Raw genomic sequence first — 57,671 nt, 5'->3', positions numbered from 1 at the left:
TCGAGCAGGCCGGCGCAACGCTGTCGCAGAGCGAAGCCAAGCTCGCTGCGCTAACCGCCGAACGCGCCGAGGCCGCCGCCGCGCGCAATCAGATCGAACGCACGCTGCGCGAAAACGCCGAACGCCGCGATCGCTTTGCCCGCCATCTGGCCGATGTCGACCGCGAATTGTCCGAGATTATGTCGAAGGTTGCGGGCCTGCCCGATCCCGCCGAGAAGCGCGCTTTGGTCGAGGACGCGCTCGCCCGGTTGGAGGAAGCCGAGGCCGGCGCCATTGCTGCCGAACAGGCGGTCGCCGAGGCGCGCGCCACCGAGAGTGCCGCCCGTCCGCCGCTGCAGGATGCCAGGGCCGAACTCGCCGGCATCGAGACCGAAGCCCGCACGCTGGCCAAGATCCTCAATGCCGCCAGCGGCGATCTTTTCCCGTCGGTACTGGAGCAACTCAGCGTCGAACGCGGCTATGAGACGGCCCTCGGTGCTGCGCTTGGCGAGGATCTCGACGTGCCGCTCGACCGCAGCGCGCCGGTGCATTGGGGCGAAAGCCAGGTTGAACCAGGCGATGCGGCTTTGCCGGAAGGCCTCAAGAGCCTCGCCAGCGTGGTGCGCGCGCCTTCGCAGCTTGCCCGCCGGTTGGCGCAGATCGGCATCGTCGATGCGGCGGACGGCAAACGCCTGCAGACGCTGCTTGCCCCCGGCCAGCGGCTGGTCAGCCGTGACGGCGCGCTGTGGCGTTGGGATGGCTTGACCGCCAGCGCCGATGCACCGACCGCGGCCGCGCAGAGGCTGGCGCAGAAGAACCGGCTGGCCGAGCTCGATGCCGAGGCGGTGCAGGCGACGCAGATGATGCGTGAGGCAGAGGCTGCCCTTGCCCAGGCCGAACAGGCGCTGCGTGAGGCGAGCGAGGCCGAACGCAACGCCCGCCAGGCCGGGCGCGATGCCCAGCACGGCCTGGACGCCGCCCGCAGCGCGCTGGCCGAGGCCGAAAAGGCCGGTGGCGAGCTGGCAAGCCGCCGCGCCGCCCTGGACGAGGCGCGCGCGCGAATCGTCGACAGCCATGAAGAAACGGCCGCCGCCTTCGCCGAGGCCGAAATGCTGCTGCAGGACGCCCCCGATCTCGGCGACCTGCAATTGCAGCTTGAACAATCCGCCGCCAATGTCAGCCGCGATCGCGCAACCTTGGCCGACGCGCGCGCCGTCCATGAAGGCCTGCGCCGCGAAGCCGAGGCGCGCACGCGCCGGCTCGACGCCATCGGCGCCGAGCGCAGCAACTGGTTGCAGCGGGCCGAAAACGCCTCGACGCAGATTGCCTCGCTGGGCGAGCGCAGGGCCGAGGCCGAGGCCGAGCGCGAAACGCTGGCCGACGCCCCCGACGAGATCGACGCCAGGCGGCGCGCGCTGCTGTCGCAGCTGACCGAGGCCGAGACCTTGCGCAAGGCGGCCGCCGACCGTTTGCAGGAGGCCGAGAACAAGCAGGCCGAGCTGGACAAGGCCGCCACCGCGGCCATCCAGTCGCTGGCCGATTCCCGCGAAACCCGCGTCCGCGCCGAAGAGCGATTGACCGCCGCCGATGAGCGCCGGCTCGAGGTCGAGGCGCGCATCCAGGAAACGCTGAACACGCCGCCGCATCTGGTCATTCGCCATACTGGCCTGGAAGCCGACAGCCCGATGCCGGAAATGGCCGAGATCGAGCGCCAGCTCGACCGGCTGAAGGTTGAGCGCGAGCGGCTCGGCGCCGTCAATCTGCGCGCCGAGGAAGAGCAGAAGGAATTGTCGGACCGGCTGGAGACCATCGTCTCCGAGCGCGAGGACATCATCGAGGCGATCCGCAAGCTCAGGCAAGCGATCCAGAGCCTGAACCGCGAAGGCCGCGAACGGCTGCTTGCCGCTTTCGAGGTGGTCAACGGCCATTTCCAGCGGCTGTTCTCGCATCTGTTCGGTGGCGGCACGGCCGAACTGCAGCTGATCGAATCCGACGACCCGCTCGAAGCCGGGCTCGAAATCCTGGCACGTCCGCCCGGCAAGAAGCCGCAGACCATGACGCTGCTGTCCGGCGGCGAGCAGGCACTGACGGCGATGTCGCTGATATTTGCCGTGTTCCTGACCAATCCGGCGCCGATCTGCGTGCTCGACGAAGTCGACGCGCCGCTCGACGATCACAATGTCGAGCGCTTCTGCAACCTTATGGACGAAATGGCCGCGACCACCGAGACGCGCTTCGTCATCATCACCCACAACCCGATCACGATGGCGCGCATGAACCGCCTGTTCGGCGTGACCATGGCCGAGCAGGGCGTCAGCCAACTGGTCTCGGTCGATCTGCAGGCCGCCGAGGCGATGCGCGAGGCGAGCTGACGCAGCATGCTTTGTTGATTTCGTCGGCGATGGCCTCGATCCGACTGTTGCAACAGGACCGTCGCCCTTGCGACCTGCTTGCGACGCGCATTCTGTAAGGTTTGAAGAGAAGGAATTTAAGCGCCACCTGAGAGCGAACGCCAAAGCCCACATGCAAAGCGCCGGCCAACGCGAAAGCGATGCCTATAAGGCGCAAATGGCAATAGGCTCCGACAGCAATTCAGCTGCCACGTTTATCGGAAGCCCAGGAAGCTCAGTATCGCAATCACGATAACGACTGCTCCGATGAGCCAGATTATGTTGTTCACCGTATCTCTCCCGAATTAGTTGCTGGGAGTGAACTCGTAAGAGCCTACTAATGTTCCCGCATTTTCTGCGTCGAAACAAATGGCGGCCATCGCTTCGTCGATTGCCAGACCAAGGTCCGAACAGGGTATGACTGAAGTCCTGACGTCGGAGCCATAGGCCTGAAGGCGGGCAACCTATGCCCTCCCGATACATTGGAACCGGGCTGCCGAGCATGAGTCCCTTCATCGGTGGTCAATCGGGTGCCCGCCATTCCTGAGAGGTTAGCGGGCACCCGATTGTCGTGACACCGCCAACGGCGTGCGTTTCAACAGCGAGGCTAACAGTGACCTTTGTCCAGAGATCAGTGCGTGACGGCGCAACCCGACCCGCAAACGACAACGACAGTCCTGCGGAAGTTTCTTCCGTTCTTGACCTCATACCATCGGCTGACGACGACAAGGTCGCTGAGCTTGTCAGGCGAACAGAGCGCCTGGCAATCGCAGTGGTTATCGGAATCGCGGTTCTGCTGATCTTGGCGCCGGTGGTTTACCTTGCACTTTCTTACGGGATCTGAGACGGCCCGACTTAGGCGATCTAAGATGGCCTGATTGGTCTCGTAAATCTCACAAATTGTGCCGATGGTCTTCCTCGCAAGACAAGTGTTTCCCGTCACAGATCAGGAGATCGAACGCGACGACATAGAAGGGTCCTGTGCAGCGCTGCTTTGTCGAGTGGCGTAACCCTGGTGGTCGGCTTGAAAGAGCGCCTTTGCCAGAAGTTGCCAACAGGAGCTGCTGTCGCAACTTCTTCTTTCGATACGCCGTGTTGCACGGGAGCAGCCGTCACTGATCGCGCCCGTGGACCGACGACGCTACTCGGAACCAAAGGGATGGGACGCGGTTATCCCCGCGAAGGGATAATTAGCAGGTGGAGATATTACAATGAAAACAATGATCGTGAGCGCCTTGGCGCTGTTCATTGCCATGCCGACGATAGCTCCGGCAGCCGAAGCTGACGTGGTCATCACGACCCACCATCGACATCATCACAGGAGCGTAAAGGTCATCAATGACCAGGGTCAACGCCTTCATCACCGCAGACACGGCACGGTTGCCTTCTACGACCACGGCCGCAGACATCATCGCCGGGATACGGTCATCGTGACCGGCTCGATCGAGCGCAGCCATCATCGCTATTATCGACATCATCGGCATCATCCCGTCGTCATCCAGGACGACAACGATTACTGATCCTCTCCGCACGGCCCCGGCTCTGTCAACGGAGTCGGGGTCGCGTGGGAGTCAGATAGCTCCTGACGGCAGCCATCGACAAGGTCGGTAAATCATTGATTCCAAAGGCATGTGATTTGGCTGGGGCGCCAGGATTCGAACCTGGGAATGTCGGTACCAAAAACCGATGCCTTACCACTTGGCGACGCCCCAGCAAACGAGCTTTGCCCGCTGCGCGCGGCCTTATAGGACGAGCGGCACGAAAGCTCAATGCCGAGTTGGCCACTGTGCAAAACTGATCCACCGCTTGGCGCGGGGACGCGCTATTCGCCCCAGACCGCCAACTCGTTGCCAGCGGGATCGGTGAAATGGAACCGCCTGCCGCCCGGGAACGAGAATATCGGCTTGACGATCGTGCCGCCGGCGCTTTCGACAACGTCGAGGGTTGCTTCCAGATCCTGCGAATAGAGCACCGGCAATGGTTTCGCCGGAGCCTCGCCTGCATCGGCCTGGAAGCCGCCATCGAGCCCTTCGCCGAAGGCTGAATAGGTCGGCCCGTAATCGGTGAACGACCACGAGAAGGCGGCGCTGTAGAAAGCCTTGACGCTGTCCAGCGTTGCGCCGGTCGCGGGCAGTTCGAGATAGTCGAGTTTTCCGTTGAGTTTCATCACGCTGCTCCCAACTTGTTCCCTATATGTTCTATATCCTGGGCAGCGATCCGGCAAGTCTTTTCGACGCAGCTTTTGCTTAATCGATTGTAGTCGCCGGGCTTCGCTGCCACACCTTGCCTTTCGCACTGCAGCATAATAACGCTCGGGTCGGAACGCGGGGGAACCGGGTCTTGGCCCCGGTGTTCTATCTTCCGAGGACTTGGAGGGCGAGCATGACCAAATGGGTCTACACCTTCGGCGATGGCGCCGCGGAGGGACGTGCGGGCGACCGCAACCTTCTCGGCGGCAAGGGCGCCAATCTGGCCGAGATGTGCAGTCTTGGCCTGCCGGTGCCGCCGGGCTTCACCCTCACCACCGAAGTCTGCAACGCCTATTATGCCAACGGCAACAGCTATCCGGCCGCGTTGAAGGCCGACGTCGTCAAGGCGCTGGACCATATCGGGCAACTGACCGGGCGCCGTTTCGGCGATCCGTCGAAGCTGCTTCTGGTCTCGGTCCGCTCCGGGGCCAGGGCCTCGATGCCGGGCATGATGGACACCGTGCTCAATCTCGGCCTCAATGACGAGACGGTCGAGGCGCTGGCAGCCGATTCCGGCGATGCCCGCTTTGCCTATGACAGCTACCGCCGCTTCATCCAGATGTATTCCGATGTCGTCATGGGTCTCGACCACGAAGTGTTCGAGGAAATCCTGGAGGACCAGAAGGCGAGCCTCGGCCACGAGCTCGACACCGAACTGACAGCGCAGGAATGGCAGAGCGTCATCGCCCTCTACAAGGCCAAGGTCGAGGAGGAGCTCGACAGGCCGTTTCCACAGGACCCGCACGAGCAGCTGTGGGGGGCGATCGGCGCGGTGTTTTCCAGCTGGATGAACAACCGCGCCATCACCTACCGGCGCCTGCACGACATCCCGGAAAGCTGGGGCACGGCGGTCAATGTCCAGGCCATGGTGTTCGGTAACATGGGCGAGACGTCAGCCACTGGCGTCGCCTTCACCCGCAATCCCTCGACCGGCGAAAAGATGCTCTATGGCGAGTTCCTGGTGAACGCGCAGGGCGAGGATGTCGTAGCCGGCATCCGCACGCCGCAGAACATCACCGAGGCGGCGCGCATTGCCGCCGGCTCGGACAAGCCGTCGCTGCAGAAACTGATGCCGGACGCGTTTCGCTCCTTCGTCGACATCTCCGACCGCCTGGAACAGCACTACCGCGATATGCAGGACCTCGAATTCACCATCGAGCGCGGCAAATTGTGGATGCTGCAGACGCGTTCCGGCAAACGCACCGCCAAGGCGGCGCTGAAGATCGCCGTCGAGATGGCGCGCGACAAGCTGATCACGACGGAGGAGGCGGTCGCCCGCATCGATCCGGCCTCGCTCGATCAGCTGTTGCATCCGACCATCGACCCCAAGGCCGCGCGCGATGTCATCGGCGTCGGCCTGCCGGCTTCTCCGGGCGCGGCGACCGGCGAGATTGTTTTCTCCTCGAGCGATGCCGAGGATCTGAAGACGCAAGGTCGCAAGGCAATCCTGGTGCGCATCGAAACCAGCCCCGAAGACATTCATGGGATGCATGCTTCGGAAGGCATCCTGACCACGCGCGGCGGCATGACCAGCCACGCCGCCGTGGTCGCGCGCGGCATGGGCAAGCCTTGCGTTTCGGGCGCCGGCTCGCTGCGTGTCGACTACAAGGCCGGCACGCTGATGTCGATGGGCCAGACCTTCCGCAAGGGCGACATCATCACCATCGATGGCAGCAACGGCCAGGTGCTGAAGGGCGCCGTGTCGATGCTGCAGCCGGAACTGTCGGGCGATTTCGCCGCCATCATGGAATGGGCCGATGCGGTGCGCCGCATGAAGGTGCGCACCAATGCCGAGACGCCGCTCGATGCGCGCATGGCGCGCTCCTTCGGCGCCGAAGGCATCGGTCTCTGCCGCACCGAGCACATGTTCTTCGACGGCGAGCGTATCGTCGCCATGCGCGAGATGATCCTGGCCGATACCGAGAAGGACCGCCGCACCGCGCTTGCCAAGCTGTTGCCGATGCAGCGCTCGGATTTCCTCGAACTGTTCGAGATCATGGCCGGCCTGCCGGTGACGATCCGGCTGCTCGATCCGCCGCTGCACGAATTCCTGCCCAAGACGGAAGCGGAGGTGGCGGAGGTCGCCGCCGCCATGAACGTCTCGCTCGACAAGCTCAGGCAGCGCACCGAAGCCCTGCACGAGTTCAACCCGATGCTCGGCCATCGCGGCTGCCGCCTCGCCGTCTCCTATCCCGAGATTGCCGAGATGCAGGCGCGCGCCATTTTCGAGGCAGCCGTCGAGGCCGGCAAGAAAGCCGGCGCGCTGGTCGTTCCCGAGATCATGGTGCCGCTGGTCGGCCTGGTGAAGGAGCTCGACTACGTCAAGGCGCGCATCGATGCGGTCGCCAAGGCTGTCATGGACGAGACCGGCGTCAAGATCGACTATCTCACCGGCACGATGATCGAGCTTCCGCGCGCGGCGATCCGCGCCCACGTCATCGCTGCTACGGCCGAGTTCTTCTCCTTCGGCACCAACGACCTCACCCAGACCACTTTCGGCATCTCGCGCGACGATGCGGCGTCCTTCCTCGAGACCTATCGGCAGAAAGGCATCATCGAGCAGGACCCGTTCGTCTCGCTCGACATCGAGGGCGTCGGCGAACTGGTGCGCATGGCTGCGCAAAAGGGCAGGGCGACACGGCCCGACATCAAGCTCGGCATATGCGGTGAACATGGCGGCGATCCGGCCTCGATCCGCTTCTGCGAAGAGGTCGGCCTCGACTATGTCTCGTGCTCTCCCTACCGCGTGCCGATCGCAAGATTGGCCGCAGCCCAAGCCGCGGTGCAGATTGCCAAAACAGCAGTGCCGCGCCCCAAAAAGAGCGCCGCGGCATCCTGATTTCGACACAGTCCTTTCGGTATCGATGAAACGGCCACCCGTGGGTGGCCGTTTGGCGCTAAGCTTACGATTTTGTAAGCAAATTCACGCTGATGTGCGCGCCCCAACACGCAATCCCGACATCGTTTCTTCCCAATTTCACGGCCCCCCAACCCGCCCGGTGCCGAGAAAAAGATGTTACAGATTTCGCCCAGACCCTTCCGCTCGATCCTGATTATCCAGACCAAGTTCATCGGCGATATTGTTCTGTCCTCCACGCTCGCCAAGAACCTGCAGCTCGAATATCCCGGTGTCAGGATCGTCTTTCTCTGCGAGGCGCGCCTCGCCAGTTTCGTCACCGCGCACGGCATCGCCGCCGAGGTCGTCAGCTTCCGCCGCGCCGCCATGCGCGGCACCCCGCTGGAGCGTGGGCGCGAGCTCTATTCTATGATCAGCAAGCTGCGCCAATTCCGTTTCGACCTGACCATCGACCTCACCGATTCAAAGACATCGCGGCTCATCGTCAGGTTCCTCAACGCCAGCACCCGCATCGGCTACAATCCTCCGGAAAGGCCGCTGCGCTGGCATGAGCGCCAGCCCGCCAATGTCTTTGCCGAGCCGTTCGGTTTTGGCGAACGTCACTATCTCTACCGCTACCTTTCGCCGCTCGAGCCGCTCGGCGTCGGCCTGCGCGTGCGGGTGCCGTCGATTCGGCCATTGCCGATGGAGACGGCGAGGGCCCAGGCATTGCTGGACAAACACCATTTGCGGCCAAACGGCTTTATCGCGGTGCATGCCGGCGCAAGTTTTCACGGCCGGCGCTGGCAGCATGAACGCTTTGCCGCCGTGATCGACACGATTTCGCGCGAAACCGGACTGGATTTCGTACTCGTCGGCGGCCCTGACGAGCGCAAGCCGGCCGAACAGATCCTCGCCAGTGCCGCGTCGATCGTCAACCTCGTCGGCGCGCTGTCGCTGGAAACGCTGCTGGCGGTGTTGCAGCAGGCGCGGCTGTTTGTCGGCAATGAGAGCGGCCCCATGCACATGGCAGCAGCGGCCGGAACGCCGGTTGTCGGCCTTTTCGGCCTGACCAGCCCGGCCGTCTGGGGACCGGTCGGCGTGCCCAGCCTCGCCTTGCAGCCATCCATGCCGTGCAATTGCGTGGCGGGCAGCCTGTGCAATCCGCTCGATCCCAGCAAGGCCTGCTGCGTCTGGCGCCTCGAGGTCGAACCGGTCGTCGCGGCCGTGCGCGAAGTCCTGTCACGCACGCAGGTGGAACTGGAACACGCCGTCTGACGGTGCGCGGCGGTCACATTGTCGGGATATCAGCTTTCTCACGGCCACTATCCCAATTTCCGCCTTGTTGCGGGTCCTGGGATGCGGCTATGACAGCGCCGATTCTCAGACAAGACAGGCATCCCTTGCAAAAGCTGTTTTGCGCCTTGGCGCTATCTATCCTGGCCGTGTCCTCGGCCCAGGCCGCGCCGCTTGTCGAGCCGACGCTGCATCTGAAGGCTGAGGATGGTGGCAGTGGTAATGTAGGCCGCGTCGCGCTTACGCTCGACGCCTGCGGCGGCCAGACCGATACGAGGATCCTGTCGGCGCTGGTGGAGAACCGGATTCCGGCGACGATCTTCGTCACCGGCATCTGGCTGAAGCGCAACGCCGCCGTCGTCGAGATCATGCGCGCGCATCCGGACCTGTTCGAACTGGAAAACCATGGCGGCCATCACATCCCGGCCGTCGACACGCCGCGCAAGATCTATGGCATCCGCAGCGCCGGCAGCCCGGAAGCGGTGCGGGCCGAAGTCGAATCGGGCGCCGCCGCTCTCGCTGGCACCGGCGAGCCGGCGCCGAAATGGTTTCGCGGCGCGACCGCCGAATACAGCCCGTCGGCCATCGCCATGATCCGCAGGCTCGGCTTCAAGATCGCCGGCTTTTCGATCAACGGCGATGGCGGCTCGTTGCTTGGTGCAAAAGAAACCGCCCGGCGCATCGCCGCCGCCAAGGATGGCGATGTCATCATCGCCCACATCAACCAGCCGACCCACGCCGCCGGCGAGGGCGTCGTGCAAGGTCTGCTCGCGCTGAAGGCCAAGGGGCTGATGTTCGTGCGGCTGGATGACGCCGACGGTGTCGGCAACGACGGGACGACTGATTAGGATTGGGCGGCGGCAGGCAGTTTCATCGCCTTTGGACTAACGTCGCCGACGTTTGAGATAGCCGAGGCCTCTAAACTCGTCATCCCAGGATGAAACAGGAGCGAAGCTCCGTCGCGAAGAGCCTGGGATGACGAAGCGAGCAACGGCGGCTTGAGTCGCTTGCTCAGGCCGGTGCTGCTTCGATAGTGACCCTGTTGGGATAAAACGCGCCGTGGTCGCGAATCTCAGCCATTTCGTCGAAGGGCTGCTCATAGCCCCACATCGCGTCCTTGCCGGTCTCACCGGCCGGCAGCACGCTCCAGTAGCTGGCGTCGCCCTTGTAGGGGCAGTGGGTCGACAGGGTGGTTTTGCCGAGCTGGGTGAAGTCGATGTCTTCGAAGGGGATGTAGAATGCCTGGGGGTAGGGCGGTTCGGACAGAAGCTTCGCCCGCGTCGATGAGGCGATCACCGTATCGCCGGCACGCACGACCACGGTACCGCGATAGGGTTCGACGGTGATGACCTTGCCGGGATTGCTCTGAAAGCCGGGAGCGGGGTTGGCGATCTGGTCCATGCGGGGTTCTCCTTGTTCGATTGGGAGCACAGTCCGATTGAGAGAGTGCGGGGTTGCTTCCCATGTCCCTAAAATGTGTCTGGAGAACCCGTTGCGCAAGCCTTCGCCAGTAGGCCAGAGCTGGCCTTCCGATCACTAAAAACGATCCCGCGTGGAATGCTCAGGCTGCGATCTTGAACACGTCCATCAGGCCGGCATAGGCCGCGGCAATACCGGCTACCGGGTTGGTGCTTCTTGACGTCGTCTCGACCTTCAGTGGGCCGCCGCCGGTCGGCAAGGTGAGCAGCAGGAACTGGCGATTGCCGCCGTCGCCGATCGATGCGGCGGCGACATGCTGGCCTTCGCCTTCGTTCTGGACGCACATTTTGAACAGCAGCGTGCCGCCGACCGCCTCAAGGGCGCCGCCGACCACCTCGACAAATTCGTCTTCGGAAACCTTTTTGGCCTCCGGCACGAGATCGGCCAGACTTGCGGCAAGCGTGTCTTCAAGCTCTTTGTCGTCGAGTTGAATATCGTCCAACTGCACGTCTTCGGCCCCGCTGTCAGCCAGCTGCCTGTCGTCGATCTGCCTGTCGTCGATCTGCCTGTCGTCGATCTGCTTGTCGTCGAGCTGCGTGTCCATGCGAACCTCTTTCAGTCGCCAATCCGCACCCCTACCCCGTTAACGAACCTTAACGTCGACGATGGCCGGATTGTGGCGGTTTTCCCCGCCTTTCGATCACTGCTTGCTTCAGCCGTTAACGGTTGGAGACGTCATGGCTGGACAATCCGTCCGTTCGTCCCACAATGGAACAAAAGACGGGAAAAACGAGGAAGCAATGGGAGGAACCAGATGCTCGGACTGATGCAGGAATGGCCGCTGCTCTGCCACAAGCTGATCGACAATGCCGAGCGGCAGCACGGGACGCGCGAGATCGTCTCGCGCTCGATCGAAGGTCCTGTCGTTCGCACCACCTATGCTGAAGTTCATCGCCGCGCGCTCAAGGTCGCTCAACGGTTGGAGCGCGATGGCTTTGTGCTCGGCGACCGCATCGCGACCCTGGCCTGGAACACGGCGCGCCACATAGAGGCCTGGTACGGCATCATGGGCATCGGCGCCATCTACCATACGCTTAACCCGCGTTTATTCCCCGAGCAGATCGTCTGGATCATGAACAATGCGCAGGATAGAGGGATCTTCGTCGACCTGACCTTCATGCCGCTGCTGGAAAAGATCGCCGGCGCGGTCAAATCGCTGAAAAAGGTGATCGTCCTGACCGACAAGGCGCATCTGCCTGAAACGACGCTGCCGAATGTGGTTGCCTATGAGGACTGGTTGAACGAGGCCGATGGCGACTTCGCCTGGAAGGTTTTCGGCGAAAACACCGCAGCCGGCATGTGCTACACCTCCGGGACGACGGGCGATCCCAAAGGCGTGCTCTACAGCCACCGCTCGAATGTGCTGCATGCCATGATCGCCGCCATGCCCGACGCCATGGGCCTCTCCGCGCGAGACACGATCCTCCCCGTTGTGCCGATGTTCCATGCCAATGCCTGGGGCCTTGGCCAGAGCGCCCCGATGATCGGCGCCAAGCTGGTCATGCCCGGTTGCAAGATGGACGGCGCCTCGATCTACGAACTGCTCGACACCGAGAAGGTGACCTTCAGCGCCGCCGTGCCGACCGTCTGGATGATGCTGCTGCAGCATCTGGAAGAGACCGGCAAGAAGCTTCCCTATCTCAGCAAAGTCGTCATCGGCGGCTCGTCCTGCCCGCGCGCCATCATCAGGAAATTCCAGGACAATTACGGTGTCGAAGTCATCCATGCCTGGGGCATGACCGAAATGTCACCGCTCGGCACGCTGTGCACCATGAAGCCGCAGTATCAAGCGCTCGAGGGCGAGGACCGGCTCGATATCCAGGGCAAGCAGGGCTACCCGCCCTTCGGGGTCGAGATGAAGGTGACGGATGACGACGACAAGGAACTGCCTTGGGACGGCAAGACCTTCGGCCGGCTGAAGGTGCGCGGTCCAGCCGTCGCCAGCGCCTATTATGGCGGCGTCGGAGCCGAGCAGTTCGACAAGGACGGCTGGTTCGACACTGGCGATGTCGCCCATATCGATTCCGGCGGCTACATGCAGATCACCGATCGCGCCAAGGACGTCATCAAGTCGGGCGGCGAGTGGATATCGACCATCGACCTGGAGAACCTCGCCGTCGGCCATCCCGATGTCGCCGAGGCCGCGGCGATCGGCGTCCATCATTCGAAATGGGGCGAGCGGCCCTTGCTGGTCGTGGTCGCCAAGCCCGGCAAGGAGCCGAGCAAGGCCGATATACTGGCGTTCATGGACGGCAAGGTGCCGAAATGGTGGATACCCGACGACGTCGCTTTCATCAGCGAAATCCCGCACACCGCCACCGGCAAGATCCAGAAGATCACCTTGCGCAAGCAGTTCAGCGACTACCGCCTGCCGACGGATTGACCGGGACCGTGCGTTTCCTTGACCTTCAAGCTACCGGCCGCAAAAACGTTAGGGCAGGGGATGTTCAATTTGAGCATCCTTTGCTCTAAGCGTCTGTGCGGGTTGGGGCGGTGCTGAAGACAATGGAAATTGACGAGCGGCAGACATCGAAGGCGGCCGGCTGGTCGCGGCGCACGGGCGCTTTTGCCCTGGTCCTGCTGCTCACCGTGCTGGCCGGCCATCATTTCGAACTGGTCGAAACGCCGGCCTTCCTGTGGGTGCTGGCGATCGTCGCCTTGCTTGCCGCGTTCGCTTTGCTGTTTGCCGGCCTCGCTTTGTCCCGGCTGTGGCATTTCGGTGACCGTGGCGGCCGCGACCTCTCGGTCGGCGCCCTGCTGGCGCTGCTGGTGCTGACGCCCTACGGCTTTGCCACCTATTTGGCGGCGACCACGCCGCCCCTGAGGGACATTTCGACGGACCTCGACAATCCGCCGGTGCTCGAGACCAGCGACCGCACCAAGGACATGAACGTGCTCGCGCCGCCAACGCCTGGCGAAGTGCGCCTGCAGGCCGACGCCTATCCGCTGGTCACCGGGCACAGCTACAATCTGCCGTTCGAAACCGTCGTCGACGCCGTTGAAACCGTGCTCGACCGCCGCGATTGGCAACTTACTGCGCCATATCCGGTGACGGACGGTCAAGACGAGGTGACGATATCGGCCGTTGCCCGGAGCTTCGTCGTAGGCCTGCCCGCCGACGTCGCCATCCGGGTCAGCAATGATGGCGACACCATCGTCGTCGACATGCGCTCAGCCTCCCGCTACGGCCGCTACGACCTCGGCGACAATGCGGCGCGCATCGTCGGGTTCCTCGCCGAACTCGACCAGGAGGTTGCAGGGCAGGTGGGTGCCGCGCCGGCTGAGTAGTTCTACCCCACCGGCACAAAAACGCCGTCGATGGCCGGGTCACCCTGGGTAGCAACCAGGCCGCGCGCCACCAGGTCCTCGAGATGGGCAAGCACCGACAGGCCGGCGGCGCCATGCAGGCGCGGGTCGGTGTCCCGGTAGATAGCCTTGACCATGTCCGGGATCGTCCGGTCGCTGTCGCGGATCCGTTCGAGGATCGCCCGTTCGCGCATCTTGCGATGGGTCTTGAGGCCGCGCATGAAGCTGCGCGGCGCGGTCACCGGGCCGCCATGGCCGGGCAGCAGCAGGCGATCGCCGCGCGCGATCAGCCTGTCGAGCGAGGCCATGTAGTCGGCCATCGCTCCGTCCGGCGGCGCCACGATCGATGTCGCCCACGCCATCACATGGTCGGCTGAAAACAGGATGCCGGTGCCTTCGAGCGCAAATGCCGCGTGATTGGCGGTGTGGCCCGGCGTCAGCACCGTCCGGATCGTCCAGTCATCGCCCTCGACCAGCGCATTGTCGGGCAACGCGATCTCCGGGACGAAAACCGTGTCGGCGCTGGCGTCGAGCGGGTTGATCTCGCCGATCCGCAGCGGCCTTGCCGGGCGGTGCGGGCCTTCGGCCAGTACAATAGCGCCGGTGTGCGCTTTCAGCCGGGCGGCCAGCGGAGAATGGTCGCGATGCGTGTGGCTGACGAAGATATGGCTGACCGGCCGGTTTGCGATCACCTTGAGCAGCGTCTGGAAATGCGCCTCGTCATCGGGGCCGGGATCGATCACCGCCAGCGTATCGCGCCCGACGATGTAGCTGTTGGTGCCGTGAAAGGTGAACGGGCTGGGGTTTTTGGCGGTGACGCGCAAGACGTCCGGCGCAACGGTGACGCCCTCGCCATATGCCGGATCGAAGCTGGTGTCGAATTTGAGCGCCATGGCGGTGTCGTTGAATCTCTGTTCAGGAAGACGGCAAAACTGATTGCCGCATAACACGGAAGCCAATATAGAAAAACGCAAGGCCGCGATCTGCGGCAATCCGGATTGGGGAAGACCATGGCACTTGCAACGACGATGCGCCCGCTTGTTTCTCTCGCTTTGCCCCAGGAGGGCGCGCAGCGCCTGGCAACCCAGCTTTTGCTGGCGATCGCCGGAACGCTGCTTTTGACCCTGTCGGCCAAGACGAAAGTCGTGCTCGGGCCGGTCGACATCTCGCTGCAGACGCTGGCCGTCCTGCTGATCGCCACTGCATTTGGCCTGCGGCTTGGCGTCGCTACCCTGCTTCTCTACATGGCCGAAGGCGCCATGGGCTTCCCGGTCTTCCAAAGCACGCCTGAAAAGGGCATCGGCATCGCCTACATGATCGGCGGCACCGGCGGTTATCTCGCCGGCTTCGTCGTCATGGCGGCCATTGTCGGCTGGGCCGCCGACCGCGGCTGGGACCGCCACCCGATCAAGTTGTTCAACGCCATGCTGGTCGCCGAAATCGTCATGATGGCCATGGGCTTTGCCTGGCTGGCCACCCTCATCGGCGCGGAAAAGGCGTGGCAGTTCGGCGTTTTGCCGTTCGTCCTCGGCGACCTGATCAAGGTTGCGCTCGCCGCCAGCCTGGTGCCGGCGGTATGGTCGCTGCTGCCCAAGCAGCCCTGAAACCGGACAAATGAATGAGCCGGCGGGTCCAAGGCCCGCCGGCTTTTTGTTGTCACGCGTCCGCCAGCCGATGGTGCAAGCCGGTTGCCAAATCGCCACGCCCATTTGCACCGTCAGCTTGTGCCTGGTCGGTCAAATTGCCGCGAGGCGGCAGATGCAGAGCAATTCTGGCGCCGATCCACGGCCGAGATTGAATTGACAAGCCATTGCGCGAAACCTAAGCACGGGCAACTTGATTTCGAGGCGGGGGCCGGTAATTCAAGGAGAGCTTGTTGAAGGGAATAATCCTTGCAGGAGGCAGCGGGACGCGTCTGTATCCCCTTACATTAGCGATCTCTAAGCAGATTCTGCCGATATACGACAAGCCGATGATTTTTTATCCGCTGAGCGTCTTGATGCTCGCCGGTATCCGCCAGATTTTGATCATTTCGACACCTCGCGACTTGCCGGTGTTTCGGGAGTTGCTGGGCGACGGTTCGGAATTCGGGGTCGAATTCTCCTATGCCGAGCAGGCGCAGCCCAACGGGCTTGCCGAGGCCTTCATCATCGGCCGCGACTTCATCGGCAAGGATAATGTGTCGATGATTCTCGGCGACAACATCTATTTCGGCGAGGGCCTGTCGCAGCTCTGCCGCACTGCTGCGCAGCGCCAAAGCGGCGCGTCGGTGTTCGCCTACCATGTCGAGGACCCGCAGCGCTACGGCGTGGTGTCGTTCGACAAGCTCAGCGGCACGGCTTTGACGATCGAGGAGAAGCCGCGGGAGCCGAAGTCCAACTGGGCGGTCACCGGCCTCTATTTCTACGACAATGAGGTCGTCGACATCGCGTCGACGATCAAGCCCTCGGCGCGCGGCGAACTCGAGATCACGGCGGTCAACAACGTCTATCTCGAGCGCGGGAAATTGCATGTGCATCAGCTCGGCCGCGGCTATGCCTGGCTCGACACCGGCACGCATGACAGCCTGCATGAAGCCTCTTCCTTCGTGCGCACGATCGAGCACCGCCAGGGGATCAAGGTCGCCTGTCCTGAAGAAATCGCTTTCGAGCAGGGCTGGCTGACCGCCGACAAGGTGCTTGAGCGCGCCACGCGCCTGGGCAAGAACGAATACGCCGCCTATCTGCGCCGGCGTGTCACCGAGCTGACGGAGACATAGGGTGCTGGAAGTCAGGCAGCTCGGTTTGGACGGCGTGCTGGAGATCGTGCCGAAGCGGCACGGCGATGCGCGCGGTTATTTCATCGAAACCTGGAATGCCGAGGCCTTTGCCGAGGCCGGCATCGATCTGCGTTTCGTCCAGGACAATCATTCCTATTCGGCTGCCGCAGGTGTCGTGCGGGGGCTTCACTATCAACTGCCTCCACACGCGCAGGACAAGCTGCTGCGCGTAATCAGAGGCCGCATTCTCGACGTGGCGGTCGACATCCGCCGCAGCTCGAAAACCTTCGGAAAATGGGTCGCGCTCGAAATATCGGCCGAGAGAGGCAACCAGATCCTCGTGCCGAAGGGTTTCGCGCACGGTTTCGTCACGCTCGTGCCGGACACCGAGGTTCTGTATAAGGTCACCGACACCTATTCGCCGGCGCATGATCGATCGATCCGTTTCGACGATCCTGATATCGGCATCGATTGGCCGTCGCCGGCCGGCGCCTTCGAGCTCTCGGCCAAGGACCTCAAGGCGTCGGCGCTTGCTGAGGCCGAGGTGTTCGCATGACGCGCGACGATGTGAGGAGAGCGCCATGAATTTTCTGGTGACAGGCGGTGCCGGCTTCATCGGCTCGGCCGTGTGCCGGCATTTGTGCGCCAATCCGGCCTACCATGTGACCAATCTCGACAAGCTCACCTATGCCGGCAATCTGGCCTCGCTGCGCACCATCGAGAATGCACACAACTACAAATTTGCGCAGGCCGACATCTGTGACGAGCGGGCGGTTCTCGACATCCTCCACCGCGACGAGATCGACGTCGTCATGAACCTCGCCGCCGAAAGCCATGTCGACCGCTCGATCGACGGACCCGGCGCCTTCATCGAGACCAACATCGTCGGTACCTACCGGGTGCTGAATTCGGCGCTCGAATATTGGCGCGGCCTTGACGAGGACAGGAAGGCGCGCTTCCGCTTCCACCATGTCTCGACCGACGAGGTGTTCGGCGATCTGCCCTTCGATGGCGGCATGTTCGTGGAGGAGACGCCTTACGCGCCATCCTCGCCCTATTCCGCCTCCAAGGCCGCATCCGACCATCTGGTGCGGGCCTGGTACGAGACGTACGGCCTGCCGGTCGTGCTCTCCAACTGTTCGAACAATTACGGGCCTTATCACTTCCCCGAAAAGCTGATCCCGCTGGTCATCCTCAACGCGCTCGACGAAAAGCCGCTGCCGGTCTACGGCGCTGGCGCCAATGTGCGCGACTGGCTGTTCGTCGAGGATCACGCCCGTGCTCTGGAACTGGTCGCCACAAAGGGCCAGCCCGGCGAAAGTTACAATGTCGGCGGCAATTCCGAGCGTACCAACCTTGGCGTCGTCGAGACGATTTGCGGCCTGCTCGACATCAGGCGTCCGCGCAGCGGCGGCAGGAGCTACCGCGATTTGATCAGCTTCGTCACCGATCGGCCCGGCCACGACCGCCGCTATGCAATCGATGCCTCCAAGATCGGCCGGGATCTCGGTTGGGCGCCGGCGGAGAGTTTCGACAGCGGCCTTGCAAGGACCGTCGACTGGTTCCTCGACAACAAATGGTGGTGGGGACCGATCCGCGAGCAGCGCTACGCCGGCGAGCGGCTGGGGCAAGTCCGGTCGCGCGGCCAGGTTGAAGGCAGGAAGGGCGCGGCGTGAGGCTGGTTGTCACCGGACGCGACGGTCAGGTCGCTGCCAGCCTGCTGGAGGCCGGGCAGAGGCGCGATGGCATCGAGGTCGTCACCCTTGGCCGCCCAGTGCTCGATCTGGCGCGGCCCGATACGGTGTTCGACGCACTCGCGGCAGCGCGGCCGGATATCGTGGTGTCGGCTGCCGCCTACACCGCCGTCGACCAGGCCGAGGACGAGCCCGATCTTGCCTTCGCTGTGAACGCCGTCGGCGCCGGCAAGGTCGCCGAGGCGGCCGCGAAGCTCGGCGTGCCCGTAATCCATCTGTCGACCGACTACGTCTTCGATGGCACCAAGGACGGCGCCTATGTCGAGACCGACGCCACCGCACCGCTCGGCGTCTACGGCGCCTCCAAGCTTGCCGGCGAGCTGGCCGTGGCCGCCGTCAATCCGCGCCATCTGATCCTGCGCACCGCCTGGGTCTACAGCCCGTTCGGCAAGAATTTCGTGAAAACCATGCTGCGGCTGGCCGGCGACCGCGACGAGATCGCCGTGGTCGCCGACCAATGGGGAAATCCGACATCCGCACTTGATATTGCCGACGCGATCCTGCATGCGGCGGCGGTGTTGCGCGGCGACGAGGCGTTTGACGGTTACGGCATCTATCATCTGGCCGGCACCGGGGGGATCAACTGGAGCGGCTTTGCCCGTCATATTTTGGAGACCAGCCGCGCTCATGGTGGTCCTTATGCGCGGGTAGGTAACGTCGAGACCAAGGACTACCCAACCAAGGCGTGTCGCCCTCGCAATTCGCGGCTGTCGACGGCCAAATTCTCTGCCGTGTTCGGATGGACGTCCCCGGAGTGGCCGGAAGCGACGGAAGTGGTGGCACACCGTCTCTTGAGCGGAGAGACGAAACTGGCATTGATAACATGAAAAAGTATCCATCACCTGACGCACTGCAGGACGCGAGGTCGACAAAGGGAAGAGATAAGTCACTTCGCAACATATACGAGGAGCATACCGGAAAAATATCGGACAAATGGTCGATTTATTTGGACGCATATGAAGATATATTTTCGGATTTCCGAAACAAGCCTGTTCGACTTCTGGAAATTGGCGTTCAGAACGGCGGTTCGCTGGAAATCTGGCGGCAGTATTTTCCGCAAGCGGAGCTTATTGTAGGCTGCGATATCAATGCGGCCAGTGGTAAGCTGACCTTCGATGATGAGAAGATCGCAGTTATCGTCGGCGATGCCAACACCGCCGACGTCGAACGCGACATTGTCGCCCAGACCGCAAAATTCGACATCATTATTGATGACGGCTCGCACCGATCCTCGGATATCATACGCTCTTTCGCCCGCTACTTCCCTCATCTTGCGGTGGGAGGCCTGTACGTAGCTGAAGATTTGCACTGCAGTTACTGGGGTAAGTATGAGGGCGGCCTATATGATCCTCTTTCCTCCATGTCATTTTTCAAACGTCTGCTTGACGTGGTCAACTATGAGCATTGGGGACTACACCACCTTCGTGTCGATGTACTGGCCGCGTTTTCTCAGAAGTACGACGCCGTGTTCGAGGAAACTTCCCTGGCTTCGATCCACTCCATCGGGTTCTTGAACTCGCTTTGCATCGTCGCCAAACGTCCGTCACAGGAAAATGTTCTGGGTCCCCGTCGTGTGGAAGGCCGGGTTGCACTTGTCGAGGGCAGCATGCTGGCCCTGAACGGTACGGTAAACATACCGATCGATGAGACCGGGAATCCATGGTCGTTGCGTCGTGCGACAATGGAAGAGGAGATTGAAACCAACCGGGAACTGGTCGAACACCAAATGGCTCGCATAGAGGCGCTCTCCAATGAGATCGCGCAGCGCGATGTCGAGATCGCGAATGAGATCGCGCAGCACGATGCCGAAATCGCGAGGCTGGCGGGCGAGAGCAAGGCTCATGAGGCTCTGGCCGGACAGTTGCTTGCCGAGCGGGAGCAAGCGCGCTCCGAGGAAAAGCGGCTGCGTAGCGTTCTCGATGCCGTTTATGCAAGCACCTCATGGCGCGTAGCCATGCCGATGAGAGCAGCAAAGCGCCTTTTGGTTGGCTTTGGAAAGGTCGGGCGAAAATTAACTCCCGGTGCACATCGGACCTCCAACTCTCCTGTTTCGCGGAATAGGACGAGCGACAATTCGAAAACCGGATGAGACCATGAGCGCCGATCCAAACAATAAACTTCGGGTATTTTCAGCAGCGAAGCCTTTAGTGTCCGTGATTATTCCTGTGAAGAACGGACTGCCGCAATTCAAGCGCGTCATCGAGATGGTTTCCAAGCAGGAATTCGAACAGGGATTTGAGGTAATTGTTATCGACTCCGGCTCAAAGGACGGCTCTAAGCAATTGGTGCCGACCAACGACCCTAGATTCAAATTAATCGAGATAGAGCCTTGCTCGTTTGGGCACGGAAGGACAAGGAACCTTGGCGTTCGTGAAGCAAGGGGAGAATTCTGCGCTTTCCTAACACATGATGCTTGTCCCGCCAATTCTTTTTGGTTGAAGGAACTGGTGAGACCGCTCTTGGAGGATGATCAGGTTGCTGGTGTATTCGGTCGCCATGCAGCCTACGAGGACGCAACGCCGTTCACGGCTTGGGAGATCGACACTCATTTTTTGGGATTAAGAAATTGGCCGAAAGTCTGGATCAGCGACGCGAGATTGTATTCGAAAACGCAGGGCGTTCGACAGGTATTTCATTTCTATTCTGACAATTCATCCTGTTTACGCAAGTCTGTGTGGCAAGATTATCCTTATCCAGACGTTGATTTTGCAGAAGATCAACTATGGGCAAAGGTGGTAATTGAAGCCGGTTTTCGTAAGGCCTTTTCATGGGATTCGTTGGTGAACCATTCTCATGAATACTCTCTATGGCAAAGGGTGCAGCGAAGTTATGATGAAGCAAAGGCATTCAGAGAGCTGTTCGGATACAAGTTGTGCCCGACAGTGCGGTATTTGTTCGGGCAAGCTTTGAGAACCAGCGCGCGCGATGTTGCGCTCGCGTTTAAGAATGGTTGGGTAATTTCTCATCCCGTAGCTACTTTCAAGAAACCTCTAGATAATTTAGCGCGACAGGTCGGGTATTACATCGGGACCAATAGTTCTAAGTTTGCGAGAAAATACGGTAATGCGTTGTCCAGAGACAAGCAATTGCACGCTAGATAGGGGTCGTTTTGGATATGCTGTCATCAAATCTTTCAAAATTTGCAAGGACTGTACGGCGAGAGGGATGGCGGGTCGCGACACGCAAGGCTGTTTCTCGAGTGATTGCAACGATGCCGCCAGTCATTCAGGGCAAACAAGACGCTATTGGGCACTATGAATTTCTTCTGGGGGAGGAGCAGGGTTTCGGATTGAGGATCACCCATGAGAATACTCCGATCGGCTCGATGACGTGGGTAATCCCAGACTTCAATGCGTCTTCAGGTGGCCACATAAATATTGTTCGCATGATGCGACTTCTGAAAGATCGAGGGTTCCCCAACCAGCATGTCGTGGTTATGGAACCGCATCGATGGAATTCTGTGGAAGAAGCGCAAATGGCGTTCAACCAGGCTTTCGGAGATCACGGGATTACAATTTCGCTCGGCGTTCGCTCAATCGAGCCGTGCAATTATCTGGTTGCCACGGGCTGGCAGACCGCCTATTGGGTTTCCAAATTTCGCGACACAGAGCATAAATTATACTTTGTTCAAGATTTTGAACCAGAATTTTATGCGCATGGTAGCGAATATTCGTTTGCAGAGAATACCTATAAGCTTGGTATGACAGGTATTACTGCCGGGACATGGTTGGCAGAAAAACTTAGCCGAGAATATGGAATGACGACGTTTCCGTATTCGTTCGCTTGTGACCTCAGTCTTTATAATCCGCAAAGAAGACGTTCGGGCTCCGTAAGGCATATACTTTTCTATGCTAGGCCAGTCACCCCGAGACGTGGATTCGAAATGGGTCTTCTCGCTCTGAAGAAAGTCTGTGAGAGGCTTCCGGATGTTGCGGTGATCTTTGCAGGTTGGGATGTCGGAGCGTACGAGATTCCTTTTCATCATCTCAATGCAGGCACGGTTTCCATTGGAGAATTGCCGGACCTTTACTCACAATGCGACGTCGCCCTAATTCTCTCGGCAACCAATCTTTCGTTGCTCCCGCTTGAAGTCGCAGCTTGCGGCTGTCCTGTAGTGCTTAACAGAGGGCCTCAGTCTGAGTGGCTCATGTCCGATGAGGAGGCTGTATACTGCGATATGAGTGTGGATGGGATATCACAAGCCTTGATCAGGCTATTGGAAGACCCGGTCGGAGCAGCTAGGATTGCAGAAGCGGGCTTGAGACGCGCGAGGGCAGGCAGTTGGGATTCCGAGGCAGACAAGTTGGCGGCATTCCTCGAGTCCCTATCTAGGGAGGCCGTCCATGCGCGCCCCTCGTAACAAATCTGAGTGGAACTGTGCATCTTGGCTCGGTCTCGGTGGAGAGGAATTTGAGTGGGAACGATCTTGAAGATGCTTCCTATCACCGCTAGGAAGCCCCGCCTTCCCAGCGGAGACCACATTACATGATTGTCAAGCCCGGCTTCGACACTAATACCAAGACAATCGTGATCATTGGAGTGCAGCGCGGCGGGACATCGATGGTCGCTGGGATAGCGCGGGAGCTTGGGGTCAACCTTGGGCGGAACCTCGGCAACAACCATGAAGATCCAGAATTCATCACGGAAGACCTACAGGCGATCAAGAAGGTAGTCGCTCATCGTGACGCGAAGTACAATGTATGGGGCTGGAAGATGCCCCACTCTTCCGAGTATATCGTGCGGTTGCTGCCTCACCTTCGCAACCCATTCGTGATCGTTGTGTTCCGCAATCTGGCCGCGATAGCCGAGAGTCAGATGAAGCAATCGGATGTAAATTTTCGCGATGCATTCAGCTTCTCGGCAACACGCTTGGCGCAGGTAGCTTCTGCAACTCAAGAGATCGATTGTCCTCTCATGATCGTCAACTATGAGCGGGCGGTGCTGAAGCCCTCGAATTTATTAGATGAGTTGTGCGCCTTCCTCCATCTGCGGCCATCGGAGGACGAGCGCGAACGAGCTCTCGCGATGACCGACCCGCAGCGCGGCTACGTCAGAACCAAGAAGGAAGACTGGACGGCCCGGGTATCAAAGGCGGAGAGTTTCGATTTCGGATCAAAAGACGCGATTGAGGCCTTCCAGTGTAATGTAGGACTATCTCTGGTCGACAATTGGATCCAGAAGGATGGTGATCAACCGCACATCCTGTTCGAAGGCCTAGCAGGTTACAAGCGGGTATATCTATCGTTTGTAAGGCGCAGCGCTCCGGCCTTTATCGATCTATGTGTCAACACAGGCGACGGCTACACTGACGGCCTCACCGACAGGATTCAGCTATTCCACGGCGAGAACGTGATCACCATTGACGCGGAAAGTATCAATGGGATTGCGATCTATCCACAGTTTGACGGAGCCGCGTCAAACACGGGCCTTTTCAGGATAACCGTTGATAAGGCATCACCAAATCGCCATCGAGGCACCTCGCTTGGAAGCATATCCTTGGTTTCGTAGCACTCGCCTAATGGACGTTTCACGCTCTTTTTGAAAATACCGTCGTTGTGCCCCACGCGATTTCGAACTGCTTTTCAAGCGAGAGACGCGTAAGAGGGGGATCTTCATCTCTTTCAAACCGTTCAGCCAGCGAGAAAATCTCTCGCACCGGCATGTTCAGAAATTCCTCTCGCACTCCAGCATCAAGTCCCGAATGATAGACTCGAAGTATCTGATTTAATGTGTTTATTGGATGGTTCGAGCGGTGGATCGTTTGGCTCTCAACGTCGAGCTGCTCAAATAGCTTCGTTGCACCAGATCGAGTTGCATTAAAATAATGGGACGGATAACCGTGCTCCGCCTGTAAGAATGGGATCATCAGAAGAAGTTTGCCACCGGGCTTCAGCACCCGTACCAGTTCCCTTGCGCATTGGAAGGGGTCATCTACATGCTCGAGAACAGCCAGTGATAGTATCCCCGCGAACGAGTTATCCTTGAAGGGTAGAGATTGTCCTATCGCAAGGACGTCTGTGCTGGGATAGTCATAGATCTCTACGTTTATCACGTTTGGAACCGGGCGCTTTCTCAGGCCAGCCCCAGCATCTAGTGCAATGGCTCCACTAGGCAATCGCTTGAGGAATTCATGAATCATTCCGCCGTAGAAATGCGAAGAGACAGCATCAATTTTAGATTCGAGTTGTGGCGAAATGGGCCAGCCTTCCGGCAGCGCCGACGGTGCTACGCAGCCCTCGCATTGTTGCAAGTCACGGTTCAAGATTTGCTTCAAAATATCAAGCTTGGCAGCTTGATTGGCTCTGCAACTGTTAGCCAAAGCAATCGCCTCATCAGTTACGGCAACTGCCACGTCGGCTGCCCTCTCGCCCTCAGCCCTGAATATCAGGTCCAACGTTCCCGCTTTGTGTATCTCGTTTCGTACGAAATCCACGTAAAAAGTGAAGCCAACGCCCTGAGAAGGGTCAAGATCAGCCCTCCGGTACGTTGATAATCGAAATTTCCCTGTTCGACCGTCCAAGGTTTCATAGCCAATGGAAATTTCAGTACCAAACGGCTTCGCGATCCAACCGTTAACGGCGTCGATTGGATGTCGTAGAAGCCTATCTCTGGGCTGGTCAATTTCTACTCTGGTTAGGCCCATGAAAAAATTCCTATCGCTTCTTCAAGGAATGGAATGGCAGGCTAGAGACCGGTCTTCTTCTCAAGGGCTTTCTCGAAATACTGTGCGCGCAGCGACATTGTTATCGCCCCGTACCGCTCATGCTTGCTACTGTCTTGGCGATGCCCTCGTCAAAATCGGTTCGTGGTACCCACCCCAGAACGGAGCGCGCGCGCGAGACATCCAGACTGGCAATGTCAACGTCAGTGTTTCTGGCAGCAACGTATTCGCGCTCGAAACGGTGGCCCGTTGCTGATTCGACCGCGGCAATTATCTCGGTAACGGACCGAACCTGGCCACTGCCAATGTTCAGGATTAGGCGGGGGGTGCTCGGCAGCACAAGCGCGCTTTCTATCGCGTTGATGACATCCTCAACGTAGATATAGTCGCGACGCGCTTGGCCGTCGCCGAAAATTCGGACGGGTAGGCCTTTCTGCCAGTGGTCTAGGATGGCTGGGATCAGCCCTTGACCCTTGCGGAAGGCTTGCCCTGGACCAAAAGGATTGGCGACCCGCAGGATCACGTATTCCAGCCCTTCGAGATGTCCATGCATCTGAATGTATTTTTCCACGATGAGCTTGGTCAGTCCGTGTGAATTTATGGGGTTGGTAGCGCAGGTCTCCGGCGTAGGTATTGGCGCACCAGGGCCATAAACCGTGCCCCCAGATGAGAGAAACAAATAGCGTCTCACGCCAGCCCGCACACAGGTTTGCAGGAACTCTACATGGGGAATAACATTTTCCTGAATATCGGCGATGACGTGGTCGTTCTTGAGGCCGGGACTCGAGGTCGATATTAATTGCACAACAGAGTCGACGTCTTGCAGCGAAGAGGCCATTGCGATCGGATCACGCATGTCGGCTTCAACAAAGTCAACCGACTTGTCAAAGGAGCGAAGGAATTCTGGGTCAAATCTTCTGGATACGGCACGAATTGCCACACCCTGTACCGCCAACCGCCGAACAAAATGACGGCCAATGAACCCGTTCGCACCGTAAACCCCAATCATGCCGCTCCAACACCTTTGCCGCAAAACCCTTTATTACTTTATCAAACTAATCCAGCCCGTCCCTGCCCCAACTCCAGCAACTTTCTGTCATGACACGACAATTTTTTCAGTTCCGGTGTGTTTGACCGGCCCTGCCGTTAGCGATTCCACGCGGCCGCTTTTGAGCGTCAGCTTTTTTGTGCACACTCTTTCGATGAGGCTCTCATTGTGGCTTGCCAGAACGATGATGCCAGCCTTTTCCGCCAATTCGTCCATGCGCCTTTGGGCCTTGTCTTGAAAAGAGGCATCACCGGCACCGATCCATTCGTCCATTAGCAGAATTTCGGGATCGAGCGCGGTTGCTGCCGAAAAGGCAAGCCGCGCGGCCATGCCCTGGCTGTAAGCCTTGAATGGCATGTCGATGAAGTCGCCGAGCTCGCTGAAAGCGATGATACTTTCCATCTTTTCCTCGATCTCGGCTTCTGTCCATCCGTTGATCAAGCCACGCAGAACGATGTTCCTGCGGCCTGTGGCTTCGCGGCGAAAGCCTATGTTGATGTTGAAAAGGGCGTCGACCTTGCCTTCTATGGCGATGTTCCCTCCGGATGGTTCATAGATTCCGTAGAGCACCTTGAGTAGTGTCGTCTTGCCCGCTCCATTTGGGCCGACCAAGCCTAATCGGTCGCCGGCCTTGAGCTGGAAACTGACGCCGTCGAGCGCCTGCACGAACTGGTTTCTGCCTGAACTCTCAATCCTGCCGCCTGGTCCGCCCATACGCCGATCCGGCGCGGAAAGCGTCAACTTTTCGTGCAGTTTGTAGACCAGACTGACGTTATCCAGCTTGATAGAAACCATCGAAAAAACTCAAATCAGGAAAACAACTTGCCTGCGATATCGGCCAAGCAGCAACAATGCAATCGCCCACATGAACAAGGAAATATAGACCGTTACGGCGAATGCGTGCATCGGAAACGCGCCGTTCGTGATCGGCTCGCGCACGATTTCCAGGAAATAGCTGAATGGATTCCAGTGGTAGGCGTATTTCTGTATGCCGTCCTGTCCGCTGTAGATCCAGAAGACAGGCGTAAAAAACATCCCGACTCGCATGATGTTGCCGACGATGAACTGGCTGTCGGGAAAAAATGCGCCGAGGAAGGCGAAGACCGTGATGACAGCTGGAGTGGCGAACAGGATCAGGAGTAGCCCTGCAAGCGACCATAGCCATGCGGGGGTAAGTCCCGAGCCGCTCAGGAGCAGAATCACGATGCAACCTGCGATCGCATAGCCCACGCGAATGACGGACTGAACCGTCATCCGCATCACGTACACAAACAGGGGCAGGGTCGTGCCCTCTATGAAGCTCTCCTCACGCTGGAAGAGGGAAACACTCAAGGAGATGATTTCCATCAGGTAGAACCAGACCATCAGGCCTATTGCGACATAGGCGGAATAGCCTGCGGCATCCTTACCGGCAGGCTGGAACACGAAAACGAATGTGCCGACGAACGCGATGTAATTGACCAGCAGCCAAAGCGGGCCAAGTGTCGTGCGTCTGTGCTGGTCGCCGATATCTTCGTGAGCAAGCGCAATCCAGACCCGATGCAGCCTCATAGCCTTGCTGATATCGTCGAGGGCGCCGTTCAGTGCCAAAATCATTGTTGGTGTCGCAATCCGTTCTTGGTCGCTTCGTATGTCCGATGGCCACATGAGGCGAGGGACATTTCATAGCCATTGCGACGAGCGTATGGCAAATGATTGCGGCTTAGTGAAGCCCAGCAATATCTTGAGCGCAACCATTAGCAATGTCTTTTGGACCTGTACAATTGTCCTGAAAGGCCACAGTTCAGCCAATTGCGATTGGTCCGGAACAGCCGCATTCACCTTTGATCACATATTCGTCAAAAACATCTGGCGATACCCCCGACTCCGCGCTATTGCGATAGCTGGGCAAGGGACTTGGAATTTGCAATCTGGAGTGGTGACGGATGATGTTCCATCCGGTGCCTGTCCGGTATTGATATACCCGCGCCTGGAGTTCAGTACTACCCAATGACATCATACGTACAAGCCGTATCGGGACTTCGGCCGAAGATGCGGCGCGCCATTATAATGATCCAGGACCTGGTCATGGTCTTGGTCGCGGTGGCGCTGAGTCTCGGGCTTTCGCAGTCGAGACTTTCATTCGATGCGCTCTCCTGGCCGGGCCTGGCGTGCTGGGTGAGCATTGTTCTTCTCAGCCATCTCTTGTTTCGCTATTGCGGCCTCTACAACACCGTGTGGCGTTTCGCCTCCACGCCGGACTTCTTCAACATCCTGAAGAGCTGCGCGATCCTGACCGTCACGCTCTATGTCGTCTCGCTGGCGGTCCGATGGTTTCAGCCGGTGACCGGCCTCAACGAGCGCCAGTTCATCGTCTTTTTCCTCGTCTCCTTCACCATCATATCGGCGCCTCGGCTCTATTACCGGTTCCTGCGCGACGGGGCGAGCTGGCGAATCCTGAGCCGCAACGCAAACAATGCGGCGATCAAACAAGCGCTGTTCGTCGGCAGGCTTGGCGAAGCAGACGTCATCATCCGCTTCACACGCACGGCCGAGCCGGCCGAATATTCCATCGCCGGCATCATGGCCATCGAGAACGGCGCGCCGTTGGGCACGCAGATACAGGGCGTTCCGGTGGTGGCCGTGCGGCCCCGCCTGGTCGAGGTCCTCGAAGAATATGCAAGAGGCACCAAAAGCCTCGACATGCTGATTTTCGGCAATGGCACCGAACGCGAGATCGAGGAATATTCGGAACTGGTCCGTGTCGCCCGTCACAGCGGTATCGCCGTCGTCCAATTCTCCGGCGTTTCGGAGCTCGGCCAAGGCGGAAAGCTGGTACTCGACGCTGTCGAGATGGAAACCATCCTGCGCCGCTCCACAGTTGCTTCCGATATTGAGCGGATCGGCGGCTTTATCGGTGGCAAGCGCGTCCTGGTCACCGGCGGCGCCGGCTCAATCGGTCGCATCCTGGTCAAGCGGTCGCTGGAACTTGGCGCCGAGGCGGTTCTGGTCGCCGATATCTCGGAGTTCGGTATTTTCCAGCTCGACCAGCAGGTTGACGAAAAGGACCATGTCCGGCTCAAGAGCCGCATCGTCGATGTCACAGACCGGCGCCAGATCACCCGCGTCGTCAGCGATTTCAAGCCCGACATCATCTTCCATGCCGCCGCGCTCAAACATGTGCCGCTGCTCGAGGAAAATTGGGAATCGGCGATCCAGACCAACATTTTGGGCACCCTCGTCTGCGCCGAGGTTGCCGCCAAATGCGGGGTGCCGCAGTTCCTGTTGATTTCCAGCGATAAGGCGGTCGATCCGACCTCGGTGCTCGGTATGACGAAACGCGCCGCCGAGCAGATCGTCTCTTCGCTGCACGAAACGCACGCCACCGGGCCCAGCGGCCGTCGCTCCGGCACCAAGTTCATCGCCGTGCGGTTCGGCAATGTCTTCGGCTCCAATGGCTCGGTCGCCACCATCTTCCAGGCGCAGATCGAGGCCGGCGGTCCGGTCACCATCACCGATCGCCGCATGACCCGCTACTTCATGACGGTGGCCGAAGCCGTCGACCTCGTCATCATGTCGGCGGCCGACGCCGAGCGGCGCCAGGGCAAGGACGACTACGCCATCTACATGCTCGACATGGGCAAGCCGGTGCCGATCCTCGAAGTCGCTGAAACCATGATCCGCATGGCCGGCAAAAGCCCCTACATCGACATTCCGATCCGTTTCACCGGGATCAGGCCGGGCGAGAAGCTTCACGAAGTGCTGCATGGCGGCAATGAGGAGATCGTCGCGCTGGATATCCCCAAGATCTTCGGCCTCAGGACCGATGTCGTGGGATGGCCCAAGGTCCAGGCGGCGCTGACATTGCTGCAGGCGGCCATGGGCGATCAGGACAAGGCCTCGGCGCTCGCCGTCATGGCCGGCCTCTATCAGGCGGAAGAGCCTCCAAGTGACGCACGCCGGGAAACCGTTGCGAAAACAGTCGGGCAAGCTGGTTAGAGCAATTCCAGGAAAAGTGTGGAGCGGTTTTCCGTCCGGGATTGCGTCAAAACAAAGAGCCTGTCCTGATCGACCGGGATTGGCTATTGAAACCGATCCGATGGCCGTTCCCAGGCGTTTGCAGATGATTTTGAACCAGTGAGCAGACAAGATCAGCGCGTGGCCGTGCTGCTGGGCACGAAAGATGGCGCGGCTTTCCTTGACGAGCAGCTCGCGTCGCTGGCTGCGCAATCGCATCCTGTTGTCGACCTCTGGGTTTCCGACGACGGTTCGACAGACGGCACTTCGGCCATTATCGGCGCCTGGCAGAGCCGCTGGTCCAAGGGCCGGTTGACCCTGTCGAATGGTCCTCGCCAAGGCTTTGCCGCCAATTTCCGCGCGATGATCATCGATCCGCGTATCGAGGCCGACTACTACGCCTTCTGCGACCAGGACGACATCTGGGAGCCGGACAGGCTGGAGAGCGCCATTGCCTGGATGCAATGGCACGATGCCGGAACGCCGCTGCTGTTTTGCTCCAGAACCGCGACCATGTCCGAAACCGGAGCAGCGCAAGGGTATTCGCCGCTGTTCCAGCATCCACCCGCATTTCGCAATGCGCTTGTGCAAAGCATTGCCGGCGGCAACACGATGATGATCAACCGCGCCGCGCGAAAGTTGCTGGCAAAGGCATCGGCAAGGACCGAGTTCGTCAGCCATGACTGGTGGACCTATCTGATCGTCACGGCTGCCGGCGGCATTGTCCGCTATGACCCGCGACCGCTGGTGCGCTACCGCCAGCATGAGGCAAACTTGGTCGGCGCCAACGTGTCGTGGAAGGCGAGGCTGTCGCGGCTGGGGCGCCTCTTCAGGGGCGAGTTCGCCGTCTGGACCGATCACAATCTGAGCGGCCTGGCGGTCAATCGCGACATCCTCACGAGGGATGCCGCCGCCTGCCTCGGCCTGTTCATCAGGGCGCGAAAGGGCGGTATCTTGCGACGCCTGCGCCTTCTCCGGAAAAGCGGCGTCTACCGGCAGACGCTGGCTGGTACACTTGGGCTCTATCTGGCCTTCATCTGGCGGCGGATCTAGAGCATGCAGACACGGCCATGAGGGAACCCAAGCGAGCTTTCGACCTGGCGGTGGCGGCGCTGCTGCTGCCACTGGCCTCGCCTTTCGTCCTGCTTGCCATGCTGGCAATCAGGACGACGTCGCCTGGACCGGCACTCTTCTCTCAAACCCGTGTCGGCCAGCACGGGGTGCCGTTTGCCTGCCACAAGCTGCGCACGATGGTTGTGGGAACGCCGTCTCTGCCCTCGCATCAGGCGCCGGCAATTTCCGTCACTGCCGTCGGCAAGGTGCTGCGGAAATTCAAGATCGACGAGCTGCCGCAGCTCTGGAACGTGCTCAAGGGTGAGATGAGCCTGGTTGGGCCGCGTCCATGCCTGCCCACGCAAACCGAATTGATCGAACGCCGCAGGCAATTGGGTGTGCTTGCCGCACTTCCGGGCATTACCGGGCTGGCACAGATGAAAGGCATCGACATGTCGGATCCGAAACTCTGCGCCGAAACGGATGCCGAATATCTCAGGGGGGCCTCGATCGGACTCGACGTCAAAATCCTGCTTGGCACAATCTACCGGACCTGACGGGCCTGTCGTGCAAGTTCCTCAATCCGGCCGAGCGTGTCGGTTTCCGGCATCCAGCCTTCCGAGATCAGCAGTGACGGGTCGCAAATCTGTGTCGCCATGGAAGCGTCGTACGCTGCTTTTCTGCCTAGCAGTGTGGCGAACAGCCTGAATGGCCAGGCCGGCACAGGAACGAGCCGGGTCGGAACGTCGTATCCGTGCCTGAATGCAGTCAAGATTTCGAACATCGCAACGGGGGAAGCATCGCCCAGGACATAGGTCGGGCGCGGTGGCGTGGGACGAGTCAAAAGATGCGCCACGGCGCCAGCCACCGCGTCGCGCGATATCAGCGAACGAACTGCGGTGAAAGCGCCTAAGGGCAATGGTAAGGCAATGGCGGCAGCCCGCATCATTCCACGCAGGTTTCCCTTCATGCCTTCGCCATAGACCGGCGGCAGGCGCAGCGCCGTGGCATCGGAGGGCCTGGACGCATAGGCTTCCAGTGTCTTGATCTCGCCTTCGCGTTTCGAGCGCCCGTAGGCGCATTGCGGGGCAGGGAGCGTCGCCTCGCTGATCGTTCCGCTGAAACCGGGACCGGCTACTGCCCGGATCGACGACAGATAGATGAAGCGCCCGCTTGTCCGCGAGGCGGCCGCGCGCGCCAGCTGCGCGGTCAGTGTCGCGTTGGCTGCCATGAAGTCGGCTTCGCTCGCCTTGCGGTCATTGTTGAGCGCCGCACAGTGGACGACATGGGTGACATCTCGCATCAGCGCCTGGAATGCCTGGGCCGGCGCATCGAATTCCGGCAACAAAACCGCATCGCTCACGGGATCGAGCCGTTCCGGGTGGCGCGATGCCATGCGCACCCCGAACCCGGCTTCGCGCAGCTGGTTGACGACCTGCCTGCCGATGAAACCCGTCGCGCCTGTGACCAGCACTTTCACGGCCGGCTTGCCTGGGGCGCCGGGGCCGGTGCCTGTTGTTCCGGCAGCATTTGTTGCCGGCCCGATGCAAGATATGTCCCGGACACCAGGAACACCATCAGTGTGGCATCGAGGATGTCGTGGCCGACCAGAATGCCGGTCAGGCCGCCGATGAGGTAGGTGATCGCAGTGACGACAATCATCGTGGCGCCGAACCGCTCGATCGCGTCCGTGCTGGTGCGCAGCACGATGGCCGCGTTTCTCGCGGCAACGAAGAACACAGCCGCGAGCGTTACGGCTCCAAGCAGCCCGGCCTCCACCAATGCAGTCAGGAAGCCATTGTGAAAATGGCTGAAGCCCGTGGACGGCATGTGGAACTGATTGTGGAATCCATCCTTTATCAGCTCACGGCTTGCAGCAATGCCGTGACCGAAAATCGGCATGTCGTGGAAGGCGCTCAGCCCAATCTGCCAAAGTGCTGCGCGCAAGCCGAGCGCGGTCGTGTGGTCGCCCTTCGTGGCGAGCGCATCCCAGTCGCTGAACAGGAAGGCCGCGCGCTCGGAAATGATGGGGAGACCAATGACCGCGATGACGATGCCGATCGCGCCCGCAATCAGCAAAAGCCGAATGGCGTTTCTGTTGTTGAGCTTGCGACGGTTGATCAGCAGGACCGCGATGCCGGCCACCAGCATCGCCAGCCAGATGATCCGCGACCCCGAATAGACAATGTCGACCGCGCCGGCCAGTGTCGCGCAGGCCAGCAACGCCCTGTTCTTTTCGACACCCGATAAGGCGCCTGCCAGGCACATCATCATGCTGAGGCAGGCGACGGTCGCGAACACGATCGGATTGCCGGCGCCGCCTTCGGCCCGTATGCCCAGCCCGTGATATTGCACGACCGCCAGCAGCAGGGCGCCAAAACAGGCGGCGGCGCTCGCCAGCACGACGATGCGCGTCAGCGTGGTTTTCTCGGTAATGCTCCAGGTCGCGTATGAGACAGGGAAAAACAGGAAGGTGATCAGCCCTGCCAGATGCGGCGCATCCCTGGCGATCGAATTGTTGACGATGGAGGCGAGCACGCTGGCTGCGCAATAGGCATAGATGGCCACCGTCATCGCGGTCATCGGCCGGTCGATGTTGAAACGCCGTCTTTTCAGCGCAAGCAGAAGCACCGACCACAGGCCGCCGCCATTGAACAAAAAGCTGACCGCCGATCCCAGTACCGGCGGGAAAAAGAAGCACAAAATGGAGAAGGTGACGTTGATCCGTGACGGCGAAACGTGCTGCTTGATGGCGGAGATCGGGGTCAATGCTCTGGTTCACAATGCGCTGGGTCGCGTGGCGACGGACAATGTTTGGCGGCGGCATTTGCGGCATGCCGCCCGGCGCAGGTTCAGGAGCCGGTATAGCGGCTGGGTGCGGTTTTCGAAAGTGCGACGAGGTCCGGCCGGCGTTTCTTTCGGTCCAGGCAAGATTTTTCCCGGCCTTTGAATGCTATCGCTCCGTCGGGCAGGAATTTTCGGATTCTAGGCTTTTCATGGAAAATTCGTTGCCGATCGGTGTGGCCGCCGGCCTTTCCAGCGTTGTTATATCAGGTGGCGATCTGCTAGAACGCCGGCACGAACCGATAGTGTCCAGCAGTGAAGCTTGAACCGGGCGGCTGAAAAGGACGCCCGATCCATCTGATGCAAGGTCTGGATTGCACGAGAGAACGCTCACAGTCCATGAACATCGCGCTTACGCACCTGCAGCGGCTCGAGGCCGAGTCCATCCACATCTTCCGTGAGGTTGCCGCCTCCTTCTCCAAGCCGGTGATGCTCTATTCCGTCGGCAAGGATTCCTCCGTGCTGATGCATCTGGCGATGAAGGCCTTCTATCCGGCCAAGCCGCCTTTCCCCTTCCTGCATGTCGACACCACCTGGAAGTTCCGCGAGATGATCGCCTTTCGCGACCAGATGGCGCAGAAGCTCGGCTTCGACCTGCTGGTCCACGTCAATGAAGACGGCGTGCGCGACGGTATCAACCCCTTTGACCATGGCTCGAACACCCACACCCATGTCATGAAGACGGTGGCGTTGCGCCAGGCGCTCGACAAATACGGCTTTGACGCTGCCTTCGGCGGGGCTCGGCGCGACGAGGAGAAGTCGCGCGCCAAGGAGCGCATCTTTTCCTTCCGCAACGCCCAGCATGTCTGGGACCCGAAGAACCAGCGGCCGGAGATGTGGAAGATCTTCAACACCCGCATCGCGCCGGGCGAATCGATCCGCGTGTTTCCGCTGTCGAACTGGACCGAGCTCGATATCTGGCAGTACATTCTGCAGGAAAACATCCCGATCGTGCCGCTCTATTTCGCCAAGGAGCGGCCGGTGGTCGAACGCGACGGCATGCTGATCATGAAGGATGACGATCGCATGCAATTGCGCCCCGGTGAGACGATGGAGAACCGTCTGGTGCGTTTCCGCACGCTCGGCTGTTATCCGCTGACCGGCGCCATCGAATCCGACGCGGACACGCTCGAAGCCATCGTCGGCGAGATGCTGACGGCGCGCACCTCCGAGCGCCAGGGCCGCCTCATCGACCGCGATGAAGCCGGCTCGATGGAAAAGAAGAAGCGCGAGGGATATTTCTGAGCATGCGCCATATCCTGGCCAAGAGCCTCGCTCCCACCGACGGCGTGCGCGAATACATGGCGGCGCAGGAGAAGAAGTCGCTGCTGCGCTTCCTCACCTGCGGCTCGGTCGACGACGGCAAGTCGACGCTGATCGGCCGTCTTCTGTCCGACACAAAGCAGATCTTCGAGGACCAGCTCGCCGCACTCGAGCGCGATTCCCGCAAGCACGGCACCACTGGCGACGACATCGACTTCGCGCTTCTGGTCGACGGCCTCGAGGCCGAGCGCGAGCAAGGCATCACCATCGACGTCGCCTACCGCTTCTTCGCCACGCCCAAGCGCAAGTTCATCGTCGCCGACACGCCCGGCCATGAACAGTACACCCGCAACATGGCGACCGGCGCATCGACTGCCGATCTCGCCATCGTGCTGATCGATGCGCGCCAGGCTGTGCTGCGCCAGACCCGGCGCCACTCGATCATCGCTTCGCTGCTCGGCATCCGCCATATCGTGCTTGCCGTCAACAAGATCGACCTCGTCGATTTCGACCAGGCGGTGTTCGACCGTATCGTCGAGGATTACCGGCAGTTCTCGCACGAGCTCGGCTTCCAGACGATCGTGCCGATCCCGATGTCGGCCCGCTATGGCGACAATGTCACCAGCCGCTCCGGCAAGACGGCGTGGTATTCCGGCCCGTCGCTGATCGAGCATCTCGAAACTATATCGGTCGACGAGGCCGCGGTCGAACTGCCGTTCCGGTTTCCGGTGCAGTATGTCAACCGGCCCAATCTCGACTTCCGCGGCTTTGCCGGCACCATCGCGTCCGGCTCCGTCGCGCAGGGCGACGAGGTGGTGGTCGCCAAATCCGGCAAGGCCTCGCGGGTCAAGCGCATCGTCGCGCAAGGCGGCGATCTTGCCCAGGCGGTGGCCGGCCAGGCCATCACCCTTGTGCTCGATGACGAGGTCGAGGTCTCCAGAGGCAACATGCTGGTGTCGCCGGCGGCACGGCCGCAGGTCGCCGACCAGTTCGCCGCCAACATCGTCTGGTTCGACGAGGCAGCGCTGCTGCCGGGACGCTCCTATATACTGCGCACCGAGACCGACCAGACCAGCGCCACCGTCACCGACCTGAAATACCGCGTCAACGTCAACGACTTCGCTCGCGAGGCGGCGAAGTCGCTCGAGATGAACGAAGTCGGCATCTGCAACATCTCGACCCGGGCGCCGATCGCCTTCGACACCTTCGCCGACAACCGCGATACCGGCGCCTTCATCCTGATCGACCGCATCACCAATGCCACGGTCGGCGCCGGCATGATCCTGCATACCTTGCGCCGCGCCGAAAACATCCACTGGCAGTCGCTCGATGTCGGCAAGCGTGGCCGTTCCGACTTGAAGAGCCAGCGTCCCGCCGTGTTCTGGTTCACCGGCCTTTCCGGTTCGGGCAAGTCGACCATCGCCAACCTGCTCGAGAAGAAGCTGTTCGCTTCCGGGCGCCACACCTACATTCTCGACGGCGACAATGTCCGCCACGGCCTCAACCGCGATCTCGGCTTCACCGACGCCGATCGGGTCGAAAACATCCGCCGTGTCGCCGAAGTGGCAAAGCTGATGGCCGATGCCGGGCTGATCGTCATCGTCTCCTTCATTTCCCCCTTCAGCGCCGAGCGGCGCATGGCCAGGGAGTTGATGGCCGACGGCGAGTTCGTCGAAGTGTTCGTCGATACGCCGTTCGAGGAATGCGCCCGACGCGACCCGAAAGGCCTTTACGCACGGGCGCTGAATGGCGAGATCAAGAACTTCACCGGCGTCGATTCCCCGTATGAAGCTCCCGAAAATCCCGAAATCCATCTCAAGACACTCGGCAAGACGGCCGAGGAGATGGTAGAGGCTCTGGAACACTGGCTGAATGAGCGCGACATTGCCGAAGACCAATATGACAGCGGCGGCGGCATCTGACGACGAAGTGATGCTCGACGTGTTCGAGCGCCTGGCGCTCGAAGCCGGACGCGAGGTGATGCGGGTCTTCAAGGCCGGCTGCGCGGTCGACAGCAAGTCGGACTCCTCGCCGGTCACGGAAGCCGACCGCGAGAGCGAGACGATCATCCTCGCCGGCCTGCGTGCGGCCTATCCCGATATTCCCTGCGTGGCCGAGGAAGAGGTCGCCGAAGGCATTGTGCCGCCCGATCTGGATGGCGCCTTCTTCCTGATCGATCCGCTCGATGGAACGAAGGAATTCGTCAACCGCCGGACCGATTTCACCGTCAACATCGCGCTTGTCCGGCACGGCGTGCCGGAGATCGGCGTCGTCTTCGCACCGTGCAGCGGGCGGTTCTTCTCTGGACGGCCGGGCTGGGCCGAAGCAATCGAGGTCGATGGCGACTTCCGTATCGTCGGCCGCCGGCGGATTTCGGTTAGGAGGGCGGTCACGCCGCTGGCGGTCGTTGCCAGCCGCTCGCACAACACCCCGGAGACCGAAGCCTTCATCAAGGATCTCGGCGCCGCCGAGATCGTCTCGGTCGGCTCATCGCTGAAATTCTGCCTGCTCGCCGCAGCCGAAGCCGACATCTATCCGCGCTTCGGCCGCACCATGGAATGGGACACGGCGGCCGGCGACGCCGTACTGCGCGCCGCCGGCGGCATGACGCGCACGCTGGACGGCGAGCCGCTCACCTATGGCAAGCGCAAACAGAGCGACGACGAGGATTTCGCCAACCCGCATTTTATTGCGAGCGGGAAGGCGGCGGACGCGGCGTAACTTACGCCGCCGCTACATGCGCCGAGTTCGAGCCAATGTAGTTGCGGATCGTCTCGATGATGCGGTCCTGGTCGGCTTCGCTGAGATAGGGATGCATCGGCAGGCACAGGATGCGCTTCGGCAGTTCCTCCGAAACCGCAAGCCCGGTCGGCGTGCGCGGATAGTCGCGATAGGCGACCTGCTCGTGCAGCGGCTTCACATAATAGATCACCGAAGGGATGCCCTTTTCGCCGAGATGCGCCCTCAACCCGTCGCGCTTCGGCGTCTCGATGGCGTATTGCGCCCAGGCCGAGCGGCCACCGCCCAGATTGCGTGACGCCTTGACGATGTCGCCGAGACCTTCGGCGTAGCGCTTGGCCACGACCTGGCGGGCGACCATCTCGTCTTCGAGGATGGCGAGTTTCTCGATCAGGATCGCCGCCTGGATGGTGTCGAGGCGTGAATTGATGCCGACGCGGACATTGTCATACTGCGTCCCGCCCTTACCGTGGAACGCAAACGAGCGCAGCTGGTCGGCCAGCGCGTCGTCATTGGTGAACATCGCGCCGCCATCGCCGTAGCAGCCCAGCGGCTTGGCCGGATAAAAGCTGGTCGAGCCGACATGGCCGAAGGCGCCGCACATTGTGCCGTCGGCCGAACCGCCGATCGACTGCGCCGCATCCTCGATCACCAGCAGCCCTTCGCGCCTGGCAATCGCCATGATCGCCTCGTAGTTGGCGGCAAGCCCAAACAAGTCGACGGGAATGATCGCCTTCGGCTTCAGCCGGCCTTCCTTCTTGATCATGGCGATCGCCGCCTCGAGGCTGGCGATGTCGATGTTGTAGGTCTCGGCCTCGACATCGACGAACACTGGTTCGGCCTTGGCAAGCGCCACCACTTCCGCCGTCGCGGCAAAGGTGAAGCTCGGCACGAACACCGCGTCGCCGGGGCTGATACCGGCGGCAAACAGCGGCAACAGCAGCGCGTCGGTGCCGTTGGCGCAGGCCACGACATGCTTGGTGCCGATATAGGCTGCGAGCTTGTTTTCGAATTCGGTGACTTGCGGTCCGAGGATATAGCGGCCTTCCTCGACGACATTGTCGATCGCGGCCTTCAGCCGGTCGCGGATACGTTCGCGCTGCGCGCCAAGATCGATGAACTGCATGTCGGCCTCAAAACGGTGTGGTGCGGGCTGCCCCGGGGACAATGACACGCACAGAAACAACAACTTAACCGGGCCGCTGGTACCAGAGTTGGGCCGGTCTAGAAAGCCGGACCGGCCGCGGGACGGGTTGTCTAGGTGTCGCAGCCTGTTACTTCAGGCTTTCCCTGCATTGCCGCAAGATGCCGGAAATCCGGGCTTCGCCGCCTATTAATCCGGCTGATCAGTCCGTCTTTCCGGCTCGCGGAAACATAAAGTGATCGGCTGCTTGCAGCGGCTGGCGGCGGACTAAGCGTGGATCAGGCGATTTCGTGCCGCCAGGGCGGGTTGGCGCCGGCCCGCGACACGGTCACCGCCGCCGCTTTGGCGCCGAGCGCCAGCGCCTGACGGATGGCGTCCTCCGAAAGGCCGCCGATCCCGGCCTTGGTGAGCAGGCCTTGCTCGTGCAGCGAGGCCAGAATGCCGGCATTGAAAGTGTCGCCGGCGCCGACCGTGTCGACCACCTCCACCTTATGCGGCATCACCGTGACCTTGTGTTCCCTGCTGTAGCCGACGGCACCTTCGCTGCCGTGGGTAACGACGATCAGCTTCGGGCCGCGATCCAGCCAGTTGCGGATGACGTCCTCATGCGAGCCGGCCTCGCCGAACCAGTGCAGATCCTCATCCGATAGCTTCACGATGTCGGCCATCGCCATCATCGAGCGGATGCGCCGGAGGTGCTTGGCTTTGTCGGGGATGAAGTTCGGCCGGATGTTGGGGTCGAGCATCATGACGCGGCGTTCGTGCTCGCGTTTCATGAATTCTTCGTAGGCAGCACCCGCCGGGTCCGAAATCAGGCTGATGGCGCCAAACAGCATGGCTTCGATCTCGGCGCCCAGTTTCGGCAGATCCTCTGTCGTCAGCATGCGCCCGGCGGTGTTTTCGTCGTAGAAAGTGTAGGTCGCCTGGCCGTTGGTGAGCCGCACGAAGGCGAGCGTGGTCGGGCGAGGGGAGGTGTGCGCATAGGTGGAGCTGACCTTGCTTGCGCCGAGCGCCTCGCGGAACTGGCCGCCGAACAGATCCGACGACAGGCCGGAAAAGAAGCCGGCGGGCGCGCCGAGGCGGCCAAGCGCGATCGCCGTGTTGAACACCGCGCCGCCGACATAGGGCGCAAAGGCCGGCTCGCCCTGTGTCGTGGTGCGCGGCAGCATGTCGATCAGGGCTTCGCCGCAGCAGAGGATCATGATTTCTTGTTCTCCGGCGGATAGATCACGCCCTTGCGGATGATGATGTTGGCGTAGAGCCGGGGTTCGCTGGTCCCGACGATCGCATATGCCGACCGGACGCGTGCATAGAAGTCGGCGCCCGCCAGCGCAACCACCTTGCGGCCCGGCGCGCGCCTGGTGCAGATCGTTTCGATTTCATGGTGGACCGGATCGGCGACCGAGGGATCGCCTTTTACCGAGGCACGAAACAGCGCTTCCGGCACGAAGTCGTCCACCGGCAGCACGCTCAAAATGGCGTCAAGCACCGGTATGAGGTGAAGACCGTCGGCGCGGATCAGCCTGTTTGCCTGTTCTTCCGCCGGATAGTTGCCGTCGACAAGCGCGATCTCGTCGCCATGGCCCATGGCGCGCAATGTCGCCAGAAGCTCCGGACCGAGCAGCGACGGAATACCGATCAGCATTCAGGTGCTCCGGGAAATGGTGTTCGAACCGATGAGGAAGCGTTCGGACAGCGGCAGGCTGGCGCCGCCCAGCGCCCGGGCATGGATGCCGACGGTGCCTTCGCGCACCACCGGAAGCTTCAGGCCTTCGCCGTCAATGGTGCCGATCGCCTGCCTGACGGCATCGACGAGCCGGCGGCGTACGGCGAGCGGCATCCAGCCATCGATCACCGCGGCCTCGAAATCGATCACCGAGGACGCCGCGACAATGGCGTAGGCAAGCGCCTGCGAGGCGGTGGCAATCCAGTCGTCCAGATCGGCGCCGATCTCGCCCCATTCCTGCGGCGAGGTCCAGAGATAGGAGCCGTCAATGCCGCGTGCGTTAAGCGCCTTTTCCAGCATGGCGATCGAGGCGACGTCGATGAGCTGCGTCGGCTTGCCGTCTGGTCCCGGCACCGGCATCGAACCCAGCGCCCCGGCATTGCCTGTCGGTCCGCCAAAAAGCCGGCCATTGAGCACGATGCCGCCGCCGGCAAAGGCGCCGATGTAGAAATAGACGAAGTCGCGCGCGCCGCCGGTCTGGCCGAACACCAGTTCGGCGCCGCAGGCCGACGTCGCGTCATTCTGCAGATAGACCGGGAATTCGCATTGCGCCTGGATATCGGAGCGAATGTCGCGATGGCGCCATTCGTCCATGATGTCGCGTGGCGCGCCGGCGGTGTCGGCCCAGTTCCACAGTTCGAACGGCATGGCGATGCCGAGCCCGGCAATGCGCTTGTCCTGCGCAGGTGTCAGTTCGGCGCGCATCGTCGTCATGCCTGATGTCACGAACTCCACCGTCTCGCGCGGCGCCGGATAGCGGTAGGAGTGCTGCAGCATGGAACGCACAGTTCCGAGGAAATCGATCAGCACCAGTTCGGCGCTGCGGCGGCCGATCTTGAGGCCGATGAAGAAGGCGCCTTCGGGGTTCAGCGCCATCGGGATGGAGGGCTGGCCGATCTTGCCGCGCAACGGCGCCTGGCGCAGCAGCAGGCTGTCTTCCTCCAGTTCGCGCATGATGACCGAGACGGTCTGCGCTGAAAGCCCGGTCATGCGCGCAATGTCTGATTTGGCCAAGCTGCCGTGCTGGCGAACCAACGACAGCACCAGCCGCTCATTGTGGTCGCGCATGCCGCTCTGGTTGGTGCCACGGTGGAGACGGCTGGCGGCCGCCTCGGGCGAACCGTGCCTCGCAATGCCGGTCTCCACCCTTGTTCCTTCCCTTGGTTTATTCTTACTGCTTTTGCGGCAGAATGAGTGAACCGCGCAAAGCTGTCAATAATAAATAAGAGTGATTTAATTATTGACAGGCGGCTCCCGCTGGTGTCATTTGAGGGCGCGTCCACACTGGGAGAACTTCAGTGGATGCGCTCGAGATGCCGGTTGGCGGCATCCGCATAGTTCCATGGGAGGAAGATCGTGACCAAAGCATTATTGAAGTCCACCGTGTTCGCCGCGGCGGGCCTCGGCCTGATGGCGTTTGCTTCGACAGCATCGGCCGCCGGCGTCGGCGCCTGCCTGATCACCAAGACCGACACCAACCCCTTCTTCGTCAAGATGAAGGAGGGCGCGACCGCCAAGGCCAAGGAACTTGGCGTCGACCTCAAGACCTATGCCGGCAAGATCGACGGCGACAGCGAGAGCCAGGTGGCGGCGATCGAAAGCTGCATCGCCGACGGCGCCAAGGGCATCCTGATCACCGCGTCCGACACCAAGGGCATCGTGCCGACGGTGAAGAAGGCGCGTGACGCCGGCCTGCTGGTGATCGCGCTCGATACCCCGCTGGACCCGATCGATGCCGCCGACGCGACCTTCGCGACGGACAATCTGGAAGCCGGCAAGCTGATCGGCGCCTGGGCAGCCGCGACCCTCGGCGACAAGGCCAAGGACGCCAAGATCGGTTTCCTCGACCTGACCCCCTCACAGCCGACCGTGGATGTGCTGCGCGACCAGGGCTTCATGATGGGCTTCGGCATCGACGTGAAGGATCCCAACAAGATCGGCGATGAGGACGATGCCCGCATCGTCGGCCACGACGTCACCAACGGCAATGAAGAAGGCGGCCGCAAGGCGATGGAAAACCTTCTGCAGAAGGACAACTCCATCACCGTCATCCACACCATCAACGAGCCCGCCGCTGTCGGCGCCTACCAGGCGCTCAAGGCGGTCGGTCTCGAAAGCCAGGTGCTGATCGTCTCGGTCGATGGCGGCTGCCCCGGCGTGAAGTCGGTGACCGAAGGCGTCATTGGCGCCACCTCGCAGCAATACCCGCTGCAGATGGCGGCACTCGGCATCGAGGCGATCGCCGCCTTCGCCAAGGACGGCGCCAAGCCGAAGCCGACCGAAGGCAAGAACTTCTTCGACACCGGCGTCAACCTCGTCACCGACAAGCCGGCCAATGGCGTGAAGTCGATCGACACCAAGGAAGGCCTCGCCAAGTGCTGGGGCTGATGGCTGTCTGACAGCCAGCGACAAGCTGACGGCCGGGGGCTTGATCCCCGGCCGCTTCGGGTGGACGATGCGTCACGCGAATAATCCCGGCAGCAGACCGGACAGGCGCGAGCGGGTCTCGGCATGGAGCTGAAGCCCAGGGGAGGAAACATGGCTCAAGCACAGGAATTCGAGAAGGTTCTCTCGAGCAGCGACACAAGCGTTGCCGCCTTTGACGAGCACAAATCGGCCGTCAAGCGCATCCAGCATTTCCTGCACTCCACGCCGGCGGCGGTGCCGCTGATTGTGCTGGTCCTGTCGATCGTAATTTTCGGCATCGCCATTGGCGGGCGTTTCTTCTCATCCTATACGCTGACGCTGATCCTGCAGCAGATCGCCATCGTCGGCATCCTCGGTGCCGCGCAGACACTGGTCATCCTGACCGCCGGCATCGACCTGTCGATCGGCGTGATCATGGTGATTTCAGCCGTGATCATGGGCAATTGCGCGGTCAGCTACGGCATGCCGGCCGTGCTCGCAGTGCCCATCGGGCTTGCCGCCGGCGCAGCCTGCGGCCTGCTCAACGGTTTGCTGGTCGCCTACATGAAGCTGCCGCCGTTCATCGTCACGCTCGGCACCTGGAACATCGTCATGGCGACGAACTTCATCTATTCGGCCAACGAGACGATCCGCGATACCGATGTCGACGCCCAGGCGCCGCTGCTGCATCTCTTTGCCCTGAGTTTCAAGATCGGCACGGCGGTGCTGACACTGGGCGTCATCGCCACGGTCGTGCTCGTTTTGATCCTCTGGTACGTGCTCAATCACACCGCCTGGGGCCGCCATGTCTACGCCGTTGGCGATGATCAGGAGGCGGCGAAGCTGTCTGGTATCCAGACCAAGAAAGTGTTGATGACGGTCTACACCCTTGCCGGGTTGATCGCCGCTTTCGCTGCCTGGGTTTCCATCGGCCGCAACGGCTCGATCTCGCCGTCAGCCGCCGTCACCGACTACAACCTGCAGGCGATAACCGCGACGGTGATCGGCGGCATTTCACTGTTCGGCGGGCGCGGCTCAATTCTGGGCACCCTTTTCGGCGCGATGATCGTCGGCGTCGTCTCGATGGGCCTCAACATGCTGGGCGCCGATCCGCAATGGAAGGTGCTGCTCACCGGTGTGCTGATCATCGGCGCCGTGGCGATCGACCAATGGATCAGAAAGGTTTCGGCATGACCGTGGAACCCATCCTCACCGCGCGCGGCCTGATCAAGCGCTATGGCCGTGTCACCGCCCTCGACAATGCCGACTTCGACCTCTACCCCGGCGAAATCCTGGCCGTCATCGGAGACAATGGCGCCGGCAAATCATCGCTGATCAAGGCGATTTCCGGCGCCGCCGTGCCCGACGAAGGCGAGATCCGTCTTGAAGGCAAGGCTGTCGCTTTTAAATCGCCCATGGAGGCGCGCGAGGCGGGCATCGAGACGGTCTACCAAAACCTGGCTTTGTCGCCGGCCCTGTCGATCGCCGACAACATGTTCCTCGGCCGCGAGATCCGCAAACCCGGCTTCCTCGGCGACTGGCTTCGTATGCTCGACCGGCCCGCAATGGAAAAGCGCGCCCGCGACAAACTCACCGAGCTTGGGCTGATGACCATCCAGAACATCAGCCAGGCGGTGGAAACGCTGTCCGGCGGCCAGCGCCAGGGCGTTGCGGTGGCGCGCGCCGCCGCTTTCGGCAGCCGCGTGGTGATCATGGACGAACCGACTGCGGCACTCGGCGTCAAGGAGAGCCGCCGCGTGCTGGAACTGATCCTCGACGTCAAGAAGCGAGGCCTGCCGATCGTGCTGATCTCGCACAACATGCCGCATGTCTTCGAGGTTGCCGACCGCATCCATATCCATCGGCTCGGCCGCCGCCTATGCGTCATCGATCCCAAGCAATATACCATGTCCGACGCCGTCGCCTTCATGACCGGAGCGAAGGTTCCGCCGGAGGCTGCACTCGCTGCCTGATCCGCTCGACGGATAAATTGCCGCAGGGGAACTGGCGGCATGCTGGTCTAAATCGATTGAACGTATGTTGCGATGCACTAGGATAGGCTGGGACTGAGAGCGAAAGCCGGTATGATCGCAGCACGATCACGAGAGGCAGTATGACGCGAACAATGACAGCCAAAGCCCCCGATCTCGAAATACCCGATCCCAAGACGCTGGCCGACGAAGTCTTGCTGGCTCTCAAATACCGGGTCGGCAAAGGCACCTCCGTTGCCACGCAATATGATTGGCTGACAGCCTCGATCAAGGTCGTGCGCGACCGCATCGTCGATCACTGGATGCAGGCGACGCAGGAGGCCTACGCCCAGCAGGAAAAGCGCGTCTATTACCTGTCGCTCGAATTCCTCATCGGCCGGCTGATGCGCGATGCCTTCTCCAATCTAGGCCTGATGGACAATATGCGAGAAGCGCTCAAGTCGCTGGGCGTCGACCTCGACCTCATCGCCGGGCTCGAACCGGATGCGGCGCTCGGCAATGGCGGTCTCGGCCGGCTCGCCGCCTGCTTCATGGAAAGCATGGCGACCGTCGACATTCCCGCGCATGGCTACGGCATTCGCTACGCCAACGGCATGTTCCGCCAGGAGATCCATGATGGCTGGCAGGTCGAACTGCCCGAAACCTGGCTCGACCACGGCAACCCTTGGGAGTTTGAGCGGCGGGAGCGTGCCTTCGAGGTCGGCTTCGGCGGCTCGGTGGAATCGATCACCTCCAAGGATGGCCGGCTCGAGCGTCACGTCTGGAAGCCGACCGAGCATGTCCAGGCCGTCGCCTACGACACGCCGGTGGTTGGCTGGCGCGCCAACCGCGTCAACACGCTGCGGCTTTGGTCCGGCATGCCGGTCGATCCGATCCTGCTCGACAAGTTCAACGCCGGCGACCACATCGGCGCGCTGGCCGAAAGCAACAAGGCCGATGCCTTGTCGCGCGTGCTTTACCCCGCCGATTCCCACAAGGCCGGCCAGGAACTGCGGCTGCGGCAGGAATATTTCTTCTCCACCGCGTCGCTGCAGGACATCGTCCAGCGCCATCTCAGCCAGTATGGCGATCTCGCCTCGCTGCCCGACAAGGCGGCGATCCATCTCAATGACACCCATCCGGCGATCGCCGTGCCGGAGCTGATGCGCCTGCTGATGGACGTCCATGGCATGGATTTCGACCAGGCCTGGGATATTACCAAGCGCACCTTCGGCTACACCAACCACACGCTGCTGCCAGAGGCGCTGGAAAGCTGGCCGGTGCCGCTGTTCGAGCGGCTTTTGCCGCGCCACATGCAGATCGTCTACGCCATCAATGCGCAGGTTTTGCTTGAGGCCCGCGCCACCAACCAGTTTTCCAATGAGCAGATCAGCCGCATCTCGCTGATCCAGGAAAATGGCGACCGCCGCGTGCGCATGGGTAACCTGGCCTTTGTCGGCTCGCACTCGATCAATGGCGTGTCGGCGTTGCACACCGAACTGATGAAGGAGACGGTGTTTGCCGATCTCCACAAGCTCTATCCCGAGCGCATCAACAACAAGACCAACGGCATCACCCCACGCCGCTGGCTGATCCAGTGCAATCCAGGCCTCACCGCGCTCACCCGCGCGGCGATCGGGGACCGTTTCCTCGACGACATCGACGCCATCAAGGGGCTCGAAGCCTTTGCCGGTGACGCCGCCTTCCGCGACAAGTTCGCCGCCGTCAAGCGCTCCAACAAGGTCAAGCTCGCCAATCTGGTCGCCGACCGGCTCGGCATCAAGCTCGACCCGTCGGCGCTGTTCGACATCCAGGTCAAGCGCATCCACGAATACAAGCGCCAGCTGCTCAACATCCTGGAAGCGATCGCGCTCTACGATCAGATCCGCTCGCATCCCGAGCAGGACTGGATGCCACGTGTGAAATTCTTTGGTGGCAAAGCGGCGCCCAGCTACCACAATGCCAAGCTGATCATCAAACTGGCCAACGACGTCGCCAAGGTCATCAACAGCGACCCGTCGGTGCGCGGTCTGCTGAAAGTGGTGTTCGTGCCGAACTACAATGTCAGCCTGGCCGAGGTGATGATGCCGGCCGCCGACCTGTCCGAGCAGATTTCGACTGCCGGCATGGAGGCGTCGGGCACCGGCAACATGAAGTTCGCGCTGAACGGCGCCTTGACCATCGGCACGCTCGACGGCGCCAATGTCGAGATCAAGGAATGCGTCGGCGACGACAACATCTTCATCTTCGGCCTGAGCACGGCGGAAGTCGCCGAGCGGCGCAGCAATGGCTACAACCCGCGCGCCGTGATCGAGGGCTCCCCTGAATTGGCGCAGGCTGTTGCCGCAGTATCGTCGGGCGTGTTCTCGCCCGACCAGCCGGATCGCTACCGCGAGCTGGTCGACGGCCTCTACAACAGCGATTGGTTCATGGTGGCGGCGGATTTCGACGCCTATGCCGCCGCCCAGCGCGATGTCGACGCCGTCTGGCGCAACAGCCCCGACTGGTACGCGCGTGCGATCCGCAACGTTGCCCGCGTCGGCTGGTTCTCTTCCGATCGCACGATCCGCCAATATGCGAAAGAAATCTGGAACGTGCCCGCCTGATATGATTGCATGAGGCCACGAGCAACGGGTCTTGTGCACAAGAACTGGTTCCCAGGGAGGGACACCGCCTGATGAAGAAACCGCGCGCGACCGCGACGACGAGCGGGTCGGACGGGCTGGCGTCAGCCGGCGATGTCGCCGCAATTGTTGCAGGCACGCATGGTGATCCCTTCGCAGTGCTGGGTGTGCATGAAGCCGACAAGGGCCTGGTTGCCCGCTGCTTCGTCCCCAATGCCGAGTTCGTCACCGCCTATACGCTGACCGGCAAGAACGCCGGCGAACTCACGCGGCGCGACGACGCCGGTTTCTTCGAAGGCAGACTGTCGATCAAGAAGCGTCAGCCGCTGCGCTATCACGCCAAAAATGCCGGCGGCGACTGGTGGCTGACCGATCCCTATTCCTTCGGCCCGGTGCTCGGCCCGATGGACGACTACTATATCGCGCAAGGGTCGCACCTCAGGCTGTTCGACAAGCTCGGCGCCCATCTCCTCGACCATGAAGGCGCGTCGGGCGTCCATTTCGCCGTCTGGGCGCCCAATGCAAGGCGCGTCTCCGTGGTCGGCGACTTCAACGAATGGGACGGCCGCCGTCATACGATGCGCGACCGCCGCGACACCGGCATCTGGGAGCTGTTCATTCCCGATATCGGCGCCGGCCACCCCTATAAATACGAGATCATTGCCCCGGACGGCGTGCGCCTGCCGCTCAAGGCCGATCCGTTCGCCTTCAAGTCGGAATTGCGCCCGGCCACAGCCTCAGTGACGGCGGTGCCGCCGGCGCATGAATGGGGCGACGAGGCGCATCGCAATTACTGGCGAAAGGCCGATCCCCGGCGCGAAGCCATATCGATCTACGAGGTCCATGCCGGTTCGTGGCAGCAGCACGATGATGGCAGCTTCCTGTCATGGGACGAACTCGCCAACCAGCTTATCCCCTATGCTGTCGAGACCGGCTTCACCCACATCGAGTTCCTGCCGATCTCCGAACATCCCTATGACCCGTCATGGGGTTATCAGACAACCGGACTTTATGCCCCCTCGGCGCGCTTCGGCGACCCCGACGGCTTCGCCCGTTTCGTCGACGGTGCGCACCGCGCCGGCGTCGGCGTCATCCTCGACTGGGTGCCGGCGCATTTCCCGGTCGACGCGCATGGCCTGGCCAATTTCGACGGCACAGCACTTTATGAGCATGCCGACCCGCGCAAGGGTTTTCATCCCGACTGGAACACCGCGATCTACAATTTCGGCCGCCGCGAGGTGGTGTCGTTCCTGGTCAACAATGCGCTGTTCTGGGCCGAGAAATACCATGTCGACGGTTTGCGCGTGGATGCAGTGGCCTCGATGCTCTACCTCGATTATTCGCGCAAGGCTGGCGAATGGATCCCCAACGAGAAAGGCGGCCGCGAAAACCTCGAAGCGGTGTCCTTCCTGCAGAAGATGAACAAGGAGGTCTACGGCCACCATCCCGGCGTGATGACCATCGCCGAGGAATCGACCTCATGGCCGAAGGTCTCGGCGCCGGTGCATGAAGGCGGGCTGGGCTTCGGCTTCAAATGGAACATGGGCTTCATGCACGACACGCTGGAGTATTTCGCCAGGGAGCCGATCTTCCGCAAGCACCACCACAACGACCTGACGTTCGGCCTGACCTACGCCTTTTCCGAGAATTTCGTGCTGCCGCTGTCCCATGACGAGGTCGTGCACGGCAAGGGCACGCTGCTCGGCAAGATGGCCGGCGACGACTGGCAGAAGTTCGCGACATTGCGCGCCTTTTACGCCTTCATGTGGGGGTATCCCGGCAAGAAGCTGTTGTTCATGGGCCAGGAATTCGCCCAGCGCCGCGAGTGGAGCGAGGCGCGCGCGCTCGACTGGAACCTGCTCGACTTCCACCCGCATCGCGGCGTCTGGCAGACGGTGCGCGACCTCAACTATCTCTATCGCTCGCGCCCGGCGCTGCATGCACGCGACTGCGAGCCGGACGGCTTCTCCTGGCTGATCGTCGACGACAAGGAAAACTCGGTCTTCGCCTGGCTGCGCAGCGCGCCCGGCGGCAACCCGATCGCCGTCATTTCCAACTTCACGCCAGTGCCGCGCGACAATTATCGCGTGCCATTGCCCAAGGTCGGCAAATGGCGCGAAATCATCAACACCGACGCTTCGGACTACGGTGGTTCGGGCAAGGGCAATGGCGGTGTGGTCGAAGCCAGGGCGGAAGGAGGAGGCATTTCGGCAACGATGCTTTTGCCGCCGCTGTCGACGATCATGCTTGAACTCGTTGCGGACTAGGTCCGTCGACTCGTTGCGGACCGGGCGATGCTCCAGACTGGTAATTTGGGAGGGTAAAAATGGCAGACTTGAAGAGAACCCAGCCGCTGGCGCGCGATGCCATGGCCTATGTGCTGGCCGGCGGCCGCGGCAGCCGGCTCAAGGAATTGACCGACCGCAGGGCCAAGCCGGCTGTCTATTTCGGCGGCAAGACGCGCATCATCGATTTCGCGCTGTCCAATGCGCTGAATTCCGGCATCCGCCGCCTCGGTGTCGCCACCCAGTACAAGGCGCATTCGCTGATCCGCCACCTGCAGCGCGGCTGGAACTTCCTGCGGCCGGAGCGGAACGAAAGCTTCGACATCCTGCCGGCCTCCCAGCGTGTCTCAGAAACGCAGTGGTATGAAGGCACGGCCGACGCCGTCTACCAGAACATCGACATCATCGAGGCCTATGGCCCCGAATACATGGTCATCCTGGCCGGCGACCACATCTACAAGATGGACTACGAGCTGATGCTGCGCCAGCACGTCGATGCCAATGCCGATGTCACTGTCGGTTGCCTTGAAGTGCCGCGCTTGGAAGCGACCGGCTTCGGTGTCATGCATGTCGACGGCAAGGACAACATCATCGCCTTCGTCGAAAAGCCCGCCGACCCGCCCGGCATTCCCGACAAGCCGGAATTCGCGCTGGCCTCGATGGGCATCTATGTCTTCAAGACCAAGTTCCTGATGGAACAGCTGCGCCGCGATGCGGCCGAGCCAGGCTCCAGCCGCGACTTCGGCAAGGACATCATCCCCTACATCGTCCAGCATGGTAAGGCGATCGCGCATCGCTTCGCCAAATCCTGCGTGCGCTCGACTGCCGAGAACGAGGCCTACTGGCGCGATGTCGGCACGGTCGACGCCTACTGGGAAGCCAATATCGACCTGACCGATATTACCCCCGAACTCGACCTCTACGACCGTGACTGGCCGATCTGGACCTATGCCGAATTGAAGCCGCCGGCAAAGTTCGTGCATGACGAGGATGGCCGGCGTGGTTCGGCCGTCTCCTCGCTGGTCTCAGGCGATTGCATCGTCTCGGGTGCTTCGCTGAAGCGCAGCCTGATCTTCACCGGCGCGCGCATCAACTCCTATTCGACGCTGGAAGAGGTCGTCATGCTGCCCGACGTTCATGTCGGCCGGAACGCAAAGTTGAAGCGCGTCGTCATCGACCACGGTGTAAGGATACCGGAAGGGCTGGTGGTTGGCGAAGACCCTGTTCTCGACGCCAAGCGTTTCCGGGTTTCGGAAAAGGGCATCTGCCTGGTCACGCAGGACATGATCGACAAGCTGAAGCTGTAAGACGGGGTACCATAAACGCATGCAGGTTCTGTCGGTCACGCCCGAGATATTTCCGCTGATCAAGACCGGCGGACTTGCCGACGTGACCGGCGCATTGCCGATCGCGCTGGCCGCCAAGGGCGTGACCATGCGCACGCTCATCCCCGGCTTTCCCCAGGTGATGGACGCCTTCAAGAAAAAGAAGGCTGTCTACCAATACCCGCTGCTGCAGGGCGGCAAGGCTTCGGTCCATGCCGTCAAGATCGCCGGGCTCGACCTGTTCGTGCTCGACGCGCCGCATCTCTACGACCGTCCCGGCGGCCCTTACGGCAATGCGGCCGGCGCCGATTGGCCCGACAATTGGCGGCGTTTTGCTGCGCTGAGCCAGGTCGGTGGCGATATCGCCGGCGGCGCCATTTCCGGCTACCAGCCGGATCTCGTCCACGCCCATGACTGGCAGTCGGCGATGACGCTGGCCTATATGCGCTACGGCAAGGCGGTCGGCGTACCGTCGCTGATCACCGTGCACAATCTTGCCTTCCAGGGTCAGTTCGGCGCCGGCATTTTTGGCGAGCTCGGCTTGCCGGCCGCGGCGATGGCGCTTGACGGCGTCGAATATTATGGCGGCGTCGGCTTCCTCAAGGCCGGCCTGCAGGCGGCCTGGGCGATCACCACGGTGAGCCCCACCTATGCCCAGGAAATCCGCTCGCCGGAATTCGGCATGGGCCTCGACGGCCTCATCAACATGCGCTCTTCCGACCTCTACGGCATCGTCAACGGCATCGACACCGGCATCTGGAACCCGCAGACCGACAAGCATCTGGTGTCGGCCTACTCCGCCGCGACGCTGAAGGCTCGCCTTCCCAACCGGGCGGTTGTCGAGGACCGCTTCAGCCTCGAGCGCGACGACAGTCCGATCGTCTGCGTCGTCAGCCGGCTGACCTGGCAGAAGGGCATGGACATACTGGCGGCTGTGGTCGACGGCGTCGTCGCCACCGGCGCGCGGCTGGCGATCCTTGGCTCAGGCGACGCCGGCCTGGAAGGCGCGCTGCTGGCTGCAACCGCCCGCCATCGCGGCCGTGTCGGCGTCGTCGTCGGCTATGACGAGGGGCTTTCCCACACCATGCAGGGCGGCTGCGACGCCATCGTCATCCCATCGCGCTTCGAGCCTTGCGGGCTGACCCAGCTTTACGGCCTGCGCTATGGCTGCGTGCCGGTCGTCGCCCGCACCGGCGGCCTTGCCGACACCATTATCGACGCCAATGAAGCAGCGATCTCGGCAGGTGTCGCCACCGGGTTCCAGTTCGCGCCCAATAGTGGCGGCGCCATGCTGCACGCCATCCGCCGGCTGGTCGATGCGCATTCGAGCCCGGCCGTCTGGGAACAGATCCAGCGCCAGGGCATGAAGGCCGATGTCTCCTGGGACAAGAGCGCCGACAAATACGTTGAACTCTACCGCCTGCTGCTTTCGAAAAGGGTTGCCTGAAGCATGATCCGGACCGTCGCCACCAAACCCTATCTCGACCAGAAACCCGGCACGTCCGGCCTGCGCAAGAAGGTGCCTGTCTTTCAGCAGGAGCACTATGCCGAGAACTTCATCCAGTCGATCTTCGACGCGCTGGAGGGCTTTGAGGGCAAGACGCTGGTGATCGGCGGCGACGGCCGCTTCTACAACCGCGAGGTCATCCAGAAGGCCATCGCCATGGCGGCGGCCAACGGCTTCGGCAAGGTGATGGTCGGGCAGGGCGGCATATTGTCGACGCCGGCGGCGTCGCATGTCATCCGCAAATACAAGACCTTCGGCGGCATCATCCTGTCGGCCAGTCACAATCCGGGCGGCCCGCACGAGGATTTCGGCATCAAGTACAATGCCGGCAATGGCGGCCCGGCGCCGGAAAAGCTGACCGACGCGATCTTCGAAAAGACCAAGACGATTTCGAGCTTCAAGACTGCCGACATCGACCAGATCGACATGGACAAGATCGGCACGGTGACCGCCGGCGGCATGGCGGTCGAGATTATCGACCCGGTCACCGACTATGCCGAATTGATGGAGAGCCTGTTCGACTTCGACGCCATCCGCGCCAATTTCAAATACGGCTTCCGCATGCGCTTCGACGCCATGCATGCGGTCACAGGCCCGTATGCCAAGGAAATCCTCGAGCGCCGGCTCGGCGCGGAGAATGGCACCTGCCGCAACTACAAGCCGCTGCCGGATTTTGGCGGCCATCACCCGGATCCGAACCTGGTCCACGCCAAGCATCTCTATGACGAGATGATGGGACCGGATGCGCCCGATTTCGGCGCCGCTTCCGACGGCGACGGTGACCGCAATCTCATCATCGGCAAGGGCATTTTCGTCACCCCGTCGGATTCGGTGGCCATGCTTGCCGCCAATGCGCAATTGGCGCCGGGCTACAAGGACGGCCTCAAAGGCATCGCCCGCTCGATGCCGACCAGCGGCGCTGCCGACCGCGTCGCCGAACAGCTCGGCATCGGCATCTACGAAACGCCGACCGGTTGGAAGTTCTTCGGCAATCTGCTCGATGCCGGCATGGCAACGATCTGCGGCGAGGAAAGCGCCGGAACCGGCTCGAACCATGTCCGTGAAAAGGACGGGCTGTGGGCGGTGCTGTTGTGGCTGAACATCCTGGCCGTGCGCGGCGAAAGCTGCAAGGACGTCGTCACCGAACATTGGGCGACCTACGGCCGCAATTACTATTCACGTCATGACTATGAGGAGGTCGAAACCGAGCGCGCCAACGCCCTGGTCGACGAGTTGCGCGCGAAGCTCGCTTCGCTGCCCGGCACCAGCGTGCGCGGCCTGAAGATCGCCAATGCTGACGACTTCGCCTATCACGATCCCGTCGACGGTTCGGTGAGCAAGAACCAGGGCATCCGCATCCTGTTCGAAGGCGGCTCGCGTGTCGTGTTTCGTTTGTCCGGCACCGGCACGTCGGGTGCTACGCTGCGCGTCTACATCGAGCGCTACGAGCCGGACAGAGCGCGGCATGATCTCGACACGCAAGAGGCGCTCGCTGACCTGATCGCGGCTGCCGATGATATCGCCGGGATCAAGAGCCACACCGGGCGCAACAAGCCGAGCGTGATTACTTGAGGGTGGTGACTTCTTTACCCTCCCCCTTGTGGGGAGGGTCGATCCGCGCAGCGGATCGGGTTGGGGGTGCTCGTAAAGCGCTTTCCCCGCGCCGACCCCCACCCCGCTCACTTCGTTCGCGACCCTCCCCACAAGGGGGAGAGTGGAGGATGCGCCGATGACCCAGCTCGGCGCAACCGTCACTCCCGAAGGCATCCGCTTCGCCGCCTGGTCGTCATCCGCGCGGCGCCTGTGGGTGTCGATCTTCGACGACACCGGCGCCCGTGAAATCGACCTGCTCGAACTTCAGCCGGAAAGCGAGGGCGTCCATGCGCTGTTCGTCGCCGGCCTTGCCGCGGGTACGCGCTACGGCTTTCGCGCCGACGGCGAATATGCGCCGGAGCGCGGGCTGTGGTTCGATCCCGACAAGCTGCTCACCGATCCCTACGCCGTCGAGATCGACCGGCCCTACCAGCATCATTGGCGGCTTGCCGCCCGGCGCAACGAAGGCACCGATACCGCGCCGCTGATGCCGAAGACCGTCGCCCGCGCGCTGCCCAAGCCGCTGCCGGCCAAGGCGCCTTTGTTCCAGCCGGGCGGTCTGATCTACGAACTCAATGTCCGTTCCTTCACCAGACTGCATCCGGACGTGCCCCAAGCGCAGCGCGGCACCATTGCGGCACTTGCGCATCCGGCCATCCTCGAACACCTCAGAAAGATCGGCGTCTCCGCCGTTGAGCTGATGCCCGTGACGGCATGGATCGATGAGCGCCATTTGCCGCCGCTCGGCCTCAGCAACGCATGGGGCTACAACCCAGTCACCTTCATGGCGCTCGACCCGCGCCTGGCGCCCGGCGGCCTCGCCGAGTTGCGCGATACTGTGAGGGTGCTGCGCAGGGCTGGCATTGGCACCATCCTCGATCTCGTCTTCAATCATACCGGCGAAAGTGACCGGCTCGGGCCGACGCTGTCGCTGCGCGGCCTCGACAATCAAGCCTACTACCGCAGCGAGCCGGACGGCAGGTTGGCCAACGATACCGGCACCGGCAATACCATTGCCTGCGACCATCCGGTCGTTCGCGACATGGTACTCGACACGCTGCGCCATTTCGTCCGCCATGCCGGCGTCGACGGTTTCCGCTTCGACCTGACGCCGGTCCTCGGCCGCGTCGCTGGCGTATTCGATCCGGCGGCCCCGTTGCTCGATACCATCGCAACCGATCCCATCCTTGCCGATAGGGTGCTGATCGCCGAGCCGTGGGACATCGGCCCGAATGGCTATCAGCTCGGCAATTTCCGGCCGCCATACCTGGAATGGAACGACCGCTACCGCGACGACGTCAGGCGCTTCTGGCGCGGCGATGCCGGCGCGGTCGGTGCGCTGGCGACAAGGCTCGCCGGCTCCTCCGATGTGTTCGGCAGGGAGGGCCAATCCGCCAGCCGCACGGTCAACTTCATCGCCGCGCACGATGGCATGACGCTGGCCGATATCGTCGCTTATGAAGCCAAGCACAACCAGGCCAATGGCGAGAAGAACCGCGACGGCCACAATGAGAACCTGTCCTGGAACAACGGCGTCGAGGGCGAAACCTCGGACAAGGCGATTGCCGAGGCCCGTTCCCATGATCGCTTCGCGCTGCTCGCCACTCTATTTGCCTCGCGCGGCACCATCATGCTGACGGCGGGCGATGAATTCGGCCGCACGCAAGGGGGCAACAACAACGCCTATGCGCAGGACAACGCCATCACCTGGCTCGACTGGGCCGGGCGCGACGTCGGGCTGGAAGCCCATGTGTCGGCGCTCGCAGCTCTGCGCGGCGCGGTGCCGGCGCTTTCCGATACGCGCTTCCTGACCGGAGAGCCGCCGGCCGGTTCTGAAACGCCCGACGTCGCCTGGCTGACCGAGACCGGCGCGCTGCTCAGCGAAGCCGACTGGAACGATGGCTCGCGCCATCGCCTCGTCATGCTGCTCGGCGATGGCGGGGAAGGCCGCCTGGCTGTGATCGTCAATGGCGATCGCCGCCAATGCGTCTTCACGCTGCCCGCGCGGCAAGGGTTTGAATGGCAGCCGGCTGTTGAAGCGCAAGCGGTCGACCTCGCGCGGCCGCTGCCCGGCCGCAGTGTCAGTTTCATGATCGAGCGCCGGACCGCAAAGGCCCGCGCCAGGAAGGGTCCGTAATGGCCGACGACAATGCCCAGCCGGGACCCGAACAGAGCGCCGACTGGTGGCGCGGCTGCGTCATCTACCAGATCTATCCTCGCTCCTTCCAGGACACCACCGGCGACGGCAGCGGCGACCTCTCAGGCATCACCTCACGGCTGGCGCACGTCGCCTCGCTCGGCGTCGACGCCGTCTGGCTGTCGCCCTTCTTCAAATCGCCAATGGCCGATATGGGCTACGACGTCTCCGACTATCAGGCGGTCGATCCGATGTTCGGCACGCTCGACGACTTTGACGCGCTGGTTGCCGAGGCGCACAGGCTCGGCCTGAAGGTGATCATCGATCAGGTGTTGTCGCACTCCTCCGACAAGCACGAATGGTTTGTAGAGAGCCGTGCCAGCAAGGATAATCCCAAGGCTGACTGGTATGTCTGGGCCGACACCAGGCCGGACGGCAACGCGCCCAACAACTGGCTGTCGGTCTTCGGCGGCCCGGCCTGGGAGTGGGACGCGACCCGCCGGCAATACTACATGCACAATTTCCTCGCCTCGCAGCCGGACCTCAACTTCCACAATCCTGAGGTTCAAGACGCGTTGTTGCAGACGGTGCGGTTCTGGCTCGAGCGCGGCGTCGACGGCTTCCGCCTGGATACGGTCAACTACTATGTCCACGACCGCTGGCTGCGCAGCAACCCGCCGCTGGCGTCGAGCGTCGCCGGCACCAACGGCGAAACCAACACCTATCTCTTCCAGGAGCACCTGTTCGACAAGACGCAACCGGAAAACCTCGATTTCCTCAGGCGCTTCCGCGCTTTGCTCGACGAATATGACGGCCGCGCCAGTGTCGGCGAGGTCGGCGACGAAGGCCGCTCGCTGCAGACGCTGGCCGCCTACACATCCGGCGGCGACAAGCTCAACATGTGCTACACCTTCGACCTGCTCGGCCCGCAATTCTCAGCCGCCCATGTGCGCGGCTGCGTCGAGGCCTTCGAGGCAGCCGTCGCCGACGGCTGGGTCTGCTGGGCGTTCTCCAACCACGATGTCGTGCGCCATGTCAGCCGCTGGACGCGGCCGGGCGGCGATCCAGATGCGGTGGCGACATTCGCTATCGCTTTGCTCTCCTGCCTGCGGGGCTCGATCTGTCTCTACCAAGGCGAAGAGCTTGGGCTGGAGGAGGCGGAACTGACCTTCGAGGATCTGCGCGATCCCGTCGGCATCCGTTTCTGGCCGGGGGTCAAAGGCAGGGACGGCTGCCGCACACCGATGGTCTGGGAGGCGGGCGCCGACAATGCCGGTTTTTCCTCGGGAAAACCCTGGCTGCC

General features: G+C 61.6%; 46 protein-coding genes and 1 tRNA gene (2 of these 47 running past the window's edge). 32 read left to right on the top strand and 15 right to left on the bottom strand.

Annotated elements, in window-relative coordinates:
* Nucleotides 1-2,351 carry the 3' portion of a chromosome segregation protein SMC gene (gene smc / locus NKJ75_RS09370; protein ID WP_352499579.1) on the top strand. Its footprint begins 1,108 nt before the window's first position, so the window shows 2,351 of its 3,459 coding nt (coding positions 1,109-3,459); its start codon lies off the left edge, out of view; its stop codon occupies nt 2,349-2,351.
* A gap of 1,229 nt (nt 2,352-3,580) precedes the next feature.
* Nucleotides 3,581-3,889 carry a hypothetical protein gene (locus NKJ75_RS09365; protein ID WP_023670691.1) on the top strand — a complete coding sequence of 103 codons (309 nt, stop codon included), beginning with the start codon at nt 3,581-3,583 and terminating at the stop codon, nt 3,887-3,889.
* 117 nt (nt 3,890-4,006) lie between these two features.
* Here the strand turns inward: NKJ75_RS09365 and NKJ75_RS09360 are convergent.
* Together NKJ75_RS09360 and NKJ75_RS09355 are read right to left on the bottom strand one after the other, a co-directional pair.
* Nucleotides 4,007-4,081: transfer RNA gene (locus NKJ75_RS09360), tRNA-Gln, on the bottom strand.
* Between the two features lie 110 nt (nt 4,082-4,191).
* The gene (locus tag NKJ75_RS09355) at nt 4,192-4,536 is read right to left on the bottom strand and encodes a VOC family protein (protein WP_023687172.1); all 345 of its coding nucleotides are present in this window, start codon (nt 4,534-4,536) and stop codon (nt 4,192-4,194) included.
* Between the two features lie 215 nt (nt 4,537-4,751).
* Between NKJ75_RS09355 and ppdK the strand changes: the two genes are divergently transcribed.
* The 3 genes from ppdK (at nt 4,752) to NKJ75_RS09340 (ending at nt 9,598) form a co-directional block, all read left to right on the top strand.
* Nucleotides 4,752-7,457, top strand: a complete 2,706-nt coding sequence (ppdK, locus tag NKJ75_RS09350; RefSeq protein WP_352499578.1) for a pyruvate, phosphate dikinase — start codon at nt 4,752-4,754, stop codon at nt 7,455-7,457.
* Between the two features lie 174 nt (nt 7,458-7,631).
* Nucleotides 7,632-8,732 carry a glycosyltransferase family 9 protein gene (locus NKJ75_RS09345; protein WP_352499577.1) on the top strand — a complete coding sequence of 367 codons (1,101 nt, stop codon included), beginning with the start codon at nt 7,632-7,634 and terminating at the stop codon, nt 8,730-8,732.
* Between the two features lie 89 nt (nt 8,733-8,821).
* Nucleotides 8,822-9,598, top strand: coding sequence for a polysaccharide deacetylase family protein (locus tag NKJ75_RS09340; RefSeq protein WP_050590348.1), 777 nt, complete (start codon nt 8,822-8,824; stop codon nt 9,596-9,598).
* Between the two features lie 163 nt (nt 9,599-9,761).
* Here NKJ75_RS09340 and NKJ75_RS09335 read toward each other — a convergent pair whose 3' ends face one another.
* Both NKJ75_RS09335 and NKJ75_RS09330 read right to left on the bottom strand, forming a co-directional pair.
* Nucleotides 9,762-10,151 (bottom strand): DUF427 domain-containing protein, encoded by a 390-nt coding sequence (locus tag NKJ75_RS09335; RefSeq protein ID WP_023698131.1) that lies wholly within the window; start codon nt 10,149-10,151, stop codon nt 9,762-9,764.
* Between the two features lie 160 nt (nt 10,152-10,311).
* Entirely contained in the window at nt 10,312-10,671 is a 360-nt protein-coding gene (locus NKJ75_RS09330) for a hypothetical protein (protein ID WP_352499584.1), read from the bottom strand.
* 312 nt (nt 10,672-10,983) lie between these two features.
* Between NKJ75_RS09330 and NKJ75_RS09325 the strand changes: the two genes are divergently transcribed.
* Nucleotides 10,984-12,612, top strand: a complete 1,629-nt coding sequence (locus NKJ75_RS09325; protein WP_023834460.1) for a fatty-acid--CoA ligase — start codon at nt 10,984-10,986, stop codon at nt 12,610-12,612.
* 122 nt (nt 12,613-12,734) lie between these two features.
* Nucleotides 12,735-13,517 (top strand): DUF1499 domain-containing protein, encoded by a 783-nt coding sequence (locus NKJ75_RS09320; protein WP_023703206.1) that lies wholly within the window; start codon nt 12,735-12,737, stop codon nt 13,515-13,517.
* 2 nt (nt 13,518-13,519) lie between these two features.
* Here NKJ75_RS09320 and NKJ75_RS09315 read toward each other — a convergent pair whose 3' ends face one another.
* Complete coding sequence (locus NKJ75_RS09315; protein ID WP_023692735.1) at nt 13,520-14,428, bottom strand: MBL fold metallo-hydrolase; 909 nt, start codon at nt 14,426-14,428, stop codon at nt 13,520-13,522.
* A gap of 117 nt (nt 14,429-14,545) precedes the next feature.
* Here NKJ75_RS09315 and NKJ75_RS09310 point away from each other — a divergent pair, with 117 nt between their 5' ends.
* From NKJ75_RS09310 to NKJ75_RS09270, 9 genes are all read left to right on the top strand, one after another.
* Complete coding sequence (locus NKJ75_RS09310; protein WP_023703207.1) at nt 14,546-15,139, top strand: biotin transporter BioY; 594 nt, start codon at nt 14,546-14,548, stop codon at nt 15,137-15,139.
* Between the two features lie 272 nt (nt 15,140-15,411).
* Nucleotides 15,412-16,293, top strand: a complete 882-nt coding sequence (gene rfbA / locus NKJ75_RS09305; protein WP_023698135.1) for a glucose-1-phosphate thymidylyltransferase RfbA — start codon at nt 15,412-15,414, stop codon at nt 16,291-16,293.
* 1 nt (nt 16,294) lies between these two features.
* Complete coding sequence (gene rfbC / locus NKJ75_RS09300; protein ID WP_023670703.1) at nt 16,295-16,849, top strand: dTDP-4-dehydrorhamnose 3,5-epimerase; 555 nt, start codon at nt 16,295-16,297, stop codon at nt 16,847-16,849.
* 25 nt (nt 16,850-16,874) lie between these two features.
* Nucleotides 16,875-17,969 (top strand): dTDP-glucose 4,6-dehydratase, encoded by a 1,095-nt coding sequence (rfbB, locus tag NKJ75_RS09295; protein WP_023725246.1) that lies wholly within the window; start codon nt 16,875-16,877, stop codon nt 17,967-17,969.
* Complete coding sequence (gene rfbD / locus NKJ75_RS09290; protein ID WP_023743690.1) at nt 17,966-18,874, top strand: dTDP-4-dehydrorhamnose reductase; 909 nt, start codon at nt 17,966-17,968, stop codon at nt 18,872-18,874. Before rfbB ends, rfbD begins: the two co-directional genes overlap by 4 nt.
* Nucleotides 18,871-20,136, top strand: a complete 1,266-nt coding sequence (locus tag NKJ75_RS09285; RefSeq protein ID WP_023743691.1) for a class I SAM-dependent methyltransferase — start codon at nt 18,871-18,873, stop codon at nt 20,134-20,136. The genes rfbD and NKJ75_RS09285 overlap by 4 nt, the downstream gene beginning before the upstream one ends.
* Before the next feature lie 4 nt (nt 20,137-20,140).
* Nucleotides 20,141-21,148 (top strand): glycosyltransferase family 2 protein, encoded by a 1,008-nt coding sequence (locus tag NKJ75_RS09280; RefSeq protein ID WP_081726137.1) that lies wholly within the window; start codon nt 20,141-20,143, stop codon nt 21,146-21,148.
* Nucleotides 21,149-21,258: 110 nt separating this feature from the next.
* Nucleotides 21,259-22,407 carry a glycosyltransferase family 4 protein gene (locus NKJ75_RS09275; RefSeq protein ID WP_023834458.1) on the top strand — a complete coding sequence of 383 codons (1,149 nt, stop codon included), beginning with the start codon at nt 21,259-21,261 and terminating at the stop codon, nt 22,405-22,407.
* A gap of 125 nt (nt 22,408-22,532) precedes the next feature.
* Nucleotides 22,533-23,555: a sulfotransferase family protein gene (locus tag NKJ75_RS09270; protein WP_023743693.1), complete on the top strand. Its 1,023-nt coding sequence runs from the start codon at nt 22,533-22,535 to the stop codon at nt 23,553-23,555.
* Nucleotides 23,556-23,574: 19 nt separating this feature from the next.
* On the opposite strand, the gene NKJ75_RS09265 is transcribed toward NKJ75_RS09270, so the two are convergent.
* From NKJ75_RS09265 to NKJ75_RS09250, 4 genes are all read right to left on the bottom strand, one after another.
* A complete protein-coding gene (locus tag NKJ75_RS09265; RefSeq protein WP_050591296.1) occupies nt 23,575-24,690 on the bottom strand; it encodes a methyltransferase domain-containing protein in 1,116 nt (371 codons plus the stop codon).
* A 100-nt stretch (nt 24,691-24,790) separates the two neighbouring features.
* On the bottom strand, nt 24,791-25,717 hold the full coding sequence (locus NKJ75_RS09260; protein ID WP_352499576.1) for an NAD-dependent epimerase/dehydratase family protein: 927 nt from the start codon (nt 25,715-25,717) through the stop codon (nt 24,791-24,793).
* 87 nt (nt 25,718-25,804) lie between these two features.
* Complete coding sequence (locus NKJ75_RS09255) at nt 25,805-26,551, bottom strand: ABC transporter ATP-binding protein (protein ID WP_023743696.1); 747 nt, start codon at nt 26,549-26,551, stop codon at nt 25,805-25,807.
* Between the two features lie 9 nt (nt 26,552-26,560).
* Entirely contained in the window at nt 26,561-27,352 is a 792-nt protein-coding gene (locus NKJ75_RS09250) for an ABC transporter permease (RefSeq protein WP_023743697.1), read from the bottom strand.
* 393 nt (nt 27,353-27,745) lie between these two features.
* Here NKJ75_RS09250 and NKJ75_RS09245 point away from each other — a divergent pair, with 393 nt between their 5' ends.
* The 3 genes from NKJ75_RS09245 to NKJ75_RS09235 all read left to right on the top strand — a co-directional run bounded on the left by NKJ75_RS09245 (nt 27,746) and on the right by NKJ75_RS09235 (nt 31,362).
* Nucleotides 27,746-29,734: a UDP-N-acetylglucosamine 4,6-dehydratase gene (locus tag NKJ75_RS09245; RefSeq protein ID WP_031204331.1), complete on the top strand. Its 1,989-nt coding sequence runs from the start codon at nt 27,746-27,748 to the stop codon at nt 29,732-29,734.
* Nucleotides 29,735-29,872: 138 nt separating this feature from the next.
* Nucleotides 29,873-30,805: a glycosyltransferase family 2 protein gene (locus NKJ75_RS09240; protein ID WP_023743699.1), complete on the top strand. Its 933-nt coding sequence runs from the start codon at nt 29,873-29,875 to the stop codon at nt 30,803-30,805.
* Between the two features lie 17 nt (nt 30,806-30,822).
* On the top strand, nt 30,823-31,362 hold the full coding sequence (locus NKJ75_RS09235) for a sugar transferase (RefSeq protein ID WP_023670714.1): 540 nt from the start codon (nt 30,823-30,825) through the stop codon (nt 31,360-31,362).
* Here NKJ75_RS09235 and NKJ75_RS09230 read toward each other — a convergent pair.
* Both NKJ75_RS09230 and NKJ75_RS09225 read right to left on the bottom strand, forming a co-directional pair.
* Nucleotides 31,350-32,285 (bottom strand): NAD-dependent epimerase/dehydratase family protein, encoded by a 936-nt coding sequence (locus tag NKJ75_RS09230; RefSeq protein ID WP_023743700.1) that lies wholly within the window; start codon nt 32,283-32,285, stop codon nt 31,350-31,352. The two genes, NKJ75_RS09235 and NKJ75_RS09230, sit on opposite strands and share 13 nt — an antisense overlap.
* Complete coding sequence (locus NKJ75_RS09225) at nt 32,282-33,574, bottom strand: O-antigen ligase family protein (protein WP_031198404.1); 1,293 nt, start codon at nt 33,572-33,574, stop codon at nt 32,282-32,284. Before NKJ75_RS09225 ends, NKJ75_RS09230 begins: the two co-directional genes overlap by 4 nt.
* 414 nt (nt 33,575-33,988) lie before the next feature.
* Between NKJ75_RS09225 and cysD the strand changes: the two genes are divergently transcribed.
* Genes cysD through cysQ form a run of 3 tightly spaced genes read left to right on the top strand, consistent with a single transcriptional unit; the run spans nt 33,989 to nt 37,633 of the window.
* Complete coding sequence (gene cysD / locus NKJ75_RS09220; protein ID WP_023670717.1) at nt 33,989-34,894, top strand: sulfate adenylyltransferase subunit CysD; 906 nt, start codon at nt 33,989-33,991, stop codon at nt 34,892-34,894.
* Between the two features lie 2 nt (nt 34,895-34,896).
* Complete coding sequence (cysN, locus tag NKJ75_RS09215; protein ID WP_023684584.1) at nt 34,897-36,834, top strand: sulfate adenylyltransferase subunit CysN; 1,938 nt, start codon at nt 34,897-34,899, stop codon at nt 36,832-36,834.
* A gap of 10 nt (nt 36,835-36,844) precedes the next feature.
* Nucleotides 36,845-37,633 (top strand): 3'(2'),5'-bisphosphate nucleotidase CysQ, encoded by a 789-nt coding sequence (cysQ, locus tag NKJ75_RS09210; protein ID WP_031196090.1) that lies wholly within the window; start codon nt 36,845-36,847, stop codon nt 37,631-37,633.
* A gap of 1 nt (nt 37,634) precedes the next feature.
* Here the strand turns inward: cysQ and NKJ75_RS09205 are convergent, their stop codons facing one another.
* From NKJ75_RS09205 to NKJ75_RS09190, 4 genes are all read right to left on the bottom strand, one after another.
* Nucleotides 37,635-38,777 (bottom strand): DegT/DnrJ/EryC1/StrS family aminotransferase, encoded by a 1,143-nt coding sequence (locus NKJ75_RS09205; RefSeq protein ID WP_023743701.1) that lies wholly within the window; start codon nt 38,775-38,777, stop codon nt 37,635-37,637.
* A 296-nt stretch (nt 38,778-39,073) separates the two neighbouring features.
* On the bottom strand, nt 39,074-39,997 hold the full coding sequence (locus tag NKJ75_RS09200; protein ID WP_023684582.1) for a carbohydrate kinase family protein: 924 nt from the start codon (nt 39,995-39,997) through the stop codon (nt 39,074-39,076).
* Nucleotides 39,994-40,440, bottom strand: a complete 447-nt coding sequence (locus tag NKJ75_RS09195) for an RbsD/FucU family protein (RefSeq protein ID WP_023684581.1) — start codon at nt 40,438-40,440, stop codon at nt 39,994-39,996. The genes NKJ75_RS09200 and NKJ75_RS09195 overlap by 4 nt, the downstream gene beginning before the upstream one ends.
* Nucleotides 40,441-41,667 carry an ROK family transcriptional regulator gene (locus tag NKJ75_RS09190; protein WP_023743702.1) on the bottom strand — a complete coding sequence of 409 codons (1,227 nt, stop codon included), beginning with the start codon at nt 41,665-41,667 and terminating at the stop codon, nt 40,441-40,443.
* Nucleotides 41,668-41,931: 264 nt separating this feature from the next.
* Here NKJ75_RS09190 and NKJ75_RS09185 point away from each other — a divergent pair, with 264 nt between their 5' ends.
* From NKJ75_RS09185 to bglA, 10 genes are all read left to right on the top strand, one after another.
* Nucleotides 41,932-42,909: a sugar ABC transporter substrate-binding protein gene (locus NKJ75_RS09185; RefSeq protein WP_081725578.1), complete on the top strand. Its 978-nt coding sequence runs from the start codon at nt 41,932-41,934 to the stop codon at nt 42,907-42,909.
* Nucleotides 42,910-43,059: 150 nt separating this feature from the next.
* Nucleotides 43,060-44,121: an ABC transporter permease gene (locus tag NKJ75_RS09180; protein ID WP_023670725.1), complete on the top strand. Its 1,062-nt coding sequence runs from the start codon at nt 43,060-43,062 to the stop codon at nt 44,119-44,121.
* Entirely contained in the window at nt 44,118-44,900 is a 783-nt protein-coding gene (locus NKJ75_RS09175) for an ATP-binding cassette domain-containing protein (protein ID WP_023670726.1), read from the top strand. The genes NKJ75_RS09180 and NKJ75_RS09175 overlap by 4 nt, the downstream gene beginning before the upstream one ends.
* A gap of 140 nt (nt 44,901-45,040) precedes the next feature.
* On the top strand, nt 45,041-47,503 hold the full coding sequence (locus NKJ75_RS09170; RefSeq protein ID WP_023743703.1) for a glycogen/starch/alpha-glucan phosphorylase: 2,463 nt from the start codon (nt 45,041-45,043) through the stop codon (nt 47,501-47,503).
* A 71-nt stretch (nt 47,504-47,574) separates the two neighbouring features.
* Nucleotides 47,575-49,788, top strand: a complete 2,214-nt coding sequence (gene glgB / locus NKJ75_RS09165) for a 1,4-alpha-glucan branching protein GlgB (protein ID WP_023829104.1) — start codon at nt 47,575-47,577, stop codon at nt 49,786-49,788.
* Between the two features lie 59 nt (nt 49,789-49,847).
* Nucleotides 49,848-51,113 carry a glucose-1-phosphate adenylyltransferase gene (gene glgC / locus NKJ75_RS09160; protein ID WP_023715696.1) on the top strand — a complete coding sequence of 422 codons (1,266 nt, stop codon included), beginning with the start codon at nt 49,848-49,850 and terminating at the stop codon, nt 51,111-51,113.
* A gap of 19 nt (nt 51,114-51,132) precedes the next feature.
* Nucleotides 51,133-52,578 carry a glycogen synthase GlgA gene (gene glgA, locus NKJ75_RS09155; RefSeq protein ID WP_352499575.1) on the top strand — a complete coding sequence of 482 codons (1,446 nt, stop codon included), beginning with the start codon at nt 51,133-51,135 and terminating at the stop codon, nt 52,576-52,578.
* Between the two features lie 3 nt (nt 52,579-52,581).
* Nucleotides 52,582-54,210, top strand: coding sequence for an alpha-D-glucose phosphate-specific phosphoglucomutase (locus NKJ75_RS09150; RefSeq protein WP_023834456.1), 1,629 nt, complete (start codon nt 52,582-52,584; stop codon nt 54,208-54,210).
* Between the two features lie 157 nt (nt 54,211-54,367).
* On the top strand, nt 54,368-56,368 hold the full coding sequence (gene glgX, locus NKJ75_RS09145) for a glycogen debranching protein GlgX (RefSeq protein ID WP_352499574.1): 2,001 nt from the start codon (nt 54,368-54,370) through the stop codon (nt 56,366-56,368).
* On the top strand, nt 56,368-57,671 hold the 5' portion of the coding sequence (gene bglA, locus NKJ75_RS09140) for a beta-galactosidase BglA (RefSeq protein WP_023834454.1). Its footprint extends 346 nt past the window's final position; only the first 1,304 of its 1,650 coding nucleotides appear in the window; its start codon is at nt 56,368-56,370; the stop codon falls past the right edge of the window. The genes glgX and bglA overlap by 1 nt, the downstream gene beginning before the upstream one ends.

Source organism: Mesorhizobium sp. M0058 (assembly GCF_040323095.1).
In the GTDB taxonomy this organism is placed as follows: Bacteria; Pseudomonadota; Alphaproteobacteria; order Rhizobiales; family Rhizobiaceae; genus Mesorhizobium.
This window is presented reverse-complemented; position numbering and strand designations above follow the sequence as displayed.

Bases quoted from the DNA above. Each gene is read 5' to 3' on its own strand.
- NKJ75_RS09365 (WP_023670691.1), top strand. From the start codon at position 3,581: ATGAAAACAATGATCGTGAGCGCCTTGGCGCTGTTCATTGCCATGCCG.
- NKJ75_RS09355 (WP_023687172.1), bottom strand. From the start codon at position 4,536: ATGAAACTCAACGGAAAACTCGACTATCTCGAACTGCCCGCGACCGGC.
- ppdK (WP_352499578.1), top strand. From the start codon at position 4,752: ATGACCAAATGGGTCTACACCTTCGGCGATGGCGCCGCGGAGGGACGT.
- NKJ75_RS09345 (WP_352499577.1), top strand. From the start codon at position 7,632: ATGTTACAGATTTCGCCCAGACCCTTCCGCTCGATCCTGATTATCCAG.
- NKJ75_RS09340 (WP_050590348.1), top strand. From the start codon at position 8,822: ATGACAGCGCCGATTCTCAGACAAGACAGGCATCCCTTGCAAAAGCTG.
- NKJ75_RS09335 (WP_023698131.1), bottom strand. From the start codon at position 10,151: ATGGACCAGATCGCCAACCCCGCTCCCGGCTTTCAGAGCAATCCCGGC.
- NKJ75_RS09325 (WP_023834460.1), top strand. From the start codon at position 10,984: ATGCTCGGACTGATGCAGGAATGGCCGCTGCTCTGCCACAAGCTGATC.
- NKJ75_RS09320 (WP_023703206.1), top strand. From the start codon at position 12,735: ATGGAAATTGACGAGCGGCAGACATCGAAGGCGGCCGGCTGGTCGCGG.
- NKJ75_RS09315 (WP_023692735.1), bottom strand. From the start codon at position 14,428: ATGGCGCTCAAATTCGACACCAGCTTCGATCCGGCATATGGCGAGGGC.
- NKJ75_RS09310 (WP_023703207.1), top strand. From the start codon at position 14,546: ATGGCACTTGCAACGACGATGCGCCCGCTTGTTTCTCTCGCTTTGCCC.
- rfbB (WP_023725246.1), top strand. From the start codon at position 16,875: ATGAATTTTCTGGTGACAGGCGGTGCCGGCTTCATCGGCTCGGCCGTG.
- NKJ75_RS09285 (WP_023743691.1), top strand. From the start codon at position 18,871: ATGAAAAAGTATCCATCACCTGACGCACTGCAGGACGCGAGGTCGACA.
- NKJ75_RS09280 (WP_081726137.1), top strand. From the start codon at position 20,141: ATGAGCGCCGATCCAAACAATAAACTTCGGGTATTTTCAGCAGCGAAG.
- NKJ75_RS09275 (WP_023834458.1), top strand. From the start codon at position 21,259: ATGCCGCCAGTCATTCAGGGCAAACAAGACGCTATTGGGCACTATGAA.
- NKJ75_RS09270 (WP_023743693.1), top strand. From the start codon at position 22,533: ATGATTGTCAAGCCCGGCTTCGACACTAATACCAAGACAATCGTGATC.
- NKJ75_RS09265 (WP_050591296.1), bottom strand. From the start codon at position 24,690: ATGGGCCTAACCAGAGTAGAAATTGACCAGCCCAGAGATAGGCTTCTA.
- NKJ75_RS09260 (WP_352499576.1), bottom strand. From the start codon at position 25,717: ATGATTGGGGTTTACGGTGCGAACGGGTTCATTGGCCGTCATTTTGTT.
- NKJ75_RS09255 (WP_023743696.1), bottom strand. From the start codon at position 26,551: ATGGTTTCTATCAAGCTGGATAACGTCAGTCTGGTCTACAAACTGCAC.
- NKJ75_RS09250 (WP_023743697.1), bottom strand. From the start codon at position 27,352: ATGATTTTGGCACTGAACGGCGCCCTCGACGATATCAGCAAGGCTATG.
- NKJ75_RS09245 (WP_031204331.1), top strand. From the start codon at position 27,746: ATGACATCATACGTACAAGCCGTATCGGGACTTCGGCCGAAGATGCGG.
- NKJ75_RS09235 (WP_023670714.1), top strand. From the start codon at position 30,823: ATGAGGGAACCCAAGCGAGCTTTCGACCTGGCGGTGGCGGCGCTGCTG.
- cysD (WP_023670717.1), top strand. From the start codon at position 33,989: ATGAACATCGCGCTTACGCACCTGCAGCGGCTCGAGGCCGAGTCCATC.
- cysN (WP_023684584.1), top strand. From the start codon at position 34,897: ATGCGCCATATCCTGGCCAAGAGCCTCGCTCCCACCGACGGCGTGCGC.
- cysQ (WP_031196090.1), top strand. From the start codon at position 36,845: ATGCTCGACGTGTTCGAGCGCCTGGCGCTCGAAGCCGGACGCGAGGTG.
- NKJ75_RS09205 (WP_023743701.1), bottom strand. From the start codon at position 38,777: ATGCAGTTCATCGATCTTGGCGCGCAGCGCGAACGTATCCGCGACCGG.
- NKJ75_RS09200 (WP_023684582.1), bottom strand. From the start codon at position 39,997: ATGATCCTCTGCTGCGGCGAAGCCCTGATCGACATGCTGCCGCGCACC.
- NKJ75_RS09195 (WP_023684581.1), bottom strand. From the start codon at position 40,440: ATGCTGATCGGTATTCCGTCGCTGCTCGGTCCGGAGCTTCTGGCGACA.
- NKJ75_RS09185 (WP_081725578.1), top strand. From the start codon at position 41,932: ATGGCGTTTGCTTCGACAGCATCGGCCGCCGGCGTCGGCGCCTGCCTG.
- NKJ75_RS09180 (WP_023670725.1), top strand. From the start codon at position 43,060: ATGGCTCAAGCACAGGAATTCGAGAAGGTTCTCTCGAGCAGCGACACA.
- NKJ75_RS09175 (WP_023670726.1), top strand. From the start codon at position 44,118: ATGACCGTGGAACCCATCCTCACCGCGCGCGGCCTGATCAAGCGCTAT.
- NKJ75_RS09170 (WP_023743703.1), top strand. From the start codon at position 45,041: ATGACGCGAACAATGACAGCCAAAGCCCCCGATCTCGAAATACCCGAT.
- glgB (WP_023829104.1), top strand. From the start codon at position 47,575: ATGAAGAAACCGCGCGCGACCGCGACGACGAGCGGGTCGGACGGGCTG.
- glgC (WP_023715696.1), top strand. From the start codon at position 49,848: ATGGCAGACTTGAAGAGAACCCAGCCGCTGGCGCGCGATGCCATGGCC.
- glgA (WP_352499575.1), top strand. From the start codon at position 51,133: ATGCAGGTTCTGTCGGTCACGCCCGAGATATTTCCGCTGATCAAGACC.
- NKJ75_RS09150 (WP_023834456.1), top strand. From the start codon at position 52,582: ATGATCCGGACCGTCGCCACCAAACCCTATCTCGACCAGAAACCCGGC.
- glgX (WP_352499574.1), top strand. From the start codon at position 54,368: ATGACCCAGCTCGGCGCAACCGTCACTCCCGAAGGCATCCGCTTCGCC.